We start from the raw sequence: 57,671 nt of genomic DNA, 5'->3' as shown, positions 1-57,671 counted from the left end.
CTGAACTGCTTCTTGAACCATTGGATCTGGATCTTTTAAAAGCTGGGATACAAACTCTACAGCCTCAAATGCTTTAATTTTTCCCAAAGCAAACGCCGACCTACTACGAACCCATTTGTTCGGGTGTTGAAGTACTTGAATTAATGCCTCTACTGCTCGAAGTTCTTCGAGTACTAGTACTACAGAAAAGCCGGAATCATGTTTTTCATCTTGTAGCAGATTAAGAAGAGTATTAACTACTTGAGTTTTCAGGCTACTTGCTGGGATTTCTATTTGATAGCTATTGATCATATATAGGTCGTCATGAAGTAGTTGTACGGTTTGCCAAGAGGAATCTTCAGGAAACATTTTCAGAAATCTTTCGATAGCTAAGTCTGTAATTGCTGAGTTGTACTTTCGATATGCAGCAGCATAGTTTTTATCATCTTTCTCTATGTAACCGTTACGGTTTACAAAAAATCCTCCAGTCTCATAAGATTCTGCCAGGGTCAACATCATGGCTGTTAAATTAGTATATCGCAGTGAAATTTCCGCAGTTTCGGAGATATGAATTACAGGGGAAGTTGCTTCTTCCTCATCTGTGGCTACGACTGCCAAAAACTCCATATCTGACATACAAATTGGCAAGACAGGTTTACCTGCGTACTGATACATAAGGGCTATTTCCTCATGTTCCTCTACCCAAGTTTGAGCCTCTTTTACTGCTGAATCTAAACTTAAAAGGAACATATAATCAAATATCCAATCATCTGCACAGTCATATCTGGAGTATCCATTTGACCATTCATAAATTTTCCTAACTTCTTTCGATACTTTAAAAGATAGACTACTCAATACATTATCTATTTCTAATGGACTTAAACCTGATGCCAATGATGCAATCTTTGCTGGATGATTTTTTTTGAACCAGTAATGAATTCGCTCTAATGCATCTTTAATATCTGACATAAGTGTTTAATTCGTAATTCGTAATTGAGAAAATCAGATTTAGTCTCAATACGGTTTAGTTAAGGCTAAAAGTTTTATTTTTTAACGAACCGCCAACGCGCAGCGTCTCCAAGAGTTGGCGCAGAGGACGCAGAGAGAAGAAAGAAATGCTTAAGGGACTGACAACAAATAAATTATCCAATCTTGTGGGGTGGACATCTTGTCCGCCCTTGACTACAGGCGGGCGAGACGCCCACCCCACAAGAAGTAGTTGAGTATTTTTTTATTTGTCATTCCCTAACCCAAGCGTATTGAGATAAAAGACTGATGTTGCTTGTTGAAAATCACGATCGCCCGCCTGAAAATGAGAATACCCGACGGAACTTAACTTGACTGAGCTTTTTCCGCCATGATTCCATATAGATATAGAACACCGGAGTTAAATACAGGGTCAATATCTGAGAAAATATCAGTCCGCCCACAACTGCAATCCCTAGAGGACGGCGGGATTCGGAACCAGCCCCAAATCCGATCGCGATCGGTAAAGTTCCCATTAATGCTGCCATCGTCGTCATCATAATCGGGCGGAAGCGCACTAAACAGGCTTGATAAATCGCTTCAGAGGGCTTTTTCAATTCATTTCGCTGGGCTTCAATGGCAAAATCCACCATCATAATCCCGTTTTTCTTGACGATGCCCACCAACAAAATGATGCCGATGAAGGAGTAAACATTCAGTTCGACATGGAATATAATCAGCGTTAACAATGCGCCAAAACCTGCTGATGGCAAACCGGAAAGAATCGTAATCGGGTGAAGGAAATCCTCATAGAGAACACCCAGGATCAGATAAATTACTAGGATAGCGATCGCTAACAATAAACCCAAACTCGGCAGTGAACTTTGAAATACCTGACTTGCGCCCTGAAAGTTCGTGCTAATGCTGGCAGGAATTACCTGATTAATCAGTTTTTCTATCTCTTCGTTGGCATTTCCCAAGGACACACCGGGAGCGAGGTTAAAGGAAATTGTCGCGGCGTTCATCCGACCGTTATGATTGACCATTAACGGGCTGACTCCCTGAGATAGTTTGGCGAATGTCTTCAGAGGAACTGCCACTCCAGTACTGGAGTTAATGTATAATGTCAACAAAGCATTGATATTCTCCTGATACTGGGGTGCTAATTCCAAAATCACTTGATACTCATTGGTCGCTGCATAGATGGTTGACACTTGGTAGGAACCGTAAGCACTTCTTAAGGTATTTTCGATTTGCTCGGCGGTAATTCCATAAGTTGAGGCTTTATCGCGGTCAATGTCAATTTGGATCTTAGAAGCAAACTGTAAATTGCTGTTCACATCTTGGAGTTCTGTCAAGTTCTTCATCTTGAGAACAAGTTGGGGAACATACTCCTGCAAGGGTTTGACATCTGAACTCTGGAGTGCTAGTTGATAAAGTCCTGTGCTTTGTTGAGCGCCAATCGGTATCGCGGGGGGATTTTGTAAAAATACTTGGATGCCGGGAAGAGTGGCAAGTTTGGTTCGCAAATTTTGCACGATTTCGTCGGCAGTAAGTTGGCGCTGCGATCGCGGTTTTAACCGAATGAACAAACTGCCGGAATTGGCTGCAACTGCTGCCCCACCGCCACTACCACTCGCTCCCGCCCCAATATTAGAGTTGACTGCATCCACGTTTGGATCTTGCCGAATCAGGTTAACAACTGTTTGCTGATGCTGCACAAGATTATCAAAGGATGCATCCTGGGCTGCTTGGGTAATGCCTGTAATTTGTCCGGTATCTTCGCTAGGAATAAAGCCTTTGGGAACTACCACCAACAGCCCAACTGTCACTATTAATAGAAAGCCAGATAAAATCATCGTGGTGCGGTGATATTTTAAGACTTTTTTGAGACTCCAATCGTACAGACCGAGGAAGCGATCGAATACATATTCGGAAGCTTGATATAACCGACTTTGATGGGTATGATCCACCGGACGCAGAAAACGACTGCACAACATTGGAGTCAAACTCAAAGACACAAAACCAGATACGAGAATTGCAACTGCGATCGTTACAGCAAATTCATGAAATAATCGTCCCAAAACTCCACTCATGAATAACATGGGGATGAAGACTGCAACTAAGGAAAGGGTCATCGATAGGATGGTGAAACCAATTTCTCTCGATCCATTCAACGCCGCTTCTAGTGGACGTTCCCCCATTTCTATATGACGGACGATATTTTCTAGCATGACGATCGCATCATCCACTACGAAGCCCACCGAAAGGGTCAACGCCATCAGCGACAGGTTATCTAGTGAGTAGTGCAGCAAATACATCACTGCAAAGGTGCCAATCAGCGAAACGGGTAACGCCAAACTGGGAATCACCGTCGCCGAAAGGTTCCGCAAAAATAGGAAAATTACTAAGATAACTAGAGCGATCGTCAGAATCAACGTAAATCTCACATCATCCACTGAATCTCGAATTGACTGAGACGCATCATAGAGAATACCAATTTCCACGGATGCCGGAATCTGCGATCGCAAATTTGGCAGCAATTTCTTAATGGTGTCTACGACTTCTACCGTATTGGTTCCGGGCTGTCTTTGAATGGTGATAATAATCGCGCGAGTATTGTTGTACCAGCTTGCTAACTTGTCATTTTCTACACTGTCAACAATCCGACCGAGTTGATTCAGATAGATGGGCATTCCATCTTTGTAAGACACAATCAACTGGCGATAAGCAGCCGCATCCTGGAGTTGCCCGTTAGTTTGGACTGTAAAATTCTTGTGATTTCCCGAAAGGCTGCCGGTAGGCAAATCGACGTTACCCTGTTGAATCGCCGTCGCCACCTGATCTAGCCCAATTTGCCGCGTTGCCAATTGCTGCGGATCGAGTTGAATTCGAGCCGCATACTTTTGAGAACCGTAGACAGCTACCTGTGCCACCCCATTGATTGTAGATAGCTTTTGCGCCAGATAAGTCTGGGCATAATTGTCTACTTGGGAAAGGGGCAGAGTCGGAGAGTTGAGATAAAGGTAAAGAATTGGTTGATCGGCGGGGTTAACCTTGCTATAAGTGGGAGGATTGGGTAAATCGGTCGCAATTTGCCCCGATGCTCCCGAAATTGCTGCTTGCACATCCTGCGCCGCGTCATCAATATTCCGACTCAGGTTAAATTGCAGGGTAATTTGAGTCTGTCCCAGAGTGCTAGTTGAGTTGAGGGAATCGAGTCCCGCAATGCTGGAAAATTGCTTCTCTAGGGGACGGGCAACCGATGCGGCCATCGTTTCGGGGCTAGCTCCCGGTCGGGCGGCACTTACCTGGATTGTGGGATAATCCACACTTGGTAAATCGCTGATTGGCAGCAAGCGATAACTCATGAAACCGAAGATCAAAATCGCCGCCATCACCAGAGTCGTCATAATCGGGCGGCGGATAAATGGTTCTGAGAGGTTCATGAATCACCTCCGCCTGACTTAGGGGAATGATTTCTTCTAGACTTCGAGGAATTCCCATCTGTATTTGAATTATTCCCGGCTGTTTTGATGCGGATTTTGCTACCCGAAACCAGATTCGCTTGACCATCGGTGACAATTTTATCGCCTGGTTGCGGTCCTTTCTGAACCACATCTAGCCCATCAATGCTGCTGCTGACTGTAACTGGAACATTTTCCACCGTCATATCTGGCTTAACTACAAACACAAACTGTCCATCGGGGCCATTCTGCACGGCTTGGGAGGGAACAACCGTTGCATTCGGTTGTTCAGTCAGCGTCAGCGTTGCGTTCACAAATTGACCGGGAAACAAGTGTCCTTGAGTGTTGTCAAAGTCGCCAATCAGTTGAATTGTCCCTGTGGTATTATCGACCGTATTATTGACAAATGTCAAAGTACCTGGTAAAGGACGAGCTTGATTATCCGGGAACGTCACATCTACCTTCAGCTTGCCATTCTGCATATACTTTTGTACCTGGGGCAGATTTGTTTCGGGAATAGAAAAAGCAACTTGAATCGGGCGAATTTGGCTGATGGTAACAAGTGGAGTGGTGCTATTAGCTTGCACCACATTGCCCTGAGTCACCAGAATATTGCCAGCGCGACCATCAATCGGGGCATAAATTTTGGCGTAAGATAATTGCACTTTGGTATTATCCAATGCTCCCTGGTCGGAACTGACAACGGCTTGAGCATTAGCGATCGCAGCTTGATCGCCTTTGACAACTGCGCCGGCATTAGTCAGCGCCACTTGATCGCTTTTCAAAACAGCCTGAGTATTAGCGATCGCTTCTCGATCTGCTTGTAGAGTTGCTGTAGCCGATTTGCTGTTAGAAACGTATTGCTGTGCTTGATCTAAACTAATCGCGCCCTTCTTATACAACGCACCATAGCGATCGCTCTGTCCTTGAGCAAAATCTGCTTGGGCTTGATCCTTGGCCAAAGTCGCCTGGGCTTGTCGCACTAAAGCTAAGTCTTTGATTAAAGTCGCCCTGGCTTGGTCTACCTGACCCAAGTCTCTAGTTAATGCAGCTCTTGCTTGTTGTACCGAGGCTTGATCTTTGGCGACAGTACCTTGAGCTTGCTGAATTGCAGCAGCTTGCGATCGGTCATCCAGGGTAAACAAAAGTTGTCCCTTTTTCACATCTTGACCTTTCTTGAAATAAACTCCAATGATTCGTCCACTAGCTTCGGGCGTAATCGAGACTGTAGATCCCGATTGGACATTACCGATCGCCTGCAATTGTATCGGAACCGTTTTTTGTGTCACCATTGCCACAGTTACAGGTGTCACTTGCTCTTTATTACGCCCAGATTTTCCCGTTTTCTCTGTCTTGGCTGCACCCGCATGGATACCAAAAATACCCAGCCCAGCCAGCAACAGTAAGCCTAAAATTACCAAAGTCATCTTTTTTGGCGATCGTCGGAGCTTCGGTTTTACAGTGTTCTCAGTCAAAGTCTCGTTAGCAATTTCATGGTTCATTAGAACCTCCAGTGGATTTTAGTCGGGGTTGAAATCCCCTTATGTAACTCTCTTCTCTACGAGACGCTACGCGAACAATTTTGAATGCGTGAATTTGGAATTGTTATTACTTACTTAACTGCTGATGTAGAAGGTTGAGAGCTTTTTTTTCTATCTGCCGGACTCGTTCCCGACTAATACCCATACGCCGACTAATCTGTTCGAGAGAAAGTTCGTTACCGTCTGTCAAACCAAAGTGCAAATTTAATATTTCTTGTTGTTGGCGAGGCAGATTTGACAATAAACTTTCAACCTCCTGATTAATAGATTCCTTAGTGGTATAGCCATTATCAGAATATCTGTAATCTTCTATTAAGTCTTCTAATTTTATATCTTTTTCTGACCCAACTCGCATATCGAGAGAGATAGTTTGACGAGCCAAAAGGAGAAATTCTCGAATCTGATCAGGCTCTAAAGAAAGTGCATTAGCAATTTCCGTACTGCTGGGAACGCGACCCAGTTTTTGAGATAACTCTCGCTGAACACGCTTAATTTTGTTTAACTTTTCATTGATGTGAATGGGTAATCGAATCGCGCGTCCTTGCTGGGCGATGGCTCTGGTAATTCCTTGGCGAATCCACCAGTAAGCGTAGGTTGAAAACTTGTATCCTAGAGCCGGATTGAATTTCTCAACCCCTCTCTCTAAACCTAAAGTACCTTCTTGAACTAAGTCCATAAACTCTAAGTTACGTCTCTGATATTGCTTGGCAATTGACACCACCAGCCGGAGATTAGCCGCTATCATTTTCTGCTTGGCTTTTTTCCCTTGATTTAGCTGCTGAAGTAGTTGCTGTTCACTTAACTGCATCTGGTTAGCCCATTCTGGCAGTGTGGGTGTACGCTTTAATTCCACAGCCAGTTTTTTTGATTCAGCAAGTATTGTCATCATCTGCTGAATTTGTTGGGCAAAAAGGATTTCTTGCTCCGGGGTTAATAGAGGTATCCGGCCAATTTGTTGAAGATAGCTACGGACTGTATCAGTTGGAGATTGAGATGCTTTGCTTGTGTTACTAGCTTTGGTTTCTGGGAATGTTAAGTTACTCATAGTGAGTTAGCCTCCGCCCATTAATTAGGATATTTTATATTAGCGAAAAACCGCAGATAGTGACTCGAAGATCCATAAAGGTTTTTATATAAAAACCAGGTATCAAGCACTAGCTCTAAAAGAGCAATCAACACCCAAATTGCTAGAGAAACAGTTACAGGTAGGCTGAGATCGGGAAACTTCCTTTGCAAATCGATAATCCCAAATAACAGTAAAAACAAAAGCGAAACTCCCAAGAGAAAGGACAACTTGACGATCGCCAGAATTAAACGGCTCATCTCCAGGATGCGATTGTAAAGCCTGGAAAATCCCTCCAGGATTTCTTCCATGTTATTGATGACAAGTAAAATTTGTTGTCGGTGCAGATGGGTAGCTAAGGAGCATTGTTGCTGCACTTGTGCCCATTCATATTCATTCTTGAAATTATCTAATAGCTTGTCCAAAGGTAGCACCTGGGAGCTAGTTGCCCAAATTGGTAGATCCTTTAAATGCAAGGGAACTAAATAGTTAATCAGCGCTATCAGAGTTTCATCAAAATTACTGAGTTCGGGGGGAAGAGACTGAGTTAGACGAATGAGTTGGTCAATCTGAATCTGAAGTGTATAGTAGTCCTCATGCCGCCTTTGAGCGATCAACTGACTATTAAAGGTAAGGAAAACAATTAACACCCCCAATAAAGCAGCTAGAGACTGGGATACAGCAGAAAAAAATTCAATCGCCACCTGTTTAGGCACTGTCAGCCAGGGGGCGTTTTCCCGCATAGCAAAAACTAGAGTGGCAACAAATACAATCCCGACGATCGCTAGCTGATGCTGGGTAACAGTAGTTATGACTGTCCGCACCAAAGGAGTGTTACTGAGTTGAACCAGGATTTGCAGACCTGGGACTGGCTCACAAATTTGAAGTCGTTGGGTTTTGCGGGTTGACATGAGTGAAAGTGACGATAGCAGATATTGTCAAAAGTATCCGTATACTTATTCCCCATGCTGTAAACTCACATGATTGGCCCCAGACTGAATTAATTTGCTCAGGTCAGCAACGGCGCTAGCATACTGAGGATCAGCTAATGTCCCCAAGGTTCGATTTTGCACTAAGGCTTTCTGTTGTGCCTCCGTTAACTCCACGTTAATATCTGGTGCAATGCCGATATGATTGATATCTCGACCTTTCGGTGTGTAGTATTTAGCGATCGTTAGTTTCAGCGCTGAACCATCCTCCAGTGGCTCTACAGATTGGACTAAACCTTTACCGAAGGTGCGAGTCCCTACTAACGTGGCGCGATTGTCATCTTGCAGCGCTCCCGACAGAATTTCGCTGGCGCTAGCAGATCCCTTATCGACCAGTATCACTAAGGGTTTGTTGGTGAGAGGATGTCCCGACGCATTGTAGCTATCTTTAACTTTGTCTCGATTTACCAAAGACACGATCGCTCCTTCCTTCAACCACATACTGGCAATTTGCAAACTTGCATCCAGCAGTCCACCTGGGTCGGAACGCAGATCCAAAACGTAGCCCTGCACCTGCTGTTTTTCTAATGCTTCAATTGCCCGCCGCATTTCCACGGGCGCAGTTTCCGTAAACTCTGGTAAACGAATGTAACCAATCTTACCTGCTGCCGTTGTTTGCGTGTTGTAAGTTACAGGATGGATAGCAATATTTGCGCGGGTAAGTTTGAAAGTTTGCGATTGGCTACCCCGTTGAATCGTGAGTACTACCTTGGTTCCCACCGGGCCCAAAATCTGCTTAACGGCATCCTCAATTTTCATCCCCTTAGTTATTTGACCGTTAATCTGGACAATTACATCGTCCGGCAAAATACCCGCTTTAAAAGCAGGCGTTCCTTCAATCGGGGCGATAACGGTTAAGGCTTTAGTTTTTTCATTCTCTGCCAGTTCCAGCCCTACACCACTGAGGTTGCCAGAAAGGTCGTTATTTAGGCCTTGAAATTCCTGGGGGTCGAAAAACTCGGTGTAGCGATCGCCTAATTTAGCCACCATTTCTTGAATCGCCCCATAAGCCTGTTTCTTGGAACTATAGGAGCGGCTAACATACTGCTGTCGAATTGCTTTCCAATCTTGATGGTTAAAGCTGACATCAACATAATTTTTATCTAGGATTTGCCACACATCATCCACGAGTTTTTGGGGGCTAGGTTGGGGTTTCCCTAGAGCTTTTGAAGCGTAGAGACTGCTTCCTAGCAGGATTGCTGCGATAATAGCGAGTTCTATCTTGAGGATCAATTTTTGCTTGAACATAATTTAACTATTAAAGAAGAATTCAGAATTCACAATTCAGGAGTCAGAATTTTGACTCCTGAATTCTGTTTGATAAAACTACTAGGAATTATCTTGAGATTGCCCTTTTCTGTGGGGATAGGCAGTCTTAAAAATATCCTGAATTTTAGTCTTTTGTTCAGCCGTGAGATTCAGGCTAAAGACTGCTTTACGCATTTTTTCACCTTGTTGCAATTTCCCTGACAATTGCTTTACTTGATCTGGGGTCAGAACTGCCTCAACTTGCTTGCGAATTGCTTCGCGCTTCTGGGCGCGTTCCGGCGTATTCGATCCAGGAGAGCTTGGCGTAGAAGTGTTGGTATCAGATACCTTTGTTCCACCAGAGTTGTCACCTTGAGACACATCTGGAGACTTAGAACTGGTGCAACCTGTCATTCCTCCGATGAGGATAGTTGCAAGTAGAAGGGTTGGTAAAATTATCTGTTTTTTAATCATTTACTTCTCTGGTTTTTGTTGTATGTAATACGACTGTTCTAACTCAATTTCGATTTATGACTGTTTAGAAGATGTTTGAAAAGTTGCTGCTTGACTCACACCAGCTAATCTTAGAAGTTGGGATGGGTTTGTGCATGAGCTAGAATTCCTAACCTGACCAGTAAAAAAGTACTCAAGTTATTGTGACTTTTTTCCTAATTTAGGAATAGTTAATCAGTCGGAACGGCTCTATCGATATTACAACCAGATTCGTTATATAGGAAGAAGAGTTTCATCCTAAAATTGTGAAAATACCTATGGTTTTGTTACAAAGGCCATTGAGTTGGAACAGTTCTATGGTTCGCTTGACCTATCCATCGTTTCGTCTGTTGCTTTACCTAGAGTGGCTGTTATTAGCCACAGCATTGTTCATGGAAGTTCTGCTGCCGTTTGAGTTGTCCTGGTCGTTGCTGCTAAGAGTTCTGGCGATCGCAACCTTCAGCTTGATGGGCTTGAAACTACCAATGGTGAAGCTGGAAACAAAATTACTTTATACAGCCCTGGAATTTGGTTTAATTTTGCTGCCAGCGACTCAACATATTTTATCTCCTCGCTCCGTTTTCCTGCTGTGTCTGGTACTGGTGATGCGGAGTTGTCTGATATTTAAGCTATCAGGACAGTTGGTTGTCTTGGGTTTATCTCTGTTTTCTTATGGAACACTGCTTTTGTCAAGACCCATTGTACCTGAGAATTTTATGCGAGATAAGCTGATCGCCATGTCTTGGGATTGGCGATTAAGTAATATATTATTGTTTTGCTTAACGTTAGTATTTGCTTTATTGTTAATTAATGCCTTGCTTGCAGAGCGCCAAAGTCGAGAGCAGTTAGAAATTGCCCATCTGCAATTAGAGATAACCAATCAACAACTGTGCCAGTATGCGCTACGGATTGAAGATCAGGCAACTTTGCAGGAACGCAACCGAATTGCCCGCGAAATTCATGATGGGTTGGGACACACTCTAGCGGCCCAAACCATTCAGATTAATAACACCCTGTTATTCTGGCAATCAAATAATGACAAAGCGTTGACATTTCTCAAACAGGCAAAGGAATTAGGGGCTGAGGCGTTGCTGGAAATTCGGCGATCGCTTTCTGTTTTGCGTTCAAATCCTTTGCAAGGGCAATCTCTCAAATCAGCCATTGAAAAGCTGCTGACAGATTTTCAACAAACCACAGGTATTGAACCGTCCTGTAAAATTGATCTACCGCAGACTTTACCAACAGAAGTAAACACGGCTCTTTACCGCATTGTGCAAGAATCCCTGACAAATATTTGCAAACACGCTGAGGCGACGAGTGTCACCGTTGGACTAATGGCTCACGCTGGGATGATTCATCTGTCAATCCAAGATAATGGAAAAGGGTTTAACCCCACTCAAAATACAACCGGGTTTGGGCTACAAGGGATGCGAGAACGGGCGGTTGCATTGGGCGGTCAGTTAAATCTCCAGAGTCAATTAGGAACAGGTTGCTGTATTTCTGTTTCTTTGCCACTATCAAAGCTGTTATTTTAGCTATGATTCGGATTTTATTAGTTGACGATCAGCATCTTATTCGCCAGGGACTTAAGAGTATGCTTGAGTCGAATGCAGAGATGCAGGTAATTGGTGAGGCGGAGAATGGACAACGGGCACTCGAACAGATTGCTGCACTGCAACCTGATATTGTGCTAATGGATATTCGGATGCCCGTAATGGATGGAGTTGCCGCAACAAAAGCGATCGCTCAACAATATCCTGACATTAAGGTTCTCGTCCTGACCACCTTCGATGATGATGAGTATGTTTACCAGGCGATGCGGCTGGGTGCAAAGGGCTATTTGCTCAAGGACACCGAACCTGACGAACTAATGTTGGCAATTCTATCCGTCTACAAGGGACAAACCCTACTTGGCCCGGGATTGTTTGAGAAAGCACTCATGCCTATTGCTGCACCTGTCCCGTCCGTGCAACCCCCTCCAGAATTGGCGCAACTCACACCCAGAGAGTTAGATGTATTGCGGTTAATTGCTTCTGGAGCCAATAACCGGGAAATTGCCGAATCGCTGTTTCTTTCAGAAAACACTGTTAAGAATTATGTTACCAATATTTTGAGTAGGTTGAATTTACGCGATCGCACTCAAGCCGCTTTGTTTGCCCATTCGTTGTTTGGTGGACTTAAATAAGTAGGCAGAGGGCTGCGATCGCGCGATCAAACGCAGTGCTTCTAAACAATCACTATAAACGAAGTATCAAAAACAATGATGCGGACTGTTGAGCCAACCGTACCGCCCAGCGTTTATTATGAGCTAACAACGCTGGGACGAACACTGCTAGAACCAGTTAAGGCGCTTACTTCATGGGCGCAGACAAACTATCCCCAAATCTCTCTGGCGCAGCAGAAATTTGATCAAAATAACGCTCTCCTATCACTCAAAGTAGAGGAAAATAATAAATCATTGGATTCGCTGGCATCTGGAATACCCCCTCGCAGATAATCCATTGTTTCAGTCAGCAAGCCCTGCTGTAGCCAGTGGGGATTGGTATAGTCCGATGTGAAGGGGTGCGATCGCAATATTTGGGGGTTGATTAAATTTAGCGTTATAGTGCGATTTAACAGGGGCTGTGACTGAAATTGTCCGACGAACATTGACAAAAGAATTAGCTTATAACAATTGTTTCATTACATAAAAACTATGAGTTTTCAACTTCAAGCTTTGCAACTTCCTACTCTTCAGAAACAGTCTGAAGGACTTACTGTAACTGCTTGGCAGAAATTTCTTTTAGATAATGACTTCCCCATTGCTGCCGTTGATGGAGATTTTGGCAATATTACAGATAAAGCAACTCGTGAATATCAGGCTAGTAACGCTTTAAGGGTAACAGGAATTGTAGATACTGCTACTTATAAAAAAGCGCTAGAGCAAGGGTTTGCAGTGTATTTTGCTATTTATACGGATGCGGTAAAAAAATTATTAACCTATCTCAACTTTGGCGACAATGAGGTCAAAGACTTACAACAAAGTTTAACAGCGATCGCTCGTTTGAATCCCGCGTTAGCAGTTGATGGAGACTTTGCCCTCAATAGTACAAGGGGACTAGCCGAAACTTATAAAAAAAGAGACATCAATTTTCGAGCCGAGTTAGCTCAACAGCTTTCTAATGGAACAAAAACCAAGCTTGGCATTGATTTTGAGTTGGCTTTAGACAATATAACCGAATACGCCAAAAAATTAAGACAACGACTGAGTGGAAAAGACTGGGTTAATTTTTTCCCAGACAGCGACTTAATTGATGATTTGGCTTCTCCCTTCCGTCAAAAAGTACAAGCTTTTCAGCAGGTATTACAAAATGCTGGAGCTAATATCAGTATTGCTTCGGTATTCCGTTCCTCAGAACGAGCTTATTTAATGCACTACGCTTTTCGTATTAGTAATAATGAAATTGCTGCCAAAGATGTTCCACCTATGCCCAATGTAGATATTAATTGGCTGCATTATACTAACGCTGGCTCTGTCCAAGCTGCTAAAGAAATGGTATCTGGTTATAATATTGCTTTTCGACCTGTTCTTACCTCTCGTCATACCCAAAGATTAGCAATTGATTGGGAAATTACTTGGTCAGGAACCTTAAATATCAAAAATGCTAGTGGAACTATCGTCAGCATTACTGAGCCACGAACGAGCTATGAAAATTCTACTTTATGGCAGGTAGGCCGTTCTTATGGTGTGATTAAATTATCTAGTGATCGTCCCCACTGGTCTAATGATGGACATTAATGGATAGGAGACACAGCGAAGCGATCGCCAAAACTTATCACTACACAAAGTAACCATTATTCAGACAATTTTCATCATATAATCCTCAATCCAATTACTATCAAATATCAATTCATAAATCCGATTATGGACTTTCAATGCACCCTGTTGCTTCACCACTAACCCCGATAAGAGCAATTCACGCTCTTCTGGACTATCAACAACGCTCACTTTCCCTTGATGTAAAATTTGCTGATATAGTTCTAGTAACTTAACAGGGTACTGAGTATTCTTGAGGATGCGATCGCGGATAGTTCGCAAATGCTCTGGCTCATCCTGGGATTCCCAATTCTCAATGATATGCGATCGCACCAAATTTTCCAGCCAATCTGCTTCAGAGTTTGTCGGAATCACAGATGCAGAACTACAGATAAGTTTACAAAGCTTTTGAGTTAAAAAAGGCTGACCACTTGTCCAGGCTAACACTTCTTTTAGCACTACTTGACAATTGCTAACTTTTGGTGTTAATCCTTGCAGCAAAGGTTGAGCTTCATGCACTTGAAAACCATTTAATTGAATTACCTGACCAATATTAAAAGGGGTTCTCCGATAATCAGTAATTAAATCTGAGGGTGTTGCCACGCCAAACAGAGCAAAGGTCAAACGCCGATATTCTGGGTTAATACTGCGCTGATTATAGCAGAAACGAATCAGCGCAAAAAAATCATTAACTGGGAAATTTAACGCTAAAACACTATCAATTTCATCAATAAAAATAAAAATGTGCTCACTTCTAACTTGCTTAAGTAATATATTTTCAATAAATCGACTTAAACATTGGATAGGCGATAAATCTTTTTGCTCATCCCACCAATTTTTCAAATTAAATTTGTCTAACAAATTAAAACTCTGCCACAATTCCACTATTAATCCCTTGTACCATTGAGCAGGAGTAATGTTTTCACTGCCCAGACGAGTGATATCAATTGCTACACAGCTAAATCCTTCTTGTTGAAGATGGTGTATCATTCGTACCATTAAGCTTGACTTGCCCATCTGTCGGGCATTAAAAATATAACAAAACACTCCACCTTTTAATGCTTTGTAGAGGCAACGATCTGCGGAACGCACTACATAAGTGGGTGCATCCATAGGTAAGCTTCCCCCAACTTGATAATCAAAAGCTGAAGATTGTTCGGCACTTCTCAACAGCGCATTTTCAAATACCAGTTCTGCTTGAGTAGCTTTGAGAATTTCTAGAATTTGTGATAGTTCTTGAGTGCGTTCATTAACTTTTTGTTCTAAAGTTTGGTTTGATAAAGCTAACTTGTCTTTAGCCTCTTGTAAAGCCAGATTTTTGATTCCCAACTCCAAAATCAACCGTGTTCGTTCTGCTTCTGAACGTTTACGTTGTGTAATATCTTGAAAAGCAGAAATAGCATAGATAATTTTCTTCTTTTCATCAAAAATTGGAGTAGCTGACACCTCCACAGGAATAATATTATTAGCTTGATGAATTTCCATATTATCAACGGTGATACTTTTACCGTTCAATGCTTGTAAAATCGGGTGCTGTTCTGTGGGATATAACTGTTCTCTTTCTGCCACATAAGCTTGATAAATTTCGCTTAATTTAGATGCTGTGGTTCCCGTCACAATACCCTTGCCAAGTATTTGTTGAGCAGTTTGATTGGCGTAGTATGGGTGACCATTAGTATCAACCACGAAAATGCCTACTGGCACAGCTTCCAGAAATTGAGCTAGCTTGGCTTCGCTTTCGCGCAATGCTTCTTCTGCCTGTTGGCGTACCGTAACTTCTTTTTGTAGACGAGTTAATAACTCCACTTGAGCTTTTTGCGCTAAAAATTCTTGTTCCTTGATGGCTTTCATCCTCTGCACATGTTGCAGAGTTTTGGTGGTAGTAATTTCTAAATCCTGAAAATTAATTGGTTTAGTTAAAAAATCAAAAGCACCACGATTCATCGCTTCTCTGATATTTTCAATATCATCATAAGCAGAAATAATTACTGCTTTAATCATGGGGTATAACTCATTGAGTTTAGTTACTAAAGTTAACCCATCCATTTCTGGCATATAGATATCAGTTAATACTATATCTATATCTGGTTCTGCTTCTAGTTTTTCTAATGCTTCTATACCATTACGGGCAAAAATTAAAAAAAATTCCCTTTCTCGAATTTTTTTTCTATATTTTTGGCGGAGCAAGATTTCTAAATCAGGCTCATCGTCTACAACCAGAATTTTAGCTGGCATACTTTCTTACCTGATTAAAATTATTTATAAATTGAGTAGTTTTGTTTTCAACTTATCAAATTCAATCGGCTTTGTAATATAATCATCAGCACCACATTCTTTCGCAGCTAGGTAATTTTCTACATCATCATAAGCAGTAATTATAAACACTTTTAAGTTAGGATAATTTCTTTTGATAAACTTGAGCATTTCTAGCCCATTCATGCCTCGCATATTAATATCTGTAACAATTAGATTCAGGCAATTAGTTAGCTTGTTTTCTAGAAACTCTAGCGCTTCCTCTGCTGAGAAAGCAAAATACAATTTAATTTGATTTTCTTTGAGTTCTCTCTTAAATTTTTGCATAAACAACGATTGAACATCTTGTTCATCATCTACAACCATTATTTTCATTTAAATTAAAATTCAGGTATTGACAAAATTGACAAAATATGATTCTGATATAAAAATCAAGCACATATCTTATAGTGATATTACAGTTAAACCCAGGTACGTTATGCAGAAATCAGATTAATAGTAGTTATTTAAGCAGATACTAAGCATCTAGAGGCTTTGTTGCATGAAACATAAAAAGACACACCTTCTCTCAATAGGTAGTGAATTAGTCTTCCACTCAGGGCAAACGCATCTAAATTACTCTTGATCACAACCAAGGTTAAGAAGCAACGACAAAATCAGCATTTCTCGTTTGGTTTAGTTTCCAAGACTCAAAGCGATGGTTATTTCCTCTCATCGAGAAATTTAGGTAAAATAATAACAAAATCAGTATAAACAGCTACTTTGCTGTTAACTTTGATTTCTCCTCGATGCTGTTGAACAATAATATCATGAGTAATAGATAGCCCTAAACCAGTTCCTTCACCAGTTGGCTTAGTAGTAAAGAAGGGATTAAAAATTTTATATATTATTTGCTGTGGAATACCTTCACCATTATCACGGATGCGGATTTCTACTTGGTCAGCAAAATCTTTTGTACTGACTGAAAGTGTAGGGAAAAATTCTTCAGCTTCAGATCCTGATTTCTGCAAATGTATTTTCTTTTTCTGCACTGCATAGCAAGCATTATTAATTATATTTATCAAAGCGCGATTAATATTCTGAGGTACTACATTTATCTGACTAAGGCAATTATCATAATCTGTTTCTATAGTTATCTTAAAACCAGCATCTTTAGCACGCATCCCGTGATAAGCTAGTTCGACAGCTTCTGCTAATAAAACGTTGATGTCTGTTAGTTGTCGCTCACCAATTTGCCCACGCGAATGCATCAGCATTCCACTGACAATATTGTCAGACCTTTTGCCATGCTCATAGATTTTTTGAGCATTTTGTTTTAGATCGCTTAAAATTTCATCTATATATTCTTTGCTATCAGCATCTAAGCGGTCTTTTTGATTTTTAATTTCTTCCTCTAGTTCCTGAGTCAACTCTACAGATAATTCAGCAAAGTTGTTCACAAAATTTAACGGATTTTTGATTTCATGGGCAATACCAGATGCTAAAGCTCCCAGCGAAGCCAATTTTTCCTGTGCAATAATCTGAGCTTGTGTAGCTTTTAATGTTTGCAGAATACTTGCTAATTCCTCATTTTTTTCTTGTAATTCCTGAGTTCTTATCTTTACTTTCTGCTCTAGAGTCCGGCTATAATCCTCTAACTGCTCGTAAAGACGAGAATTTTCTATGGAAATGGCAGCTTGAGCAGAGAGAATTTTTAATACTTCGACATGCTCTGGAGTAAATGCACCAGTTGTTAAATTATTCTCTAAATATAAAATGCCGCTTAATTTGCCTTGATAGAGCAAGGGAGTACAGAGAATTGATTTAGGTTGAGTAGCAACAATATAAGGATCGTGAGTAAATTCTCCTTCATAAACAGCGTCATTTAAAACTACATTTTTATGTGTATTAAATACATAGTTGATGACAGTAGTTGATAAAAGATGTCTTTGGCTGTCAGCATCAACAGAAGCTACTGGAATTGATTGTAGTGTAGTAACTTCTTCAGAATCAACTACACCTTCAGCTTCGATGACTAAACTACCATCTTTATCGAGTATCAATAAACCTTTTTGAGCGCCTGCATTTTCAATGATGATGTTCATCAATTTGTTTAGCAGCTTGCTGAGAATAATTTCATCAGCTAGAGTTTGGGATGCTTTAATAACTGTTATTAGGTCTAACACTTCTGTATTACTGTTAGTAGTAGAGGAAGTAGTATTGAGATTTTTAGCACCCGTTCGTTTTGTTACTTCCACAAAAAAATGTGGATATTTGGATTCTAAGTCTTTAACTTTAGCTGTTGCTGCCCAGTAAGCATAACAATGGTGTGCGTTCTTCATATATAACTGTCCTATCTCCTCTCTGGCAAGAGAGAGGTAGAATTCTGCGGCCCGTTCATAAGCTAGAGCTTCCTCATGAATAAATCCGTATTTTTTAGCTCCTTGAATAGCTTGTTCATAAAACTCTTGAGATTTCCATTTTTGTCCTAATACTCGCGCTTTCTCTGCTTCTATCAACTCATATTTGTGTTGACAATTTTCTGGACAATGTTCAGCCCATATCTTCATTTTCTCTTGATTTAACGATACTTTTTCTAAAAACTCCTGTTGAAAATTATTTTCTACATCAAAGCAACAAGCAAGCAGAGCAAGAGAGTAGTAAAAATTATGTTGCACTGCAACTATATAAGATGCAGAACTTTCTGCGTTCTTCTCAGCTTGAATTGCATAACTCACAGCTTGCTCATATCTGTGAAATAGATAGGATAAAATTGTTTTTGCTAAATAAGCACTAAACAGTAACCATACAGCTTTATTTTGAGTCCACTGTTTTAGAAAATTTTCTTCTTCTGCTAGAGAATTCCCAATCACTGCAAAATTTTCATTTTGAGATTTACTTATTAAATTGGAAACAATAATTCTACAGTTTTTCATGTATAAAATTGTATATTGTTGTTTCAATTCAGTATTTAAATCAATATATTCTTGATACTTATGATTTAATTCTTCGAGATTATAACCAGTAAACATTAAAAATAAGCAATATGCTGAAGCTGCATAAGAAGTATATTCTATATGTCCTGTATCTAGTCCTATGTTAATAGCTTCCTGCAAGGTTTCGATAATGTTACCGTCACCAATTGGTTCTTTCCAGTGTCGAATAAATCCACTCGTATAATGTAGTACAAGAGGTTTAAATTCTTTGATATTAAATTTTTCTAATAACTTTAAAGCCAATTGACCAAATCGGTATCCAGTATCAATATCTTGCATTATTCCACACAAAAGCTTGCCATAAAAAGTATAAACACTAGTAGCTTGTGGTGGATTACCATACTTAATACAAAGATTGACCGAAGTTAATGTTACCAGAGAAAATAAAAAAGGATTACTAATAATTGTTGCAGTAGTAACAATCATTAAGATTCTTACAGCTGCAAGTTTATATATATCTGTCATTATTGGTAAATCAGATAAATCTTCAATTTGTCTGTCTTGCAACAGTAATTTTATAGCTTTTTGCTCTTTATTAATATTATTTACGTCTGGTATTTGAGGTAGATAAATTCCTAATTGTGCTAAAATTTGACAGGCAATATCTATAGCTGATTGCATTTGAATTTTAGCAATATAAGATTGAATCTTTAGCTCATAAACTTTAACTTTTTCAATCAGAGATTTAGATTTTTTAAAAACAACATTACTTAGAATTTCAGCTTGTTCAAACTGAGTATCCATATATAGTATTTCTACTGATTCTATATGAATAGCTAAGGTTAATTCATACTGAAGCTCCCAGCTATTGGATGATAACAATGCTAAAGCAATTTCTAAGTAACTGATGGCTATTTCATAAGCTGTTGCCTTCTTAGCTCTCTTGCCAGCAATTAAATTTAGACGAGCTAGATTATCTTTGTCTGTTTGATGGGTAATTAATTCAGCACTAATATTTAAATTATTAACAATATTAAAAACTTTTTCTTCTAACTCGCTTTGTTCAGTATTTTCTAATAGAAGTTGGCCTAATTTTAGATGAACTACTTTTTTATGCTTATCTGTAATTAGATTATAGGCAGCTTGCTGAACTCGGTCGTGTAAAAATTGGTAAGATATAGTAGATGGGAAATCAGAGATAATGTTAGGAGATATTTCTGAGCGTTCGCTATCCTGTTTCTGCCAAAGAATGGGAATTTTGTAAGCATCACTAAGAGGTATAATTAAACCTTCTTGAATAGCTGGTAAAAGTTCAATAGCTGTATCTGCAAGAGGTTTTTCAGTGACTACAGAAAGTACATCTAAATCAAATTGGTTCCCGATACAAGCAGCTAACTTTAAAGCGGCTTGCGTACTTTCATCGAATTTCTCAATCTTAGCCACCATTAAATCAACTACATTATCACTTATCCCTACCCTTTGTATTTCTGCAATGCTCCATTGCCAACGACTAGTACTAAAATTGAAGAATAACAAATTTTCTGTATATAAAGATTGAAGTAATTGTGTCAAAAAGAAGGGATTACCATTAGTTTTATTAAACACTAGCTCAGCTAGGGAACTTGATTCTTTTATTGAGCTACTAAGAGTATCTGCAATTAATTGTTGGACACAATCTAAAGCCAATGGCTGGACGAGAATTTTACTGATGTTAATACCTGCATTTTGAATTTTATCCAAGATTTGCATCAAAATATGAGTTTTACTGACTTCATTATCTCGATATGCTCCAATTATTAATAGATATTGGCTATCGATATTGGTCATGAAGAGTTCAATCAACTTTAAAGAAGCAGCATCTGCCCATTGTAAATCATCTAAAAAAATAACTAAAGGGTGTTCTTTTTTTGTAAAAACGTCAAGAAATTTTTGCAAAAATAAGTTAAAGCGATTTCTCGATTCAGTTGCACTTAACTGTGGAACTGAAGGTTGTTGACCAATAATTAGTTCTACTTCAGGAATAACATCAATGATGACTTGACCATTAGTTCCAAGTGCTTTTAATAATTTTTGTTTCCATGTTTGCAGTTGTGTCTGGCTTTCTGTAAGCAACTGGCGAATCAATTCTTGAAATGATTGGATGAGGCAAATGTAGGGAATATTTCGCTGAAGTTGGTCAAATTTACCAGAGATGAAATACCCTCGTTTCTGGACAATTGGCTTATGAATTTCATTCACTAAAGCTGACTTACCGCTACCAGAATAACCAGCTACAACAATCATTGCTGTGGAGCCTTGGCTGACCATCTCGAAAGTTGTTAATAGTTGGTCTATTTCATTTTCCCGACCATAGAGTTTTTGCGAAATTTTAAAATTATTTGAAATATCTTGACTTCTTAAAGTAAAATTATAAAGTTGACCAAAATTCTCTAGTTGACTGAGACAGGTTTTTAAATCTGCTATTAGTCCCCAAGTACTTTGATATCTCTCTTCTGAGGTTTTCGCCATTAGTTTCATGACGATATTTGAAACAATCTTGGGACAGCGTTCTTCTCCAGTTAAGAGATGGGGTGGTACAGGTAATTGAGCTATATGGCAATGTACCAACTCTATAGGCTCAGTTGTTGGAAAAGGCAGTTGCTGGGTCAGTAGCTCATAAAAAGTCACACCTAAAGAATAAAAGTCAGTCCGGTAATCTATCACCCGATTCATTCTGCCAGTTTGTTCTGGTGAAATATAAGCTAAGGTTCCTTCTAAGTGCTCAGGATTGCGAATTATTGGATTTTCTCTTGATAAAATGGTAGAAATACCGAAGTCGATAATTTTAATTTGTCCAGTTTTCGGGTTAAAGACGATATTAGATGGGTTAATATCTTTATGGATAATATTGGCAGTATGAATAGCACTCAAGCTCTCTGTAATTTTGATGACTAGTATCAATAAGTCTGTTAAATTAAACTGTAGCTCTAGCATTAAATTTTTTAAAGATTCACCACCAAAATCCTCTAAAAGCATGACTAAACTAGTTTTATATCTGTGTAATTCATAAGCTTTGATTACCGCATCCAAATTTAGAGAACGGGTGATTTCGTATTCTTGTTTATATCTAATGAGTTCTGACGGAATAGGATAATCTTCTTTAAGAATCTTCAGAATTATGGGTTGACCATTCTGACTGCGTATAGCTCTATAGACTAAAGAGTTAGAACTTTCATAAAGTTTGGCTATAATTTCGCAACCAGCAATAGCATTCATACTTTATATCCACTATTTTTGAAGCGGTGCTTTAACTATTCATCAATCTGACTAAGAAAAAGGAAGTCGCACCCCAGTTGCGCGACTGTCGGGCATTGCCCACCCAACGCACTGACCCGGCTAAACAAATAAGTCTGCCTAAGCAGACTTATATTTAGTATGCGAAGGCAGGTTTTATGTTTTTAGCCCTAAGCTTCCAGTCTAAGAGTGATCTACTAAAACTTTAACTTAATTCTATGCTGATGAAAGTAATAAAAAAAGTTATTGCAAACCATAAAAACGAGCAGGATTATCCCAAAGAATCCTTTTTACGGTTTCTTTGGGTACTAGTTCCTGAAGTATTTTATGAATATGGAATGTGCCCGTTTCCCCTTCTTTTTTGCCCCAATGAACATGGGGGTAGTCAGAACCAAAAATTAACTTATCTGCACCAACATACTCAATTACCTGCTCAACGCAAGGTTCTCCTAACTCATAGCCAATAAAGCATTGGCGTTGAAAGTATTCTGAAGGCTTCATCTTGACGTTATCCTTAACCTCCCAGTAATGGCACTCGTACTCTTCATCCAAACGCCACAGCCAGTAAATTAACCAACCACAGCCAGACTCTAGAAAACCTACCCTCAGTTTGGGGTGACGCTCTAATACTCCTCCTTCAATTAAGGCAAGCATTGCCATCATCTGCTCCATAGGATGAGAGCAAGCACGCAAGGCAAAACGAGTATTGAACCTGTCTGCACCAACAGTTGGCAAGCGGCTATGAGTACCTTCGTGAATACTCACTGCTATTCCCAGTTTTTCACATTCTGTCCAAAAAGGTTCGTAGGCAGGGTCACTCAGTAGTCGTCCCTTCACTGGGTTGGGGCGTAAACAGACTGCTTTGCAGTTAAATTGCGCTATGCGGTACAATTCTGACACCATTTCTTCAGGAGCATGAAGATTAATCATGCCCACTCCTTTAAGAATTTCTGGGTCATAACTGCAAAAATCTTGGTACAACCAATTATTATAGGCACGGGTGAATGCACCAGCTAGCAGAGGCTCCATTGTATCAATTGCTAATATAGACATCCCAAGGGTGGGATAAATAAATGAGATATCAACACCCATCTTTTTTGTTTCTAAAATATGCAGTTCATTGGTGAAGCCGTTAAGTCGGGCCATAGGGTGAGCTTGCATAATCTGCTTAATCCAGTGGGTGACAACTTCATTAGAGGCTTTGTAATAAATATCCTCACCCTTAATTTTCATATCCGGCGATGGTGCAAAGCTCTTATAAGCAGGTTCCAAATACTTTTCCCACATATCAATAGGTTCAAACACATGGGAATCTGCATCAATGATTGGATATTCTTTCACCATTACTTTATAGATTAATTCCAATTAACAATCAATGTCTAAATTACTATTACATCCACATCGGAAATGGATTAAGTTGATTTTCCTTTAGAGGCTCTTTCAACCAACCCATTTTTACAGGAACATCATACAATCGTCCTGAACCTAAACGTCTCCACCAATGACGCATTCCCGGAACAATCACTTTAACTACCCTCAGTTTAATATCAGCACGAGTCTGATCCAAAACCAGCATTTCCATACCATTTTTTTCAAGTAGTTGCTGAGAGAGTATGACATCTTCAAGTAAATCTTCGCTCCAATTTCGGGGGTAATCAGCACATGATTTTGATGTGATACTTTTATCTGAAAGCAGATAAGATTGATTTTCCACAGTTACTGTTTGCCACCATTTAATAGCGAGGGGATGTGAGGAAGAAGGATATTTAGTACTACCATCAGCATTGGCAGATAAAATGTTAGGTAGAATTTGGTTTATCTCACTTAAAGCTCTGCTAATAGCAATCTGCGGATCAAAATGAGTCCCAAAACCAAGAATAATATCTTCCACTGCTTGGTCTTTTCTACGGCTGATGGCGGCGAAGGTTGGTATGTTTAAATCGCTAGTGATATCTAAAACCCACAGTTCCCGATGAATTGTTTGGTAATATTCCTTTAGAGCTTGAAAATAAGGGTCATCAAAACTGTCTAAATCTACCTGCGGTTTTTTGAGACGGTTATACCACCATAAGGCAACGCAGTCACGCTCTACTAATTCCATGAAACCTTGTAGAATTGCTTCTTCTATAGTATTACCAGCAGCACAGCCATTGGAGTCAGCCCAACAATCAGGCATTGAGAAGTTAGGATAGCCGTAGTAGCAGTAGGCGGTTGGTAAATACTTAAATCTCTGATGGGTTAAAGACCAGACTGGTGTCCACTCAATTTCTCTTTCTTCATCAAAAAGTTCTGGTATTTTTTGAAACCAGCCAGAACAATTTTCATTCCAGTTGTGGCGATCGCTATATTGTGCTTGACTAAAATTCATACAGGTATTAGGATGAATGGCTCGATTTATGAGTTGTTGGTAACTTCCTTTTTGCCTGATTTCATTTCCTTGAAACACCCCAGAATATCGTTCAATGGCTTCGCACAAAGCACTAACCTTCGCTTGCTGGTCAGTTTTTCCTTTTCCCGCACTTCTGCCGCTAATATTTTGGCGTAAAGCATTTAAATCATCAAATATCGTAGCGAAGTGATGCCTAGCCACATAAGTATGGATTAAAGTGTTGGAATTTTGATCTATCTTACCTAGTCCTCTGACTACTCCCGTCAAAGGACTAATGTGGTGTTGATATTTCTTGAATGTTTCTTCTGGGGAAAAACAACGGTGCCCGCCATCTAGTGTAAAATTTTTCTGTCGATGCCCTAAAACTATTGGATAGGGTTCTGCATTAGACCCAGTTATATCACCACAGCTTGGGCATTGAGGACGCTTAACCAAAACGTGGTTTTGCGTTTCTAAAGAAATAGTATCATGGGTTACTAGCATCCCCTCCAGACGTTTATTCTCCCCCTGGACAATCCATTTAAAAATTTCAGTGGCAGCCATTCCCAAGGCAGTTTGGCAGGTGGCGGGAAGCGAACCGAGAGGGGATGTTAAAGAGGTAGAAATTTCTTTATGTCTTTCAATAAATCTTTCAACAGGTTTGTTGTTTCGCAAGCGTTGAGCTAGGCATTGCCAACAACCTGTTTGCTCTGGAATCAATATAGGGCCTATCCAAACTATTGTTCCTACAGATTTTACCAGCATCCAAGGTTTGGTTAACTTTAAGGCTTCCTCGTTGAAACTTTTTAAACCATCTTGCAAGTAGTCATCAGTTAAGACTATCTCTATATCTCCTACTTCAGATGATACTTCGATATGTAAGGATTCAAGAGTCTTTTGAAATTCCTCAACTGGAAGATGAGAACCAAAAGATTTTATTGCTACTTTAGTTGCCTGTAATCGTTGGTAAGCAGTATGGGGATTAATGTTTAAATGTTCACAGAATATTGCTAGATTAGATGGCAACGATTCATCAGTATCAATAATATATCCCTTTTGTTCCATCAACATGAGAGCATAGTAAATTTCACTAATAGATACCTTTTCTGGCATTAGCAAATCAACAATTTCATCAACTGTATGTTTACCGTTAATTAATGGCATTAACATTTGATATATATAACCATTGAGAAAACTAGTATTTCTTTCAGAAAGTAATAATGTATTTTCGTGATTTGTATTTGTAAAATTAAAATATTCAAATTTTGCTTTTAGTTTGGGTCGATTTAACATATTATTTACCCTAAATATAAGTGGACAATTTAGATTGCAATGCTTGATCTTAAAAAACTATTATTATGCCTTGATTGAACACTAAAGAATGATATCTTTACTTTTAAAAAGTTTAGTTTTTATTTTACCAAGATTTATTTTAGCAATGAGGGACTAATATTCGGATGCGATCGCGAGGCGATCGCATCCGAAAAGACAATATAGCAATCCGATTTGATTTGTGAAAAAATCTAAATATATGTAGGGTGTATTATCGCGTAGCGTAACGCACCTAAAATCCGGGGTGGTGCGTTAGCCTTTGGCTTAACACACCCTACGTGTATTTCAAAAATCAAATATGAGTCCTATACATGTCAATGGGTGAAGCAGTTACAGAGATAAATCCCAGAGATTCCACTCCTCTTGAATAACTGATGTCATAAAATTTGGACGCCAAATCCTAAATAAAGACACATATCTTCCATCAGCAAGTGTAAGGAATCCATTCATTTGTTGGTGTCCAAGGAGCAGAATTTGAGTCATTTTCTACCCACTCCCTTAAAACATCTTCTGGTAAATTCTCACTGGTAGGCCGTTTAGGATATGGTACGTTTATCTTGTAACCAGATTTTTGCGGTGTTATTCCTCCTTTATATTCACGTGGCGGCAGATCCCGCTCAACATGAATATTAATTTGATATTTAGCCTCAAATTCCGAGATAATCCCATTATTAACAAGAAATTCTTTATCAATATTAATTTCCCGATTTTCTAGCCACGATTTGGCAATAAGCTGGGAAAGTCTTTTATTGGGAATGAGAGTATTAAAAGGTTCTATTTCTATTTCCACTGTTTCTTCTTGATACTCTATTTCTTTTCCTTCATGTTCTAGTATCTTGCCATCGGCACCCTGAAAAACTTTTACACTTGGCAGTAAGGGAACTTGGAAAGTTTTGATTTCGCTGGCATTTTCATTCAGCGGACTCTCCTGAGCAGCTAGAACGGAAACTATTACTTTTCCTGGCATATCTATACTTACTATTGACTTGGGTGGTGGTGGTGCTATCCAAGGAGACTTTTTTGGGTTACTTGCAGCCCAATCATGAAGCCACTCTCTTATCTCTGTATCTTTCAATACTTCCGGCTCTGGTCGAGAAGCTGGCATCAAAATTTTCTTATCTATCTCGTCTATTTCAACTTGATTTGTTTCAATTAAAAATATACGAAACACTTCAGCCTCCTCTTTAGATAAAATTTTTTGTTCAATCAGAAAGTTTTTATCTTCTAAAGGAATCTGCTTCCCATCCAACCATGACTGAGCAATAAGTTGAGAGAGCCTTTTTTGGGGAATGAGAATGTTGTAGGCGTTCGGTAGACTCATAGTTTATCCAATCCTGAAAATTAAAAAATTGTACAATTTAGCAAACATGAACTAAGTGGATCAAGTAGTTATTACTTACCTATTTTTGAATGTTCGCTTGAATTTTCTAACATATATGCTAGAAAAATTAGGTGAAGACACCTGCATGTTTTACCAAAAAAGCATTATCTGCTTTTTGAAAAATTTCTGATGTCCTTATTGAAAAAGGCAGAGGACAGGAGGTAGAAGGAATACTGTCCTCTGTCCTCTGCTGCGACTAAAGGGAAGGGAGCAAGGGTTTAAGACCCCCACTGAACTCGTGTTCAGTGGCTCAGAAGGGGATTTGACTACTCCTGACTTGTTCCTTCTACTCTCTACCTCCTACGTTCTGCCTTTTTCAATCTTTATTTTCTGATTGCTGGCTTTTACAATATTGCTGAAAAATCTCAGAAGTTAGGGTACTTTATAGCGGTTCTCGGTTGAGTGAGGTGGAAGAACCCCACCCCCAACCCCCTCCCCGCTCTTCGAGAGGGGACTATGATGTACCTCATCTGATTAGGAAACGCTATATTGTGATTTCAATTAATCACCCCTATACTGTTTAGCCTCTTGTCAACCTAAGTTGGTTATCATGACAGATTCAGCGACATTCCTAACAGTCTCAAAAGTGATCGTTCATCAAATATGACTAAATTGACTTTACCACAATTAATAATATCCTTTTTAGGACTTTATGCAACCTAAAATTCCAAAAAATACATATTTTTTCATAGTTAGAATTATTATGAGTTTTACAATTTTTTTCTATTAACAATATGAGTTTTTATATGAGAATAATATCTGTCGGTTCGTTCATTTTTAGATCAATACGCTTGGGTTAAAGCCAAAAACCTTAACCTGCGTAGGTTGGGTTTCGTTCCTCAACCCAACCTACAACTATCCTTAACCCAAGCGTATTGATTTTTAGATGACAAGAGGAATTAATGTCATGATCGGAAAAGAATAGGGCGGTTAATCAACTAAATAGCACTAGTAGCACCAATCATGCTAGTCTGAAAGCTTTGCAAAGACTGGCTTGTAAATTTTCGGATAGGTATATTTGTCTCTATTGAGTGAGAAAGTTTGGTTGAAAATACTGTTGATATAACTGACAACTAGGTGTGGCTTGGTTGTTGTCTAGCTTAATCAACCCCATACTGCTTAACTTGTAAGCAATGATGGGTTCCAATGGCACTGGTTCAGGGGAATTCATGACAGTAGCAAGAGCGCTAGCTAATTCAGGCTGCTTTTGTAAGGTTGCCCAATGACGTTGTAAGTGGTGACAATAAACCCCAGTTGAAGTAGGAGCAGTTTCTAGTAATTGTGGGAGAGTTACCTCCCCACGATTGAGATGATAGAGTCCTATGTTCACTAATGCAGGATGTCCCCCAACCATATCCATAAGTTGTTTAACTTCATCCTCCTTAATCCCATCAAGTTCATATTGCTGGGCTAAATGCTGTACTTGCTCTGGACTGAAACAAGTTAACTGAATTGGTAAACCCACATTAAAAGGGGACTGCTGGAGTTGTAGAGGTACATAAATTTCAGTCGAGTGAACTATGATGAGGCGCAGCTTTTGCCAGATAGGTGATCTTTTGGCTTCTTCAAACCAAGAACGCAGCAGGGGTAAAAAATCCTTAGCTATTTGGGGATACTCAAAAATCTGGTTTACCTCATCTAATGCCAAAACCAAAGGAGAATCAATCTGCTCTAATAAATAGTTTTTGATATATAAACTACAGCTAACTTTGCTGCCAATATCTTCATCCCAGTAATCATCTAGTTTCGGCTCTAACTGAAGCTGACTAGTTACGTTGGCACACAGCCAGCGCAAAAAACGATTCAGGTCGCTCAATATTGCTTGGTCGGTTTGTTCTAGATTTAAGCTAACGGTACGGTAGCCCTGACACTCCGCATAGTCTAGAGTCCTCAGCAGTAATGACGTTTTCCCCATTTCTCTAGGAGCTTTAATCCGCACCAATGCTCCTGGCTTTCTAATTTCTGCATAAACCTGCTCCTCAATCAAAGAGCGTTCAACGTAAATGGAAGAATCAGGCGGAACTGCACCATTAGGGTAGCGAGGTGAACACTCTTGACTAGAGTCTGAGGATAGTCCTTTGAACTGCTGTCTTTGAGTCTTCATTAATGGCGCTGTTTGGGAAGCAGCGTAAGACTCCAACAGCATACGACAGTTTTTTTTAGTCACACGCTGGCCAATCAAATTGGAGAGTCGTTTACACACCTCTGGGGCAACTACATTTGTCAAGTACCCAGCACTATAACCACCCTCTTCAGCAATTTTTTCATAGGTCTGATACTGCCAGATGCCGCGAAGAATGAGAACTTCTGTGGAATTGAGCGGACGATTTTGGCTTTCTACTAACTCGCGGTTAACTATCTCAATCAGAGAATCAAGGTTCATAGAGGCTCAAAGCTCATCTTGTGCCTAGAAATTGACCTGTCTATAATCAAAATATCGTTTTTTGCCAAAAAACTGAGTAGAGATTTATAGACACAAACAATTCTTCTTCATATCGGTTTTAAGGTCTTACATATTATTGCATAATATTATGGATACAAAATTTTAGACAAATTAGGTTTATATGATTTTTAAAACTTATATTAATGAAATTTATATGAGATTTATGGATTTTATATTTAATAAAATCTATTTAATATTACAAAGAGAAGAATTCATAAGGCAGGAGGCAGAAGGCAGCTATGTTCCGACGCTTAAAAGCATGGGACTTAGGCTGTGGACGCTTTGTATATCGTGGCACTTGGCCCTCGACACAAATTTTTTATCCTAGTAGGCCATGATCCACAACTCATTTAGGATTGATACTTCCAGGCTTCTGCCCTCTACCCTCTGCTTTTTTTGTAAATATAGCAATCAATCCTAAATGAGTTGTGAACAGTACGTCCGTAGGATGCCTTATTTATTGACACCAGAAAAGGCATACTTTCGTTTAAAGCAACTGGTTAAACAGTAAATATTTTGACGACAGATTTTTGAAGACAACGGCTAGGCACTGCAATTGTAGAGTAAGAGTAGTTATGGCAAAACCAGCAATTTTAACCGTCGATGATGATCCAGAGGTGCTGCAAGCAGTGTCACGAGACTTACGGCATCAGTATGGCGATCGCTTCCGTATTGTCCGGGCAGATTCCGGTATTGCCGCTCTGAATGCGGTGCAGCAACTCAAATTGCGTAATGAACCAATTGCTCTATTTTTGGTGGATCAAAGAATGCCCCAAATGGGTGGTGTGGAGTTTCTCGAACAGGCAAAAGACATCTTTCCCGATGCAAAACGGGCTTTGCTGACAGCGTATGCAGATACTGATGCTGCGATTAAGTCAATTAATAGTGCCAAACTTGATTATTATTTACTCAAGCCTTGGAATCCACCAGAAGAGCGGCTATATCCGGTTTTGGATGACTTGCTAGATGATTGGCTATCAGCATTCCGCCCACTATTTGAAGGGATTCGAGTCATTGGTAATCGCTGGTCGCCTTTTTCCCATCAGGTAAAAGACTTTCTGGCGCGTAACCAGATTCCATATAAGTGGTTAGATATTGAACTGGAGCAAGATGCCGCAAAACTGGTGGAATACGCACAAGCTGATGGTAGACAGCAATTGCCCTTGGTGCTGTTTCCCGATGGTTCCAGATTAATCCAACCATCTAATTTAGAGATTGCCGCTAAAATTGGACTGCAAACCCAGGCAGAGCGTCCCTTCTATGACTTGGCGATCGTGGGTGGTGGGCCTGCTGGACTAGCAGCCGCAGTCTATGGCGCTTCCGAAGGGCTGAGTACTGTCTTAATTGAGCGTGAGGCACCAGGCGGACAAGCAGGCACAAGTTCGCGCATTGAGAACTATTTGGGGTTTCCTGTTGGCTTGAGCGGCAGCGATTTGGCAAGGCGGGGAGTCACTCAGGCGCGGCGATTTGGGGTGGAGATTCTCACTCCTGCCGTAGTAACTGGGGTTAGGCTGCAAGATCCTTATCGGGTTCTGCAATTGGGGGATGGCAGCGAAATTAGTTGCCATGCACTTTTAGTTGCAACCGGCGTTTCCTATCGCTGGCTAACTGTGCCAGGAGCCGAGAAGCTCACAGGGGCAGGAATTTATTACGGTGCTGCGATGACTGAGGCGATCGCCTGTAACAATGAGGAGGTTTATCTGATAGGCGGGGCAAACTCTGCTGGACAGGCAGCAATGCACTTTTCTAAGTATGCCAGCAAAGTGATTATGCTGGTGCGGGGTGAGTCGCTCTCATCCAGTATGTCCCAATACTTGATTGACCAAATTGCGGCTACTGCAAATATCAAAGTTTGCACGGGTTGCAGCGTTGTCGAAGTGAAGGGAGATGAATATTTAGAAGAAATTGTGATTGCTCATGCCCAGACGGGACAAACTGAAACCGTCCCAGTGCGATCGCTTTTTATCTTTATCGGTGCTAGCCCCAGAACTGATTGGCTGGATGGCGTCATTCAACGCGATGTTCAGGGGTTTATCATCACGGGGCCCGACTTGATGCATAATGGCAAACCCCCTCAAGGTTGGTGTTTGGAACGCTCTCCTTTCTTACTAGAAGCCAGTGTTCCTGGCATCTTTGCAGCCGGAGATGTGCGATCCGGGTCAATTAAGCGGGTGGCATCCGGTGTGGGTGAAGGTGCGATCGCCATTCAATTCGTTCACCGCTACCTGAGTAATGTTTAGTTAGAGTGGCAAAGACTAAGGAGGTTGATCCATGTTGTGTACTGAAGATTTGATTAACTTAGACCCGTTTCAACAGCTTCCCCAAGAGCAATTGGAGTGGGTTTGCGATCGCGCTCAAATAGTTGAACTCCCTGCTGGAGAAGTGTTAGCGCATGAGGGAGACCGTGGACGTGGCTTATTTATCCTGGTCAAAGGTAAAATGAACCTCACCCGTCGCACTCAAGGAGTTGAAATTCCCATCGGACAACACGAAGCCCCATCCTTTTTTGGTGAAATTCCCGTATTTACAGATGAACCTGCACCTGTGACAATGCGGGCATTGACAAATTGCAGCCTCTATGAAGTTAAAGGAGAGGACTTCCGTAAACTACTGCATGAATCTCGCGATTTTGAGCGGATGGTCTTCCGCATTATGGAGCGTCGTCTTCGGGGACTAGAATCTTTTATTCGTGGGCGGGAAAAGATGGCAGCTTTGGGGACACTTGCCGCTGGTCTAGCTCATGAACTCAACAACCCAGCCGCAGCCCTCGTTCGGACATTAGGGGAAATGCCAGGCGCTATCCTGGAGCTACAACGAATGAACTTAGTTTATGGGCAACGCAATGTTGACCAAGCGCATACTGAACAATGGTTAAGAGTGCGCGATCAAGGCCATGATGCGATTTTAAATAATCGTCTAGATCCGGTGACATTAAGCGATCGCGAAACCGTGTTGCTGGAATGGTTAGAAGATTATGGTGTGAAGCAGGCATGGAAATTAGCGGAACCTTTAGCAGAAGGCGGCATTGAGGTCGAAACCCTAGAGAGACTCATGGAACGTTGGCGCAATGACGAGACTGAATTGCGAGAAATCGGATTGCACTGGCTATCGCTCTCGTTTGAAGTCATATCAATGATTAAACATGGTTTGCGAGGAGCCGAGAGGATTTCCGAACTTGTGCAAGCGATGAAGTCTTATGCTTATCTCGATCAAGGCATTCAGCAAGAAGTAAATATACATCAAGGCTTAGAAGATACCTTGCGATTGTTTGCTCATAAACTCAAGTCTGGCATCCAAGTGCAACGCAATTACGATCAACATCTTCCTAAAATTCTTGTCTATGGTAGTGAACTGAATCAGGTGTGGACGAACTTAATCGACAACGCTATTGATGCAATGGATGGTAAGGGACAGCTAGAAATTACAACTCAGCAAAGCGATTGGCCAAGGGACAGTGCCGTTGGCGAAGCCTCTCAAAGAGAAGGCAATCGCTTTGCTCATATTGACATTATTGACTCTGGCAGTGGAATTCCACCTGAAATTCAAACGCGGATTTTTGAACCTTTCTTCACTACCAAATCAGTGGGGCGTGGTTCAGGACTCGGTTTGGAAACCGTTCGCCGGATTGTAGAGAATCGCCACCACGGTACGCTCTCATTTGAGTCCCAGCCAGGCAGAACTTGTTTCACTATTTGCTTGCCCTTGTCAAATCAATGAGTCATTTGAAGAAGGAAGAATACAGAATTCAGAATCGAATGACACTAAGAAAAGCCGAAATACTTGTGGTTTAAGCAGTTTGTAATTGCTTACGCAATTTATGCCGGGGTTTTGTCGTCAAGGGATAAGCTTTTGGGCGGCGTTTACGGACTCGTGCTTCGCTTCGACCTGGACACTCCAAAACAGCCTAGAGGTTAATAGTTTATCAAATACTTTTAGGACTATAGCAATCCGATTTTATTTTTGAAGAAATCCAAGTATATGTGAACCTATCCCACTAATAAAATTTATGCTAAAAAGCTTAAGCTTATTGAGAAATAAAAACGAAAAATCAAGCTTTTCAAGCACGTTTTACTAAAAGAAGTAGGCCTTTTTACAATAGTGGGATAAGTTCGTAGGGTGTGTTATCGCGTAGCCTAACGCACCATCCCAAGGTTTTGGTGCGTTATACCTCTGGCTAGCGCACCCTTGTATCTTAGAAGAAGCGGTAGACCGTGGCAAGCCTGAATTCGTGCATTATAAAATGTTTGAAAAGTATTTGGCTGTGATTTCAGGTACTTATTGATCTCCCCTAACCCACGCCAGTCGCTCCACTTGGGGAGACCCCAGATGCTCGTAAGCATTGCGTTAGCGACGTAGGAGCGTCTGACTCGCTACCGCTTCGCTATCGCTTTTAGCGTCTCCCCTTCTCACATTGGGAGAGGCTAGCGCCCGCCGTATGCCCGAACGCAAGAGCGTCTCCTTTAGGAGAAGAGCTGTAGGGAGAAGACCGCGCTGGCTCCGCTTAAAAAGGCTACGGTGTACACACAAGTCGAAAAAAGCTCGATTTCTCATTTCTCCTTGTTCTCTCGTTCCCATGCAAAGCTAGGAATGGTTGATTAGAGGCTGCTGCCTCCAGTCAGATATTGAGTCAGAGACTCAATGAATACATTCCTCATGCAGAGCATGGGAACGAGTCAAGCCTAATCAAGCTAGGTTTTTAGGACTTGTGTGTACACCGTAGCTTAAAAAGGGGGGAACCGGAATCAAAGTCCCCCAATTTATCGAGGGATTTAGGAGGATCTAGAACGTTTTGATACCTACAATAGAACTTTTCAAACAACCTCTTAGAAAACTACGAGTTTTCTTAAGAAATATTGCTATACATGGCTACAATTGGGTCAATTTTATCGAAAGTTCTTACTAGTTAGGGCTTGCTGAATAAGTCTCCAGAGCGAATCTAGAAGCCACACAGATCGCAAAATGGTATGTTTCGTCGCTTAGTCTCCCAATTTGCCCAGCGATCGCTAACGATTGTGCAAGGGTTTTGAACCTCTAGATGCTATAGTCTTGCACTTGTTTGCTGAAAAAAGGCTCAAAACCCTTGCCTGGATTAAATTTCACTTTTATTCAGCAAGCCCTAGTTAATTGCCGAATTATTGACATTAAGCCCTAATAAGCCCAAGTATTATCAACAAGGAGAAAGGGTGATGAGGCTCCCAAAGTCTGCATCCTAGCCCTTTTTGTTATCCCGCAAGCCATTTCCGTTTCAGTACTGAACCTGCACCTAAAGTCCCAAATACCAATACACCTAACACAGCAGTGGGTTCGGGGACTGAAGTGGGTTCGAGTTTAACATTGTCAACCAATAATCCAGAATCGGTAAAGTTATCAAACTTATTTGAAACTCCGAGTCCCAAAGTGTATGTTCCATCGGTCGGTATAGTAAAGGAAAAAGTGTGAAAACCAGTCTCTTGGAAAAACTGTGTCCGGGAAGTCATTAATGATTGGAACGACCCGGCGTTAGCCAGTTCTGACAGGGAACTGATTAAGCCGTCTGACGAATTGAGTGAAACGAAGGAGAAATCTGCTAAAGAAGGACCCACAACAGTGCCTGCCAACTCATTCGTGAGGAAATTCCAATCGAAAGTTAAAATTTCTCCAGCTTTTGCCGTGAATTTTTGTTGAATAGCGGAGCCATGAGGGAGTTGTGCGGGGGGAGAAGGTGGAGGAACTGGTAGTCCTGGCACAAGATTGTCTAGGCTTCCAGTTTGTAACCCTAGAAATTCTTCAATTGGGTCACTTTCGTTTGGGTCATTTGGTTTAGTAGCAAATGAGCCTCCCCCTGTTGACAATAAAGCCTCGTATTTTCCCTGGGTTGAACCACTACCAAATACTGACGTCTCAATAGTGTTTTTGCCTAGTGTTGTCCATCCGGTAAAATCGCCGTTTTCAAAGCCACTATTAATGAGCGTTGTGTTTGTAGAAGGCTGGGGGAGAGAAAACGTTTTCAATGACAGTGTATAGGAACCAGATTCAGAGTGTTCACCTGCAAGATTGGTGTCCCTCAAGCCAGAAACTGCCAAATTCAGACTGCCACTTGTTGGTACTATTCCGGTTAGTTCGGGTAGAAAACTAAAATCGGATCTGTCATCGTTTATCTCTCGGATCTTACCAGAATGATCAAGCAACCCTAGAAGGGAATCAACTGTGTTTGAATTTACCTGTACATCAAATAATTTTCCAGGATCAATATCAGGAAAGGTATAATAGTCAACGTTTCCGGGGCTAAGTTGTCCATCTACAGTACTGATACCAGTTGGTAAAAATTGTCTGGTAGCAAAAGAGTGATTATTTTCACTCTCAAGTACTATAGAGGCAGCTTGAGCTTTAGCGAGAAAACTGAGCGAAATTGAACAAGCAGTACTAATAGCTAGAAAGGAAAGTACTTTCATGAGAGTTATTTGGGAATAAATACAGTTGCGGAAATCTTGTAACGGTAAGTTCGCCGATTTCGGAAATATATTAGCCAAATAGCAGCCTGAAAGGGTGGTCTGTATGGGCTAACCGGGCACAGATTGACCGTGATGGGGGTATTTACTGCTTTCCTTTGGCGATGAAACCGTCCAGACATATTGAAGGATTGGGTACTCAACCCACCCACACCTGTACAAAATATCTTCTTACCCACTCAAGTGTTGGTCGAGACACCTGTCTGTGATGGGTTTGAAGTCTTGCGGGTAGTATCTGGCCTGACTCAGACACCAAAGAATGGCATCATTAGTCTGAGAGATGGTTAGTAATCCGTTCTGCTGCCTTGGCACACCGACAAATTCAGAGATTGCAGCAACGCCTGGTTACTACCGAAATTGCCCTAGCGAAACTGGGTGATAAACCAGGAAGTGACACCAAAGTTCTGCATAATAAAGTTAACGCACTTCTCTAGCGCCATCGGGTATCAGAGTATTTTATTGTCACAGTTGTGCAAAAGATTACCTACAAAAAAGTTTACAACTCATCTGGGCGTCCAGGCATTAATAGCTCCTATCGTCGAATTAGACAAATTGCTACCTATGATACCACCTCGAAGGGCAGCATCATCTCGTTATCTTCGTGTCCAAGCATATGGCAGTGCCATACGTATAATCCGGTGAACGAGTTGCTGAAAGGCAGGTTCTGTGCCGCTTGGGCACCGAACGGCACAATCAGGCGCACGACCTCGCCTGGATTTACGAGCACTGTATCCTTCCACCCAGCTTCATTCGGCGCTGGCGGTCTCGCCGGACCGATCGCAAAGGGGGTGGGATCAGGCGGGGGGTAGTTAGTTGGCACCGTCATCCCACTAGCTGCGTGATCTATGATTATCTGGCGCGGACCAGTGGCCAAGTATGCCTTCCAGTACTGGGTTGTATTGATCTTTTGTCGGTTGAGAATCTGGAACGCAATCAGATGCAGGTGCATCGGGTGGGCGACTGGCTGAAGGTTGATGATGTTCCACTGTTCCACGGTGTCCACCTTCGGTCGCTCCATCAGATCAGGGTTTTTGAGCGCCTCATCCCAGTAGACGTTGTTGAGCAGTAACACAAGCGGCCTCCCGGTTGGGTCATCAATCTCCACCAGTGTCAAAAACCGCTGCCGTATCGGTGGAGTAGCAATCGGCTTTATCAGTGGTTTATGCAATCGCAGTCTCTTAGGAATGTGCTTAGGAGCGGCAGCGCCCGCCTTCACCGTGAACTGCATGATTTCGGGCAGTGGGGGATTTGTTAAAAAGGCGTTGGCCCTACCAAACGGATACGGCGAAACAGCGTCATTTTCCAAGACAATCTTGTCTCCCGCAAGCTGCCGGGAGAAGTCTAGAAGCACGTCAGCCCGCTCGCCAGGAGAGAGCAGCAAACTGGACAGCCACACTGGAGCGTTGAGCATTCCTTGGTCAGTACCAATTTGAATGATTGGCTGCTTCGACGATAGCTTGAGGTTGTAAAATCGGGCGCTTGAGCCGTTGACGATCCGAAATCGGTACAGGGTGCGCTCGACATTGAGGTTCGGCCATGCCTTGCCGTTGACAGTGGCGATGTCAGCGACATACTCCTCTGTCCAATTGGGGGGTTTTCCTTGAGTGGGGTGGAACACCGAACCATCGGGGTTGAGGGTTCGATCTTGCAATACCAGCGGCACTTCATAGGGTGCTCCTGCCGGCAGTCCGAGTGGTCCATTGCCACCCACAGGATCGTCAACGTCTCTAAGTAGGTATAACCCGGCAAGCCCAGCCAATACATTCAAACCGGTCATCCCAAGCGCATGGTCATGATACCACAGCGTCGCTGCTTCTTGATTGTTGTTGAAGTTGTACACATGCGTCTGTCCCGGCATGAACGTGTCCGTCGGGTAACCGTCGCTTTGTGGTTCGGTGTTGCTGCCATGAAGGTGCAATGACATCCGTGGGCTGGTTTTGTCAGTCTCCCGTACACCGTGCAACTCCGGGTCAACTGCCGCTAGCAGTGGATGGTTTCCGATGACATTATTGATCACGTTGATGCTAATTGGTGTGCCCCTCGTGACCTCGATAGTAGGGCCGAGGATTGGAAAACCCCCGTAGCCCAAGGTGGGTCCTTCCCCTAAGTTACTGTGGAACGAGTATGAACTCTTTGCGATCGCCAAAGTACTGGGAGGCGGACTTGCAAATGGGGTGGGCAGAGGCTCGGTAAATTTCGTTATCTGCGACAAGACTGCATTAGTTCTCTTTGCCTTGAGTATTGCAGAAGCAGCAAATACGGCTCCACAGCCTGCACCTGCCATTATAAATTGCCTTCTTGTTAACATGGCTATTTTTTTTAGATGTATACCTGATTGAGATTTTCAAAATATCCAAAAAAACTTCTCAACAAACGGCTTAAAAAATAATTTGAATTAGTTTCTGAGAAATTCAGGAACAACGGTAACTCGATTGGATGCTCTTCAGAGTTAGACCCAATTCTCTGTCTAGCCGCTTCGCTTAAATTGCCAGTTGTGACTCTTTAATAACTCAGCCCAAAAGTTGAATTTCTGGGGTCATGTCTGCGGAAGTAGAGATGTATATGTAAGACGAGCTTGCACGAGTTTGTTTGATTCTGTTGCAGCAGAAACTAAGTCTTTTTTAAAATCACATTTGTTTTTTCAGTCAGTAGTCCTTTTTATTTGGTAAATTCACCACTAAAATGTTTCGATTCCGGTCTCCAACCCGTTCATAGAGGAATTTATCAACGCCGTGAATCACCAGATACAATCCAAGTCCGCCAATAGGTCGCTGTTCTATTGGCAAGTGTACCTGTTCTTCCTCCACGTTCAATTTATGGAACGGGTTGAAGGCTTCACTAGTATCCTCAATAGATAGGGACAGGGCTTGCTCGTCAATACTGACTCGCAAGTCTAGTACCCCTTCGCGACCCGTTTCCTGATAGCCGTAAACAATGATATTAGTGGCGATTTCTTCCACTGCCAAACGAAGGTTATAGGAGGCTTTTTTATCTAGGCCAGCAACTACGGCTGCTTCCTTCACATATTTGGCGATCATTTCCAAAGAGTTTAGTGTTCCAAATACCGTTAAAGATTCCATAAGCAATGGTTTCATTGCTGAACAATAATTGTTACGTTAGAATTGTCCCCATTGATGGCAAATAGCCAGGGAAAACTGGTTAATATTCAGCAGGAGGATGTGCTTCTTCGGTTACAGTCTTCCGCCGCACAACCAGCATGGTAATGTCATCAAATTGTTGTGCATTGTCAATGTGAGTAAACAAATTAGTTTTGATGTGCTCCAGTAAGTCACACGCTGAAAAGACTGTCTGGTTCAGCAGTGATAGCAGTCGCTTGTTAGTAAAGAACTCACGGCTAGGGGCACGAGCTTCTGTTACACCGTCGGTATAGCCAATCAAGGTATCTCCTGGTTCCAGCTGAACCTGCTGAATTTTAAACTTTATGTTGGGCATTATTCCTACCACTGGTCCGGTGGATTTGAGACTCTCTTTCACCCCAGAGTCACCGACGATAAAAAGAGGTTCATGTCCAGCATTGATGTAGGTCAGACAGCCGTTCGCAGGATTTAGCACCCCAAAAAAAAGTGTGGCAAACATGTTCATCTCACTGTGTTGCTGGGCGATGTAGTTATTCGTGAGCGCAACAGCCTTCAGCGCGTTGATTTGGTTAAAGTCAGTTATCACTAGAGGGTCTATCAAACAATCCAACTCCTCGTCTTTGCCAATTATGGACAATCCGTCCAAGTGGGTTTGTCCAGAAAAGACTCGGATTAAGCTGCGGAATAAAGCCATAAATAATGCTGCGCCCACACCTTTATCGCATACATCAGCAATCACTATCCCTAAGTAGTCACCGGGAAGCATAAAAGCGTCATAGAAGTCGCCAGCTACCTGACGGGCAGGATAGAAACAGGCTGCAATCTCCCAATTTGGCAACTGGGGAATTTCCCTAGGCAGAAAATCTCGCTGAATCTGCCTGCCCTTTTCTAGTTCAGAGTCGAGCGCTTGTGAATAGGCTTCGATCGCTTGTTTAGCCTTGTCTAATGATAGGTAAGATTCTTCTAGTTTGCGGTAGAGTTGGGCATTTTCTAAAACTAGGGCTATTTGGTGGGCAGTCACCTGCATCAAATAGGCAGTTTCAGGGCTAAATTGCCCCGGCTCTTGGTGCAACAGGGTGATAATACCTAATAACTCCTCATCCCTGAGAATGGGAACAGCCAAGGCTGAGCGAACACTATAAGGCTGATTGGGCTGTATCAGCCAGCGGTCATCAGTTTCGGTGTCGGTAATTAATCCCACTTGACGGTGGTGGAACACCCAGCCAGCCAGCCAGCCAGCGAGTCCCTTGTCCAAAACACTGCCGACCTGGGGAGCGTCCTCCTCATGCGTCAGGATACTGTCAGTGATAACACCATTGCTATTGAGTAAAAAAAGACTACATTTCTCCGCACCGTTTAGCTTGCTGGAGACATGTACAGTTTCTTGTAAGGTGACTTTCAGCATTTCCTCACAAAATGAACAGCGTGCCATCGCCACCAAATGCTCAAGTAGTTCTGTTTGAGTCTCAAAAGTAGCTTTTTCTGTTTTAAGCTCAGCTAGCTCTTTCCGCAGTACTTCCAATTCTACGATTAATTGTTGTTCTTTAGATTGATGATTGAAAGGAATCATACTCTTAATCCTGAGTAATGAAACTTGTAGCGATTTAGTTGTTAGTCTTCTCTTCTCACAACCAACAACTAACAACTGACCCTAAACTTTTTCTATCTTGTCTTTGTCATATTCATCCACCAAAATGACACTTTGGTCGAATCCAGTTTTCTCCAAGGTGTCCAATACCATCTCCTGAGTACCAACAACATAGATGTCAGTATCAGCACCCATCTTTTGCTTAATGAATATGAGTACCCGCAGACCTGCACTGGATATATATTCTAGGTCTTGGATCATTAGAACGAGACGTTTTGGATGTTCCGTAGCTGCATTCTCTACCTCTTTTTGGAAAATTGGTGCAGAAGTTGCATCCAATTCTCCAGCTAAAGTGATTTTAGCGATACCCTTGCTTGTTTCTAGTGTTGCGTTGAAAGCCATAATTTTGTCCTTTGTCATTTGCTTTTAACTAATGACCAATCTCATTTACCAACCAGGATGACTACAGAGCGATCGCCCAGGAGTAATCCGTACTGATTCTCCAGCACAGGTTCTGTGCCAGGTTTCCAACTGTCCAATGGTGGGGTGACAGCAGTGTTGGCAAACACATGCCACTTCATTGAATCTGGCAATCCTGGGATTTCAAACCAGTTAGCTTGATCATGCATATTCATGGCTAAGTAGATGTAATTATCTCCAAACGTACCCTCATTTGCGTGCTTTCCACAAAGCATAAAAGCGAGAGTGCGACTGGAGTCAGACCAGTCAGCATTCCATGCTTGGGTGCCATGCCAGGTGATATCAGGATAACCACTACCTACATAGTCGCTATTACGGAAGTGCCATCGATTTCTCAGTATTGGGTGAGCGTTGCGGAAGGCGATACAGTGTTTGAAAAACTGAAACAAGTCGTTATTGGACTGCAACAGCGCCCAGTCCATCCAGTTCAGTTTATTGTCGTGGCAATAGGCATTGTTGTTGCCTTTTTGACTTCGACCCACTTCATCCCCCATGAGGATCATCGGTACTCCCTGGCTCACCATCAACATAGCCACAGCATTTTTGATCTGTCGCTGCCGCAGAGCATTGATACTCGGATCGTCCGTCCATCCTTCTGCCCCACAGTTCCAGCTGTCGTTATCGTTGCCACCGTCGTTGTTGTTTTCCCCGTTAGCCTCGTTGTGCTTGTCGTTAAAAGAAACTAGGTCAGCGAGGGTAAAACCGTCGTGACAGGTGATGAAATTAATTGATGTGGCTGGCGCACGACCTGCCCAAGCATACAAGTCTGGCGAACCTTGTAGCCGCTGTGCCATATCTCCCACCCGACCTAAGTCTCCTTTGAGGAATTTACGAATACCGTCGCGGTACTTGCCGTTCCACTCAGCCCAGCGACCAAAAGCGGGGAAGGAGCCAACTTGGTAAAGACCGCCTGCATCCCAAGCCTCGGCAATGAGTTTACACTTTGCCAGAATTGGGTCAAATGCCAAAGCTTCTAACAAAGGCGGGTTAGCCATTGGGGCACCCCAAGGGTCACGACCCAGGATAGAAGCAAGGTCAAATCGGAAGCCGTCGATGTGATACTCAGCGGCCCAGTAGCGCAGGCAATCGAGCACCATATAGCGAACAACTGGGTTATTGCAGTTCAGCGTGTTACCAGTGCCACTGAAGTTAAAGTAGTACCCATCCGGCGTCAGCATGTAGTAGGTTTGGTTGTCGATCCCCCGGAACGAAATCGTCGGTCCATGTTCGTTTCCTTCCGCCGTATGGTTGAAGACAACGTCCAGAATAACCTCAATGCCATTTTTATGTAATTCTTTAATCAGGGCTTTGAGTTCATCAACTTGCATACCGAATTTCCCTGTAGCCGCATAGCCAGCCTTGGGAGCAAAGAAACCGATGGTACTGTAACCCCAGTAATTCATTAACAGTTCCCCTGTTTGTGGGTTAGGGCGACTGTTTTCAAATTCATCGAATTCATAGATAGGCATCAGTTCAACACTGTTGATGCCTAGCTCTTTGAGGTAGGGAATTTTTTCGCGGATAGCAGCAAATGTTCCCGGATGCTTGACTCCAGAGGAAGGATGACGGGTAAAGTTGCGGACGTGCATCTCATAAATAATCTGATCCTCCGGTGGTATTTCCAGAGGACGGTCATTTTCCCAGTCAAAATCGTCAAAGGCAAGACGCGCTCGATGTTGGTAGATGTTATTCCAGTCAGGCGTTTCTCCCCAAATATCCCTACCACTGATGACTTTAGCGTAGGGATCTAGAAGAATTTTACTGGAGTCAAACCAGTGGCCTTCTCTAGGGTTGAAAGGTCCGTCCATGCGGTAGCCATATTCAATATTTTCGTAATCCAAGTCGAATACGATCATGCTATAGACACCTCCAATCCGAAACTCTTTCGGAAAGGGAATTTCCACCATCGGTTCGAGGGCATTCTTTTTGAATAGCACTAAGGTACAGGATTTGGCATACCGTGAATATATCGAGAAATTAACTCCTCCTGGCACTAAAGTGGCTCCAGGGAACAATGGACGACCGACACGCAGCTTGAAGTTGTCGTAAGTGTGGGTTGGATGAATGTCTATTCTTTCTAGCTCCATTTCTGCCTTCTCCTAACTAAAATTTAGGGACAAATATTTAGGTAAAAACTATTTGAGGCTAGGTGGGGAAAATCTGAAGCTTGAAATTGAGAGCTTTTAATCCTGAATCAAGCGTGTCACTTATTTTAAAAAAGTCGAGGAAGCCAGTAATGGACATGGTGTCCTTAATTTCTTCGGCAACTCCCACCAGCAGTAGCTGTCCATTTTGACTTGAGACCAGTCGGTACAGCGACAGTAACAACCGCAAACCGGCACTAGACATATAAAGTACCTTGGTCATATCTAGAAGAATCTGGCTCCCTGGCTGGACTAGTGGCAAAACTTGCTTTTGAACCAGAGGTGCAGTATTGCTATCCATATCACCGGCCATTTCGATCACGGTTACTGGTTGAATCTGCAAGGTGCTGACCTCCTCTTGGACTGGAGGTGTAGTATTTACGTCTACCTTAACAGCCGTTTCCACCGCTGTTACTTGGAGTGTTTTGATATTAATGTCCATGATATGATGCTTTTTGAGTACTAAGCTCACTGATTAGGGACGATTTGAACTTTGACTTTCACTTGTTCTTTCGTATCCGGCAGTTTAACTGTCAGGGCATCAGCGTCAAAATTGTGATACGGTTCTTCGTTGAGCCAACAAGCACCAATCTTGACGCTACCGGGCGGGAGAATATCTGGTGACACCCGCAGGATATTATCCTTAAATGCTCCAGGTAGAGGCTTGAAGTAAAAGTCCATTGGCTGTTTAGTGAAGAGCAGGTTGGTATAAACTGAAGCCAGATAGCACAGTTCAGTTGAATGATAACCGCTCATTGAGTGGCTACCTTTGAACCGCTCATTACCCATCAGGAAGGGTAGCCCGTTTGCCAAAACGTTGAAGTAAATGCCGCCGTCTTCATGGTCAAGGAAGTGGGCATTGTAGAAGGCTGCGGCTTCACGAGCATGACGCAAATATTCCGGATTCTGAGTGATACCATTTAGGATCAGGTAGGCTAAGATAGCTTGTTCCTGCTGCCACCACGCTTTGCGATCGTGCCAAACAAGGCGGTGTTGCTCTTCCCCTTCGTCTAGTATGCGCTCTATAACGTCGTACCAGCCACCACGCTGCTGGTCACTACCTAGTTTAGGCATGAGGGAGGCAATTTTCTCAGCTAAAGCCACGTATTGATCTTTGGGTTTGAGGCTTTGCATCCGCATTAGGTTCCAGGCAATTTTCAGGTTATGCCCGATCACAGCGCGGTTTTGCTGCCAGCCCCAAGTTTGGTCGCGGCTCCAATCTTCATGGAACTTTTCCTGGACAAAGGGGCTGTTGTCGTAATCCGGGAAGTATTTTTCAATCGTGTCAAAGGTGTACTCTAGCATGTCGGCGTATTTCTGTTCGCCAGTTGCCAGCCACAGGTTGATTAGATAAGCTGGAGCGTGATCTCCAACGGAGTTCCAGTTCTTGCGAGCGCGGTTGCGACCTAGAGACTCAGCACGTGGGTCGAGAGTGATGGGGTCGATGTGGGAGAAATAGCCAGTGCCTTCTTTATCCAAGAAGAATTTGTCAAATAAATCTACGGTCATCTCGGCATCTTTGAGAATGCGCGGATCGCCAGTAATCCGGTAAGTTTGAATCGGACCTGCCAAAGCGTAAATTTGTTCATAAGCCGGGATAGCGTCGTAGTCATCGCTAAACTCGGAGGTCAGGAGTTTTTGCTCGCGATTGCCTGTTACCTTAATACCGTGATACCAGTAAATCAGATTTTCATCAGGGTCATAAAACCGCATGTGCTGACGCAGGTATTCGGTACCTTTTTCAGCGGCTTCTAGGAAGCGGTCTTCGCCTGTCATCAAGTAAGCTGAGGCAAAACCATAAACTAAGCGGGAAACAGTGTCGGTTTCTTGGAGATAATCATCTTCGCGCTTTTTGACACCAGTCACCCTTAGAAAGGTGCGGTATTGCCGATAATCGATTTCGTTTTCGGGATAGTTGAACTGCCAATAGAGGTAACTATCAGCAATTGAACGTACTTGCTTAACCCACCAATCCGGCTCTTCATGCCGATATACACTGGGAGCATCTCCAGGAAAGACAAAGGACTTAACTTCAAATTTGTGCTCTTCCCCCTGTGGGTAAAAAATACCGTAGGCAAACACAGGCTGACCAGGCGTTAGCATTTCGGCAAGGCGTTGCGTACAGTCGTTGTAAGGTTCCTGCAAGTTTTGGGTAATCCGGCCATAGGTGGTCGGAGTCAGGTAAGCCTGAAATTTCCGTCCATCTGATGTCTTGATCCCAAAGCTTTTTTCGCTGCGGTTAAAATCAGTGACGTACCCAGCGATGGTGTCAGAAAATGAAAAACTCATGTGATCCATGGGGTTACCTCCAGGATTGTTAAAATAAAGTAGCTGTGAGCAAATTTCTATCTACTAGCAAGACGTTTCCAAGTAGCGCGGGTAAATAACTTTTGAGTTATCCTCTCAGTCCTCACACAAATGATGATTTACCCACTGCTACTTTCTGCATTTTTTCCTGCTTCTGAATCTCTCCGACAAAAACTTCCATAAATTTATCGACAACTCCAGGATGTTTCCCTGAAATCAGGTTGTCATCTATAACCAAATCAGCAGTCGCGTTCCCGTCATAGATAACTTCACCACCGGCATTCTCAATATCGCAGATGATGTTGTGGGCACAAGTAACTTTGCGACCTTTGATTAAATCTGAATCAGCGCAGAACAGCCACAAGCTATGGCAGATTGTTCCTATTTTCAAGCCACGTGTGTGTAGAGCCTTTCTCAGAAATACAACTGCTGGAGCTTGATTTTTCTGACCTTTCTTAACAGAAACCTGATATCTCAGACGATCCGTAGCATAGGCACCAATACAAATTATTCCTTTGTAATCTGCTGGAGCAATATCATTGATTTCTGTTGTAACCGTAACATGCTCCTCGACTATACCAGTATCAGGGTTTGCCCCGAAGGTTAACTCTGGATTGTTCCAGAGATGAGAAATATACTCGACTTGATAGCCTTGAACGGGAAAATACTCGTTGAATCTGCGAAATTCTGTTTGATCGAAATGTTCCTCAATGAGGATGCCAATTTTCCCCTTAATTGGGTCGCCAATTCTACCGTTACTTAAAGGTGTAGATGTCATGATATTTACCTCATTCATGTTAGCAATTCAACATTTATGCATTCAACTTAGCCAGCACCTTTCGTGGCTACTTTGTTGCAGAGATTCTGGACTGCCACCTGTTGGTTGGCATCTTGAAAGATGCCATCAGGATTAAAAGCATCATCAGCGCCATTGTTGACTAGGATGTTCAGTTGACCGAAGCGATCAACCGTTTCTTGGAAGAGGCGGTGGACGTCCGCGACTTTACTTATATCAGCCTGTAGGGCTAGGGCTTGTCCGCCCCCAGTTTCAATAGCCGAAACCACTTCTTTGGCTTGGTCGGCGCTTTGAGCATAGTTGACCACAACAGACGCGCCATCTTGAGTTAAGCGTTCAGCGATCGCACGTCCAATGCCGCGTGATGCGCCTGTGACAATTGCGATTTTTCCTATGAGAGGTGTCATAGCATTACCAACTTTTTGTATATGGTTTACGAAGCTGCTGCTACAAGGCTGTCGAGGTGCACAAACGTGATATCGGATGCTAATCAATCTGACTTCTAAATCCTGTCGCGTAGGGACGGCGGGCATAGCCGACCACAGCAAGCAGAGTGAGTAGCACAAGCGCCGGGATGGCCTGTGGCCCTTCGCCAGCCTTGAGATGCGACAACACACAGCCAGCCATTAATATGCCGAGGCCGACACTTGCCAGGGTAACAGTGCGTGGAAACAGCAGCAGCACCGCCCCACCCATTTCAGCCACACCAACCAAGAGACGAAACCAGGTGGGATAACCCCACTTAATAAATTCTGCTACAAGCTGTTGAGCGCCTGTAAGCTTTAAGGTTCCGAACATCAGGAAAGCCGCAGCTAAGAGAGTAGTGACACTCCACAATGCGATCTTCTTTACTCTGCTTGATCTTGCCATCACAATAACCTCCAGTTGAGATTCAAGTTTCTTAGTGAATCTAAGTTGAGTGACGCTGAACGGCAGCAGGTCGAAATTGGTTAATTGCCTGGTTTCAGGAACATTATCAGGTAATTTGCCGTTTTTTATGAAGTTACATCCTTTCTTCAAAGATCAATCGATCTGACTAATCACTGCGCTTGCACTGTTAAGACGACCTCGTAAGCGTGGAAATCGTGAGACGCAAATTCTGCGGCCTGTTTCGTCATAGCAATAAAATCTGGGTTCTTACTAGCCGATTCGAGTGCTTCTCGGTTGCTCCACTGTATGTAGTTGACGACCCTAGTGCTGTCCAGGCTCTTGTGGATGTTGGCCGATATGAAGCCCGGCTGCTTCATAGGTATTTCCTTGTTCTCGATAAAAAAATCTACTAAACGTTGCTGCTGTTCGGGTTGGACTGTAAAGACGTTGATTACGGTAAGTAGACCGGCTTGGTCGCTAATTGTAGCCATTTTTACAATTTCCCAAGGGGACATATCTGCGTAAACCCGCCATTCACTTACCTTGTTTCCTCTCAGACGGTAAATGTCGCAGCAGGCAATCTTCACGTGCTGTTTACTTGGAACCAGTTCGTATTTGGCATCCATTTCTAGAGTGATGATATCTGGCTCCTGCCAAATTTTCCTAACGTCATGACCATAAAATACCGCCGTATTTTTAAACGTCCGCGCAAAGAAATCTACTACTGCTTGTGGACCATAAACAGGTTCACCTGATCCCACCTTGTAAAAGATGTCATCCGTTAAGTAAGTTTTCACCTTTTCCCAATCTTGAGCGATCACAGCCTGTGCCAATTCACCCATAGCTTGTAACTGTTGTGAAAGCTTACCGTTGGCAACAGGCTCAGAACCAATAGGCCATTTCGGACCAGCGATTGACCATTTCGGCACAAATCCCTGTTTTACCCTTTCTTTTCCTTCCGAATGTTCTGCAAAATGCTGCCGCATGATCCCCGGAGGTAGCAGTTGCTTTCCTTGACTTCCCGTCAGCACCGAAGCGGATTTGAGAACAGGGATGGTGGGGTCAAATACAGGATTCACATCCATGAATATCCGCAGTTCACTGAACTTATCCCCCTCAATGCGGAAAATGTCTGTGCAAGGGAGTGAAACCATCGAGCCATCCTTGCGCCAGTAAAGGACATCCATTTCCACGAACACTACATCGCCCTCTTCCCACATCATCTTGATCTCGTGGTACACCGCCGAGATTTTACTGAAGAAGTTGTCCGCAGATTTCTTAATCGATTCTTTATCCAAACACACCTCGAAGTTGCCGAAGTGATACACTGGTGTGTCGCTAAAGAAGGTAATGAATCCTTCCGAGTCAAACGCCTCGCCTCTGGAGAACAAGCGCTTGACCATATCTACATTTGTTCCGGAAATTTTTTCTGTGGTCGAACTTTTCCCGTTTGTAGCTGGTGCTCCTACTAATTGACTCAACATTGACTGCACGACTTCGCCAAAAACCACATGCACTTTACCCAGCGCTGTTGCCAATTCTTCTTGGGTCAATTTATAGCCGTTTTCCGCCGCAATTTTGACGAAGCTTTCAGGAGTATTAGCTGTGTGAAGTTGCTGTTGTAAAGTGGGATTTTCAAAAGCTGCTGCTAACAAACTAACTACTTTTTGTGACATAACTCACCTCATTTTGTTTCTACAACTTTATGTTGACCATCGTACAATTGGAGAATGTAACGGGTAGATAATAAATTGCTTTATCTCAGGCTTGCCACGGGGACATATCTGCATAAACCCGCCATTCACTCACCTTGTTTTCTCTCAAGCGGTAAATGTCGCAGCAGGCAATCTTCACGTGCTGTTTACTTGGAACAAGTTCGTATTTGGCATCCATTTCTAGAGTGATGATATCTGGCTCCTGCCAAATTTTCCTAACGTCGTGACCATAAAATACCGCCGTATTTTTAAACGTCCGCGCAAAGAAATCTACTACTGCTTGTGGACCATAAACAGGTTCACCTGATCCCACCTTGTAAAAGATGTCATCCGTTAGGTAAGTTTTCACCTTTTCCCAATCTTGAGCGATTATAGACTGTGCTAGTTCACCCATAGCTTGTAACTGTTGGGAAAGCTTGCCGTTGGCAACAGGCTCAGAACCAATAGGCCATTTCGGACCAGCGATTGACCATTTCGGCACAAATCCCTGTTTTACCCTTTCTTTTCCTTCCGGATGTTCAGCGAAGTGCTTCCTCATGGTGCCTGGAGGAATAAGTTTTTCTCCAAGACTAGCAGTGAATACAGAAACGTTGTTGGCGACAGGAATTGTCTGGTCAAAGATCGGATTCACATCCATAAATATCCGCAGTTCAGAGAATTTGTCGCCTTCAATGCGAAAGATGTCGCAACAAGGAAGTGAAACGACTGAGCCATCCTTGCGCCAGTAGGTGACATCCATTTCCACGAACACTACATCGCCTACTTCCCACAACATCTTAATCTCGTGGTACACTGCCGATATCCGACTGAAAAAAGCTGACGCAGAGTTCTTAATTGCTGCTTTATCCAAACAGACTTCAAAGTTACCGAACTGATACACTGGTGTGTCGGTAAAGAAGGTAATAAATTCATCCACATCAAACGCCTCGCCTCTGGAGAACAAGCGCTTGACCAAGTCGGCATTTGTTCCTGGAAGTCTTCCCAAGATAGATTTGCCCAGATTTGTGGTTGAGGCTCCTACTTTGCCATTTGAAACAGCTTTTGGTGATTCTTTTTGTGCATCTTGCTGTTCAGCAACGGTTATTGCGTTCAGGACGCCCTGCTGAATCGCTTGGGTAAGCTTTGCTTGAATTTCTTGAGCAACATGACGAGCCTCATCATTGTAAGGCTCCCAGTCTAAGGTATAGGTAATTATCAGGGGAGCATTAGGATTGTTACTTTCAGGGCGGACAATTGTGTTAACTGCCTGACCAATGAAAAGAGGATTATTTACCAAGGTATGTCGGATTTCTCTGGTTTTTTCGTCCCAAGTTATTCTTTCCTTAATGGTCATGTTTAGCGCTTTCATCTCGCGCAGTATCTGATTGCCATGTCTCTCCAGAATCTGATAATCTTGTGCTTCTGGATTATAACGGACTGGATTTTGAATTTTGTCCAGTAACACATTCCAAACAGTTGACAACGAAGCATTTACAGGACTGCTAAATGTAGCAGAAACTCTTTCGGAAGTATCTCCTGACTGTTTTGAGGTTAGGCTTTGATATTGGGCATTTGCCATGTAATATTCCTCCTGTGCTTTTGCAAAATGTTCTTTTACCTTACGAGTGACTTGGTTAAATTCAAGCTGTTCTCCATTTGGTCCTTTACAGTAGAACAATGCCCAGCCTTCAAATTCACCAAAGTCTGTTTCTGGTTGACCCTCTGTAAATAAATCTGGCTCATCCCAAAATTTGTATGAATTATACTTGAGGGCAATATTCCTTCTTTCTTCTGATGATTTAACTCGAATGACGCGATTAAAAACAACGTTTGTGATTCCGCGCTTGTGACACTCTTCTTCCAACATTTTGGCGAAGAGATTGAGATCCACATCATCTTTCACATGAAAAGACAAGTGCATTGTATTCACATGACCAATGTGAGAAAGAATACTACCAATAGAATAATTCGGGGCATTTGGTGACGTCGCCTCTCTGAAATAGATGAGTTCAAGGCAGGCGTTGCCAAAGGAAATGAATTTAATATCTAAGGCTTGTTTTGCATCTCTGAGATTGGGGACACCAAAAGTTTCTAGGTCAACCTCTTGAGCGATCGCATCCAAATCCTCTTTTTGGAAGAGAGTGTTTTGCATCTCGTCGCCCACCAAATCATTTTCTGCAATAACTAATTTCCCTCCTAACACCTCTGTGTAAAATTCGAGGGATTTTGCCATGTCACTAACTGTGATTCCGGCGTGTTGAACTCCTTGCAGATAATGACCTAACCCAGATTTAACATTTTGCTTACCGCTCATAAGAGAAACTATGTCCGACTTTAATTGATTGGTTGCTCCTACTTTCTCGATCAGATTTGCAACCTGAGAACTCCGCTCACCTGCTACAGTCATCTTGCCGTTGTAAACAAAGGTGTAAGCAGTTCGCTCTGCAAATGGTAAAAGCTGCTTCACATAATTTGCCTGGTCTTTGACGGCTTTTGCATATTCTTTTGAGGCAAAGAATGTTTCCATTTCTAAAGGATTGGAAAATGCAATTTCAAAAGCTGCCTGATACTGCTTCTGTGGGGGTTCATAATGAGATACTCCAGCAGCATCTGGACGGGAATTATCTACTTCTTCAAACAGATGCAGTCGGAACTTGAGAACCGAGTCACTCAGGGCAACAGCAGCAGCAAAGTTGTCTGTAATATATTTGTGAAACTCGTCCACACTGACGGCATCTGCTTTTTTGACCATGACATGAAACTTCAGGATACCCAGTTCTCCGTTTGGATCACCCGTGGGGATGCAATCAATATAAGTTTTGGAATTACCAGGGGTCGTATTATATCCAATCGATTTACTGAATAAATTGTGTTCATCATCCATCAGGATGGCAGCAGATTTGAACCATGTCTGACGGTCAGTTTCTGTCTCAAAGGTTAATTCTGCAATGCCATCAAACTGATCTTCTGGTGGTAAGTCGTACTCAATACCTTCAATAGTTGGCCACAAATCACCCTGATTATGAGCCAAATGGAACTGCCAGTATTGATGCTGACCTGGTAGGCGGGCACAAACTGGACCATGCACATTTCTCCAGTAGTCATCGAATATATCTAACGTTATTGACTTTCGTTTCCATAAGAGAATGTAGAAAACTGCTATGCCATTTTGATCGCGTATGGCATAATCGGCTTTTTTGATTGCTGATATCATTGCTGCGTTCCTTGGTTCAACACTACTTTGCTTAAAAATCTCATTTAGTGGCCCGAAGCAGCCTGCCACCTTATTAAATCCTGCATAAACACACATAAACAAAAGAAGTTCCTCAATTTCCTTATGAGTAGCTCCCTGTTTGAGAGCCATATCCACATGTGCTGCAAAAGCATTACCGGGGCCTTTGTGATTCTGATTGACAACATCAACTGCGATCGCAATCAGCGCCTTGGTTTTTTGGTCAATTAATGGCAGACCCCATGCTTCACCAGCTACACGACTCACAAAGTCACCAAACTTCGGGTTAATACTTTTTAAACCTGCTTGTAGTTCTAAATCATCTAAAACTGCATTTTTGTACACCCGCTTGTCTGTCATCTTATGCTGTAGTAAGCAATTTCAGTAGTCCACTGGGGGCAAAAACATCTCGATAGAAAGTCAATTGCTCAGTTTTGAGGTAACATCCGCCTCTGTGACCGCGTCGCATCCAGGTAACATTTCCTTTAGCAAGTGTTTCGTTAGTTTCATCATCCACACACTTCCATTCAAAGAAGGTAACGTCACCATGAAACATGACGATTGGCCAACACATAGTTACACCTGGTTGGGCAATTAATGCCCACCAATGTTGCTCACGCTCTTTTTGTTGTTCTAAGCCTTGATAAGGCCCATCTTGGCAAAAATAAACCAAGTCATCACGATATTCACCAGTTAAGATATCGCCTCGTCCCTGTCTCAATGCTTCACAATGGGTAGGCCACCATTCTTTATTCTCTTGTTCAATTTGTTGCAGAGTGTAATTAGGACTGATTTGTGGCTGGGTCTTTTCTTTCATTGCCACATACTTTTCGGCGTCCTCTATGAGTTTTTTGGCTACATAGGGAGTCACGAGTCCAGGTCTGGAATAATCTGCTGCTAAATCTTTGTAATAATTATTCCGGGTCTTAATTGGACTATTTGCAGTATTTTGCAATTGATTAATAGAAGCATTTGAAAAGCCATTCGAGTTGGAAATGATAAGTTTTTGGTCTAGCATGAGAGAAGTTATATCCTCTTTTAGTTGATTGGTTGCACCAAGGTTCACAATTAAATCTGCCACTGTAGAACTCCGCTGACCCGCTAATGTTATCTGACCGTTGTAGACAAAAGTGTAAGCAGCTCGCTCTGGAAATGGGTTGATTTGTTTGATATACTTTGCTTGGTCTTTTACAGCTTTTTCATATTCTTTTGAGGCAAAGAACTTTTCCATTTCTAAAGGATTGGAAAATGCAATTTCAAAAGCTGCCTGATACTGCTTCTGTGGGGGTTCATAATGAGATACTCCAGCAGCGTCTGGACGCGAATTATCTACTTCTTCAAACAGATGCAGTCGGAACTTGAGAACCGAGTCACTCAGGGCAACAGCAGCAGCAAAGCTGTCTGTAATATATTTGTGAAACTCGTCCACACTGACGGCATCTGCTTTTTTGACCATGACATGAAACTTCAGGATACCCAGTTCTCCGTTTGGGTCACCCGTGGGGATGCAATCAATATAAGTTTTGGAATTACCAGGGGTCGTATTATATCCAATCGCTTTACTGAATAAATTGTGTTCATCATCCATCAGGATGGCAGCAGCTTTGAACCATGTTTGACGGTCAACTTCTGTCTCAAAGGTTAATTCTGCAATGCCATCGAACTGATCTTCTAACCGAGTGGTGTATTCGATGCCATCAATAATTGGCCACAAATCACCCTGATTATGAGCCAAATGGAACTGCCAGTATTGATGCTGACCTGGTAATCGGGCACAAACTGGACCATGAACGTCTCTCCAGTAGTCATCGAACAGATTTAACGTTATTGACTTTCGTTTCCATAAGAGAACGTAGAAGATTGCTATACCATTTTGATCGCGTAAGGCATAATCAGCCTTTCTCATTGCTGATATCATTGTTGCTATCCTTGTAGGGGCTATTATATTGCGATTGACACTGCACACGAGTTGGTTAGTGATGGAGTTCTCCGAGCTTTGATCCTCGCCGAAGAAACGAGAAACTGCTGGGTGAGATAGTCTGGACGCTCATCAGGAATCCAATGCCCGCAGTGTTCGACCACGACACCGCGCATGTCCTTGGCGATCGCTTTAGTAGAAGTTATTGTAAAAAGTGAGTTCAATCAGAAATAGCGATCGCTATTTCTGATTCTGAATATTTATAGAGAATCCCAAATCTGATTAAGTGTGCCGAAGCAACCAGCAACCTTATTGAATCCCGCATAAGCACACATGAATAAAAGAACTTCCTCGATTTCTTGCCGAGTGGCTCCCTGTTTAAGAGCCATATTCACATGTGTTCCAAAAGGATTACCAGGACCTGTATGGTCTTGATTCGCAATATCAACTGCGATCGTGATTAAAGCCTTAGTTTTTTGATCAATTAATGGTAGTCCCCATGCTTCACCTGCTACACGAGTCACAAAATCACCAAACTTGGGATTAATAGACTTTAAACTTTCTTGAAGTTCTTTGTCATCCAAAACTGCATTTTCGTATGCCATTTTCTTCTCCATATAGGCTACAAAATCCGCTTTTGAAACTTGACCAATTCTATCTACACGCTAATCAATAATCCTAATGGGGTTAACGTGAGTTTAATGAAGTTAGAAGACCGTAGCAATCACAAGGAGCGACAGATCAAACTAAAATACCATCATCTATATCTTGATAGTGGAATGGCACTAAGATAAGCGTCTATCCTTAATTTTGCTAATTTCATCTTCGTGTCCATCAGCTTGAATATTCATAAATCCTAAAACATAATCTGCTGAAAATTTATGTGGATTGAATATTACTCTTTATTTCATTTTTTTATTCCCCTATTCTTCAATATTTAACATATTTTTTTGGCTATAGAACCATGAATGTAAAAGGAAGTATGCAAGAAAAAACCAAATTGTGTGAAAATAAGCCAATCCGGGGAATCAATCTACCGACGTAACTAAAATATGGGCGCTCCTTTAAAGGTCTTCCTAATTACTATGACATTATTTTTGATTTAAGTTGGTTCAATAACTCATATAAAACCTCATATGAAAACTCATGATTATTATCAATAATATAATTAGTTTTTAAAAAAGTGTTTTTGATAAATAGTATCCAATGTTTTTGTCAAGTTATGCCCTAATCAATAACAATATTGTCATCAGTAGGAAATTTTATAACAATAATTGCATTGGTGAATCGAATGCGAGGTGCTATTCCAGACTCCTCAGAATACGAGGATTTCTTATTTCCCTCTCCTTATATCTCAATCCGCTTGGGTTCAAGTCAAAAACCAAAACCAGCGTAGGTTGGGTTGAGGGACAAAACCCAACATTTTCAGGACTTTGTTGGGTTTCACTACGTACCCCTACGGGGAAGCAAGCTACAACCCAACCTACAATTATCCTTAACCCAAGCGTATTGCCTTATATCTGTGCGTTCGCTCATTCTTGAAGGGCGTCCGCGAATTAAGCCTTGTGCTGTCTGATATGTAGCTCCATTGTTAGTAGACCAAAAAGTTCTGCGTTAGCGTACCCCTACGGGGAAGCAAGCTACGCGCAGCGTTCCGTAGGAAAGCTCACCGTTGGCGTAGCCTCTCGTAGAGAAGGTATCGCTCTGGGGTAGATACCTGCCTTAAATGAGTTGTTGTCTAAAAACTGTATTTGTTAATATATTTTTTTCACAACTCGCTTGTTCTGATAACATAAGTGAAACTTATCAATCAACTAAAAATTGCGATCGCACTACCATTAGGTGTAAAAACCTTAATTTCTAGTCCAGTAACATCATCTTTAACAGAAAAATTATTCAATTTTGGCGCGGAGTGCGGGAGATGGAAAGAGAGTTTCAAATCCAGCTTGTCGCTCGTTTAAGGGTTCTAGAGCATCGTTCCAAAGACTTTCATAATAAAAGAAGATTACGCCTAGACCACGTTCTTGAGCAGCCCGTACCTGAGACATAATTTGTTGCATGGGAACTGGATTATTTCGTAACCCTGTCATAATGCCAATTCCAGTTGGAATTATTTGTTGCGCTTCTTGAATTTCTAGGCGGGAAATATTTGCCACAAAACTTTGCAGATTTGGACGATACACTTGGACAATTAACTCGTCCACAATATTTTGTCGTACCCAACTCAGCCAATCTTGCAGGTGAAACTTGTAAGAAAAATCATAGTAATTGGGAGCAACGGAGAAAATTGCCTGGGGTTTTCTCTGCTTCACCGCTTGGTTAAGTTTCACTATGAAAGCCGTAATTTTATCTGCCCGCCACTTTACCCATGCTGTATCTTGAGCATCGCTTGGAGGAGCATTATTAGTTTCTTGGGTGTACAAGGCAACTGTATATTTATCGTAGCCAAATTCGTAGGGCAAACTCATGTGATCGTCAAACTGAATGCCATCGGCATCATATTGGGTGACAGTTTCCAGCACGAGATTGGTGATGAACTGTTGCACTTGTGGATGGAACGGATTGAGCCACATCACCTCACCAGCAGCACTGATGGAAGTTTGGCTACCATCCCGCTTTTGTGTGAACCAATCAGGATAATTTAATGCTAGTTCTGAGGTTGGGGGAGCCATGAAACCAAATTCAAACCAGGGAATTACTAGCAGTCCTTTGCGATGGGCTTGGTTAATCAAGTCCGCAAGAATATCATGTCCATCTAAACCTTTGTAGATAAAAGGTTGAATACCTGCATGTTGTGCTATGGCACTGGGATACATTACATAGCCAGAATTCCACACCACAGGATAGATTGTGTTGAAGTTCAGCCGTCGTAATTGACTCACTGCATCTTGCACTTTCTCGCGATTCTTGAGGGTATCAAAATCATTGTTGGTCATCCAAACCCCGCGAATTTCCTGACGGGGTATCTGTGCGATTGCAGGGGTGAAACTCTCTACCAGCAATACCGTAACAAAGGATATTAAAATGAGAATCGGAAAAAGATACTTGAGCGATGTCTGACGACAAGCTGCTGTGCATCTACGCCGCCAACTTTGAACAATAAAAGGTGATTTCATAAATTTGAATGATGCATTAACTACCCACACACGCCATCGCTCGTTTTTATAATTGAATCTACTAACCATATAGTTTACAAGTATTTATGCTTACTACAGGATTAATCAGTTGGTAGTTGTTCGTTCCCTGCTTATGGAACTTTTGCACCAGAAAAACTAAAGCAGACTTAGCAAAGTTATAAGATGCTTGACGCAGCTAGTAGTCATTAGTGCCCAATGTTTATTGGGGATTGGGGATTGGGGATTGGGGATTGGGGATTGGGGATTGGGGATTAGGGATTGGGGATTGGGCATTGGGGATTGGGCATTGGGGATTGGTTATACTTCATCTTCCTGATCTCCCACCCTGCGCGAAGCTAAAGCTATATTTCCCCCAGTCTTTATCTTCTCTACCAGATCAGAGGCGAACAATTTTGAATTTTGAATGAGTGAAT

The 57,671-nt window shown here is 42.1% G+C and carries 40 protein-coding genes (1 of these 40 only partly in view); 8 read left to right on the top strand and 32 right to left on the bottom strand.

Annotated features, from left to right (window positions below):
- The 8 genes from V7K30_RS24005 to V7K30_RS23970 all read right to left on the bottom strand — a co-directional run.
- A protein-coding gene (locus V7K30_RS24005) for a HEAT repeat domain-containing protein (RefSeq protein ID WP_335003563.1) crosses the window boundary here: on the bottom strand, nucleotides 1-948 show its 5' portion. It extends 33 nt beyond the left edge of the window; 948 of the gene's 981 nt are visible here — the first part of the coding sequence; its start codon is at nucleotides 946-948; its stop codon lies off the left edge, out of view.
- A gap of 55 nt (nucleotides 949-1,003) precedes the next feature.
- The gene (locus V7K30_RS24000) at nucleotides 1,004-1,189 is read right to left on the bottom strand and encodes a hypothetical protein (protein ID WP_335003561.1); all 186 of its coding nucleotides are present in this window, start codon (nucleotides 1,187-1,189) and stop codon (nucleotides 1,004-1,006) included.
- An 82-nt stretch (nucleotides 1,190-1,271) separates the two neighbouring features.
- Nucleotides 1,272-4,394, bottom strand: a complete 3,123-nt coding sequence (locus V7K30_RS23995; protein WP_335003559.1) for an efflux RND transporter permease subunit — start codon at nucleotides 4,392-4,394, stop codon at nucleotides 1,272-1,274.
- Nucleotides 4,391-5,914: an efflux RND transporter periplasmic adaptor subunit gene (locus V7K30_RS23990; RefSeq protein ID WP_335003557.1), complete on the bottom strand. Its 1,524-nt coding sequence runs from the start codon at nucleotides 5,912-5,914 to the stop codon at nucleotides 4,391-4,393. The genes V7K30_RS23995 and V7K30_RS23990 overlap by 4 nt, the downstream gene beginning before the upstream one ends.
- A 106-nt stretch (nucleotides 5,915-6,020) precedes the next feature.
- On the bottom strand, nucleotides 6,021-6,998 hold the full coding sequence (locus V7K30_RS23985; protein ID WP_335003555.1) for an RNA polymerase sigma factor, RpoD/SigA family: 978 nt from the start codon (nucleotides 6,996-6,998) through the stop codon (nucleotides 6,021-6,023).
- A gap of 20 nt (nucleotides 6,999-7,018) precedes the next feature.
- Entirely contained in the window at nucleotides 7,019-7,927 is a 909-nt protein-coding gene (locus V7K30_RS23980; protein ID WP_335003553.1) for a hypothetical protein, read from the bottom strand.
- A gap of 45 nt (nucleotides 7,928-7,972) precedes the next feature.
- The gene (locus tag V7K30_RS23975; RefSeq protein ID WP_335003551.1) at nucleotides 7,973-9,253 is read right to left on the bottom strand and encodes a S41 family peptidase; all 1,281 of its coding nucleotides are present in this window, start codon (nucleotides 9,251-9,253) and stop codon (nucleotides 7,973-7,975) included.
- Between the two features lie 81 nt (nucleotides 9,254-9,334).
- The gene (locus tag V7K30_RS23970; protein ID WP_335003549.1) at nucleotides 9,335-9,727 is read right to left on the bottom strand and encodes a hypothetical protein; all 393 of its coding nucleotides are present in this window, start codon (nucleotides 9,725-9,727) and stop codon (nucleotides 9,335-9,337) included.
- A 335-nt stretch (nucleotides 9,728-10,062) separates the two neighbouring features.
- Here V7K30_RS23970 and V7K30_RS23965 point away from each other — a divergent pair, with 335 nt between their 5' ends.
- The 4 genes from V7K30_RS23965 (at nucleotide 10,063) to V7K30_RS23950 (ending at nucleotide 13,523) form a co-directional block, all read left to right on the top strand.
- Nucleotides 10,063-11,280, top strand: coding sequence for a sensor histidine kinase (locus V7K30_RS23965; RefSeq protein WP_335003547.1), 1,218 nt, complete (start codon nucleotides 10,063-10,065; stop codon nucleotides 11,278-11,280).
- Between the two features lie 2 nt (nucleotides 11,281-11,282).
- Nucleotides 11,283-11,930, top strand: coding sequence for a response regulator transcription factor (locus tag V7K30_RS23960; RefSeq protein ID WP_335003545.1), 648 nt, complete (start codon nucleotides 11,283-11,285; stop codon nucleotides 11,928-11,930).
- A gap of 75 nt (nucleotides 11,931-12,005) precedes the next feature.
- Nucleotides 12,006-12,242 (top strand): winged helix-turn-helix transcriptional regulator, encoded by a 237-nt coding sequence (locus tag V7K30_RS23955; protein WP_335003543.1) that lies wholly within the window; start codon nucleotides 12,006-12,008, stop codon nucleotides 12,240-12,242.
- Between the two features lie 198 nt (nucleotides 12,243-12,440).
- Nucleotides 12,441-13,523, top strand: a complete 1,083-nt coding sequence (locus tag V7K30_RS23950) for a peptidoglycan-binding domain-containing protein (RefSeq protein ID WP_335003541.1) — start codon at nucleotides 12,441-12,443, stop codon at nucleotides 13,521-13,523.
- A 60-nt stretch (nucleotides 13,524-13,583) separates the two neighbouring features.
- Here the strand turns inward: V7K30_RS23950 and V7K30_RS23945 are convergent, their stop codons facing one another.
- The 7 genes from V7K30_RS23945 to V7K30_RS23915 form a co-directional block, all read right to left on the bottom strand.
- Nucleotides 13,584-15,776 (bottom strand): AAA-like domain-containing protein, encoded by a 2,193-nt coding sequence (locus V7K30_RS23945; protein ID WP_335003540.1) that lies wholly within the window; start codon nucleotides 15,774-15,776, stop codon nucleotides 13,584-13,586.
- Nucleotides 15,777-15,800: 24 nt separating this feature from the next.
- A complete protein-coding gene (locus tag V7K30_RS23940) occupies nucleotides 15,801-16,160 on the bottom strand; it encodes a response regulator (RefSeq protein ID WP_335003539.1) in 360 nt (119 codons plus the stop codon).
- A 335-nt stretch (nucleotides 16,161-16,495) separates the two neighbouring features.
- Nucleotides 16,496-21,964, bottom strand: coding sequence for a trifunctional serine/threonine-protein kinase/ATP-binding protein/sensor histidine kinase (locus V7K30_RS23935; RefSeq protein WP_335003538.1), 5,469 nt, complete (start codon nucleotides 21,962-21,964; stop codon nucleotides 16,496-16,498).
- Nucleotides 21,965-22,225: 261 nt separating this feature from the next.
- Entirely contained in the window at nucleotides 22,226-23,326 is a 1,101-nt protein-coding gene (locus V7K30_RS23930) for an amidohydrolase family protein (protein ID WP_335003537.1), read from the bottom strand.
- A 46-nt stretch (nucleotides 23,327-23,372) separates the two neighbouring features.
- Nucleotides 23,373-25,643 (bottom strand): TOMM precursor leader peptide-binding protein, encoded by a 2,271-nt coding sequence (locus V7K30_RS23925; protein ID WP_335003536.1) that lies wholly within the window; start codon nucleotides 25,641-25,643, stop codon nucleotides 23,373-23,375.
- Nucleotides 25,644-26,106: 463 nt separating this feature from the next.
- Nucleotides 26,107-27,003, bottom strand: coding sequence for a hypothetical protein (locus V7K30_RS23920; RefSeq protein WP_335003535.1), 897 nt, complete (start codon nucleotides 27,001-27,003; stop codon nucleotides 26,107-26,109).
- A gap of 1,084 nt (nucleotides 27,004-28,087) precedes the next feature.
- Nucleotides 28,088-29,446 (bottom strand): AAA-like domain-containing protein, encoded by a 1,359-nt coding sequence (locus V7K30_RS23915; protein WP_335003534.1) that lies wholly within the window; start codon nucleotides 29,444-29,446, stop codon nucleotides 28,088-28,090.
- Nucleotides 29,447-30,081: 635 nt separating this feature from the next.
- Between V7K30_RS23915 and V7K30_RS23910 the strand changes: the two genes are divergently transcribed.
- A complete protein-coding gene (locus tag V7K30_RS23910) occupies nucleotides 30,082-31,746 on the top strand; it encodes an FAD-dependent oxidoreductase (RefSeq protein ID WP_335003533.1) in 1,665 nt (554 codons plus the stop codon).
- 31 nt (nucleotides 31,747-31,777) lie between these two features.
- Nucleotides 31,778-33,223: an ATP-binding protein gene (locus V7K30_RS23905; protein WP_335003531.1), complete on the top strand. Its 1,446-nt coding sequence runs from the start codon at nucleotides 31,778-31,780 to the stop codon at nucleotides 33,221-33,223.
- A 1,505-nt stretch (nucleotides 33,224-34,728) separates the two neighbouring features.
- On the opposite strand, the gene V7K30_RS23900 is transcribed toward V7K30_RS23905, so the two are convergent.
- Nucleotides 34,729-35,937, bottom strand: coding sequence for a hypothetical protein (locus V7K30_RS23900; RefSeq protein ID WP_335003530.1), 1,209 nt, complete (start codon nucleotides 35,935-35,937; stop codon nucleotides 34,729-34,731).
- A 180-nt stretch (nucleotides 35,938-36,117) separates the two neighbouring features.
- On the opposite strand from V7K30_RS23900, the gene V7K30_RS23895 reads away from it, so the two are divergent.
- Nucleotides 36,118-36,282: a hypothetical protein gene (locus tag V7K30_RS23895; protein ID WP_335003529.1), complete on the top strand. Its 165-nt coding sequence runs from the start codon at nucleotides 36,118-36,120 to the stop codon at nucleotides 36,280-36,282.
- Nucleotides 36,283-36,299: 17 nt separating this feature from the next.
- Nucleotides 36,300-36,428 (top strand): hypothetical protein, encoded by a 129-nt coding sequence (locus tag V7K30_RS23890; protein WP_335003528.1) that lies wholly within the window; start codon nucleotides 36,300-36,302, stop codon nucleotides 36,426-36,428.
- Between the two features lie 125 nt (nucleotides 36,429-36,553).
- On the opposite strand, the gene V7K30_RS23885 is transcribed toward V7K30_RS23890, so the two are convergent.
- The 16 genes from V7K30_RS23885 to V7K30_RS23810 form a co-directional block, all read right to left on the bottom strand.
- Nucleotides 36,554-38,278, bottom strand: a complete 1,725-nt coding sequence (locus tag V7K30_RS23885) for a multicopper oxidase family protein (protein ID WP_335003526.1) — start codon at nucleotides 38,276-38,278, stop codon at nucleotides 36,554-36,556.
- A gap of 361 nt (nucleotides 38,279-38,639) precedes the next feature.
- On the bottom strand, nucleotides 38,640-39,089 hold the full coding sequence (locus tag V7K30_RS23880) for an ATP-binding protein (protein WP_335003524.1): 450 nt from the start codon (nucleotides 39,087-39,089) through the stop codon (nucleotides 38,640-38,642).
- A 64-nt stretch (nucleotides 39,090-39,153) separates the two neighbouring features.
- The gene (locus tag V7K30_RS23875) at nucleotides 39,154-40,662 is read right to left on the bottom strand and encodes a PP2C family protein-serine/threonine phosphatase (protein WP_335003522.1); all 1,509 of its coding nucleotides are present in this window, start codon (nucleotides 40,660-40,662) and stop codon (nucleotides 39,154-39,156) included.
- Nucleotides 40,663-40,743: 81 nt separating this feature from the next.
- Complete coding sequence (locus tag V7K30_RS23870) at nucleotides 40,744-41,100, bottom strand: anti-sigma factor antagonist (protein ID WP_335003521.1); 357 nt, start codon at nucleotides 41,098-41,100, stop codon at nucleotides 40,744-40,746.
- A gap of 23 nt (nucleotides 41,101-41,123) precedes the next feature.
- Nucleotides 41,124-43,247, bottom strand: a complete 2,124-nt coding sequence (gene glgX / locus V7K30_RS23865) for a glycogen debranching protein GlgX (protein WP_335003519.1) — start codon at nucleotides 43,245-43,247, stop codon at nucleotides 41,124-41,126.
- 58 nt (nucleotides 43,248-43,305) lie between these two features.
- A complete protein-coding gene (locus V7K30_RS23860; RefSeq protein WP_335003517.1) occupies nucleotides 43,306-43,776 on the bottom strand; it encodes an anti-sigma factor antagonist in 471 nt (156 codons plus the stop codon).
- Nucleotides 43,773-45,602 carry an AGE family epimerase/isomerase gene (locus V7K30_RS23855; protein ID WP_335003516.1) on the bottom strand — a complete coding sequence of 610 codons (1,830 nt, stop codon included), beginning with the start codon at nucleotides 45,600-45,602 and terminating at the stop codon, nucleotides 43,773-43,775. The genes V7K30_RS23860 and V7K30_RS23855 overlap by 4 nt, the downstream gene beginning before the upstream one ends.
- 112 nt (nucleotides 45,603-45,714) lie before the next feature.
- Nucleotides 45,715-46,389, bottom strand: coding sequence for a DJ-1/PfpI family protein (locus tag V7K30_RS23850; protein WP_335003514.1), 675 nt, complete (start codon nucleotides 46,387-46,389; stop codon nucleotides 45,715-45,717).
- Nucleotides 46,390-46,436: 47 nt separating this feature from the next.
- Nucleotides 46,437-46,814 carry an SDR family NAD(P)-dependent oxidoreductase gene (locus tag V7K30_RS23845; RefSeq protein WP_335003512.1) on the bottom strand — a complete coding sequence of 126 codons (378 nt, stop codon included), beginning with the start codon at nucleotides 46,812-46,814 and terminating at the stop codon, nucleotides 46,437-46,439.
- A 79-nt stretch (nucleotides 46,815-46,893) separates the two neighbouring features.
- Nucleotides 46,894-47,427 carry a DoxX family protein gene (locus tag V7K30_RS23840; protein WP_335003510.1) on the bottom strand — a complete coding sequence of 178 codons (534 nt, stop codon included), beginning with the start codon at nucleotides 47,425-47,427 and terminating at the stop codon, nucleotides 46,894-46,896.
- A 20-nt stretch (nucleotides 47,428-47,447) separates the two neighbouring features.
- Nucleotides 47,448-48,953: a Nif11-like leader peptide family RiPP precursor gene (locus V7K30_RS23835; RefSeq protein WP_335003509.1), complete on the bottom strand. Its 1,506-nt coding sequence runs from the start codon at nucleotides 48,951-48,953 to the stop codon at nucleotides 47,448-47,450.
- Between the two features lie 85 nt (nucleotides 48,954-49,038).
- Nucleotides 49,039-52,563 (bottom strand): AtaL-like protein, encoded by a 3,525-nt coding sequence (locus V7K30_RS23830; RefSeq protein ID WP_335003507.1) that lies wholly within the window; start codon nucleotides 52,561-52,563, stop codon nucleotides 49,039-49,041.
- A gap of 1 nt (nucleotide 52,564) precedes the next feature.
- Nucleotides 52,565-54,109, bottom strand: coding sequence for an EthD domain-containing protein (locus tag V7K30_RS23825; RefSeq protein ID WP_335003505.1), 1,545 nt, complete (start codon nucleotides 54,107-54,109; stop codon nucleotides 52,565-52,567).
- 35 nt (nucleotides 54,110-54,144) lie between these two features.
- A complete protein-coding gene (locus V7K30_RS23820) occupies nucleotides 54,145-54,345 on the bottom strand; it encodes a hypothetical protein (protein ID WP_335003503.1) in 201 nt (66 codons plus the stop codon).
- Nucleotides 54,346-54,381: 36 nt separating this feature from the next.
- A complete protein-coding gene (locus tag V7K30_RS23815; protein WP_335003501.1) occupies nucleotides 54,382-54,726 on the bottom strand; it encodes a carboxymuconolactone decarboxylase family protein in 345 nt (114 codons plus the stop codon).
- 1,287 nt (nucleotides 54,727-56,013) lie between these two features.
- On the bottom strand, nucleotides 56,014-57,306 hold the full coding sequence (locus V7K30_RS23810) for a glycoside hydrolase family 10 protein (protein WP_442941100.1): 1,293 nt from the start codon (nucleotides 57,304-57,306) through the stop codon (nucleotides 56,014-56,016).
- Between the last annotated feature and the right edge of the window lie 365 nt (nucleotides 57,307-57,671).

The organism is Nostoc sp. (genome assembly GCF_036917655.1).
Lineage (GTDB): Bacteria > Cyanobacteriota > Cyanobacteriia > Cyanobacteriales > Nostocaceae > Nostoc.
The sequence above is the reverse complement of the archived record's forward strand: the minus strand, read 5'-3'. Positions and strand labels throughout refer to the sequence as shown.

Bases quoted from the DNA above. Each gene is read 5' to 3' on its own strand.
- V7K30_RS23830 (WP_335003507.1), bottom strand. From the start codon at position 52,563: ATGACAGACAAGCGGGTGTACAAAAATGCAGTTTTAGATGATTTAGAA.
- V7K30_RS23825 (WP_335003505.1), bottom strand. From the start codon at position 54,109: ATGAGAAAGGCTGATTATGCCTTACGCGATCAAAATGGTATAGCAATC.
- V7K30_RS23970 (WP_335003549.1), bottom strand. From the start codon at position 9,727: ATGATTAAAAAACAGATAATTTTACCAACCCTTCTACTTGCAACTATC.
- V7K30_RS23815 (WP_335003501.1), bottom strand. From the start codon at position 54,726: ATGGCATACGAAAATGCAGTTTTGGATGACAAAGAACTTCAAGAAAGT.
- V7K30_RS23885 (WP_335003526.1), bottom strand. From the start codon at position 38,278: ATGGCAGGTGCAGGCTGTGGAGCCGTATTTGCTGCTTCTGCAATACTC.
- V7K30_RS23960 (WP_335003545.1), top strand. From the start codon at position 11,283: ATGATTCGGATTTTATTAGTTGACGATCAGCATCTTATTCGCCAGGGA.
- V7K30_RS23985 (WP_335003555.1), bottom strand. From the start codon at position 6,998: ATGAGTAACTTAACATTCCCAGAAACCAAAGCTAGTAACACAAGCAAA.
- V7K30_RS23855 (WP_335003516.1), bottom strand. From the start codon at position 45,602: ATGGATCACATGAGTTTTTCATTTTCTGACACCATCGCTGGGTACGTC.
- V7K30_RS23930 (WP_335003537.1), bottom strand. From the start codon at position 23,326: ATGGTGAAAGAATATCCAATCATTGATGCAGATTCCCATGTGTTTGAA.
- V7K30_RS23965 (WP_335003547.1), top strand. From the start codon at position 10,063: ATGGTTCGCTTGACCTATCCATCGTTTCGTCTGTTGCTTTACCTAGAG.
- V7K30_RS23990 (WP_335003557.1), bottom strand. From the start codon at position 5,914: ATGAACCATGAAATTGCTAACGAGACTTTGACTGAGAACACTGTAAAA.
- V7K30_RS23905 (WP_335003531.1), top strand. From the start codon at position 31,778: ATGTTGTGTACTGAAGATTTGATTAACTTAGACCCGTTTCAACAGCTT.
- V7K30_RS23995 (WP_335003559.1), bottom strand. From the start codon at position 4,394: ATGAACCTCTCAGAACCATTTATCCGCCGCCCGATTATGACGACTCTG.
- V7K30_RS23920 (WP_335003535.1), bottom strand. From the start codon at position 27,003: ATGAGTCTACCGAACGCCTACAACATTCTCATTCCCCAAAAAAGGCTC.
- V7K30_RS23910 (WP_335003533.1), top strand. From the start codon at position 30,082: ATGGCAAAACCAGCAATTTTAACCGTCGATGATGATCCAGAGGTGCTG.
- V7K30_RS23900 (WP_335003530.1), bottom strand. From the start codon at position 35,937: ATGAAAGTACTTTCCTTTCTAGCTATTAGTACTGCTTGTTCAATTTCG.
- V7K30_RS23915 (WP_335003534.1), bottom strand. From the start codon at position 29,446: ATGAACCTTGATTCTCTGATTGAGATAGTTAACCGCGAGTTAGTAGAA.
- V7K30_RS23880 (WP_335003524.1), bottom strand. From the start codon at position 39,089: ATGAAACCATTGCTTATGGAATCTTTAACGGTATTTGGAACACTAAAC.
- V7K30_RS23940 (WP_335003539.1), bottom strand. From the start codon at position 16,160: ATGGTTGTAGATGATGAACAAGATGTTCAATCGTTGTTTATGCAAAAA.
- V7K30_RS23935 (WP_335003538.1), bottom strand. From the start codon at position 21,964: ATGAATGCTATTGCTGGTTGCGAAATTATAGCCAAACTTTATGAAAGT.
- V7K30_RS23980 (WP_335003553.1), bottom strand. From the start codon at position 7,927: ATGTCAACCCGCAAAACCCAACGACTTCAAATTTGTGAGCCAGTCCCA.
- V7K30_RS23955 (WP_335003543.1), top strand. From the start codon at position 12,006: ATGATGCGGACTGTTGAGCCAACCGTACCGCCCAGCGTTTATTATGAG.
- V7K30_RS23835 (WP_335003509.1), bottom strand. From the start codon at position 48,953: ATGTCACAAAAAGTAGTTAGTTTGTTAGCAGCAGCTTTTGAAAATCCC.
- V7K30_RS23875 (WP_335003522.1), bottom strand. From the start codon at position 40,662: ATGATTCCTTTCAATCATCAATCTAAAGAACAACAATTAATCGTAGAA.
- V7K30_RS23870 (WP_335003521.1), bottom strand. From the start codon at position 41,100: ATGACAAAGGACAAAATTATGGCTTTCAACGCAACACTAGAAACAAGC.
- V7K30_RS23945 (WP_335003540.1), bottom strand. From the start codon at position 15,776: ATGCCAGCTAAAATTCTGGTTGTAGACGATGAGCCTGATTTAGAAATC.
- V7K30_RS23845 (WP_335003512.1), bottom strand. From the start codon at position 46,814: ATGACACCTCTCATAGGAAAAATCGCAATTGTCACAGGCGCATCACGC.
- V7K30_RS23950 (WP_335003541.1), top strand. From the start codon at position 12,441: ATGAGTTTTCAACTTCAAGCTTTGCAACTTCCTACTCTTCAGAAACAG.
- glgX (WP_335003519.1), bottom strand. From the start codon at position 43,247: ATGGAGCTAGAAAGAATAGACATTCATCCAACCCACACTTACGACAAC.
- V7K30_RS23925 (WP_335003536.1), bottom strand. From the start codon at position 25,643: ATGTTAAATCGACCCAAACTAAAAGCAAAATTTGAATATTTTAATTTT.
- V7K30_RS23975 (WP_335003551.1), bottom strand. From the start codon at position 9,253: ATGTTCAAGCAAAAATTGATCCTCAAGATAGAACTCGCTATTATCGCA.
- V7K30_RS23810 (WP_442941100.1), bottom strand. From the start codon at position 57,306: ATGGTTAGTAGATTCAATTATAAAAACGAGCGATGGCGTGTGTGGGTA.
- V7K30_RS23850 (WP_335003514.1), bottom strand. From the start codon at position 46,389: ATGACATCTACACCTTTAAGTAACGGTAGAATTGGCGACCCAATTAAG.